Source organism: Blautia sp. 1001283B150304_161114_C9 (assembly GCF_015668165.1).
GTDB lineage: Bacteria > Bacillota > Clostridia > Lachnospirales > Lachnospiraceae > Blautia_A > Blautia_A wexlerae.
Genome location: NZ_JADPGO010000021.1, coordinates 1 through 57,671 on the forward strand (window position 1 = coordinate 1; position 57,671 = coordinate 57,671).

Sequence of the window (57,671 nt, forward strand, 5' to 3'; positions counted from 1 at the left end):
TATCCGGTTAAGAAATATGTGAAACGTACAGAAGGCAAAAATACCGTAACTGTAACCTTTACAAACGTAAAGAAAGGCAACTGGTATGTGACAGTACGTTCCTGGAATAGAACCTCCAAGAACAAGTCCAGAGTTTACAGTCCATATTCCACAATGAAGAAATTCAAGACAAAGAAATAGCTTCTCTTTCTTAGATGTTACAGTGAAATGATAAAACATGATATCATCTGAATATATAAAAGCAGGGCAGAAACAGTTTTAATGCTGTTTCTGCCCTGCTTTTGTCTGATTTCAATGGGAATTTTTTACATTGCATTTTTGTCTTTCCGTCTGGGATTTTTATTAACTATTGGTTAGTTTTTTTCATTCCAGTAATCTGTTTTTTGCTTCAGATCAATATTTTTACTGAAAAATACAGGATTCTTTTTCTGCTGAATCTGTATTTCGTAATCTTTTAATGTTTTTACTACAGTATTGGACAGTATCAGGATCACCGGAATGTTGATCAACGCCATTACCCCCATTAATACGTCGGAGATATGCCACAGTAATGTCATTTCCATACCTGCACCCCAAAATACCGCCAATGCTGATACAATGCGAAATCCTGTCATAAATTTCCTGTCCGGTTGTTTTTTATGAATATAAGTCAGCAGATTGTCACAATAGAAACAATTTCCCAATAATGTGGTGAAAGCAAATAATACCATGGCGATCATGATAAAATATGGGCCAAAAGAACCAAGTGTCTTGTGAAGTGCTGCCTGCACCCATGGTGCACCCTGAAGTTCTTTTGCAGGTATCACACCAGATACCAGACACATCATGGCAGTTGCAGTACACAATAATAATGTGTCGATAAACACAGACAACATTTGTACAAGTCCCTGCTTGACCGGATGGCTGACTACTGCAGACGCTGCTGCATTTGGTGCAGAACCAATACCTGCTTCATTGGAATACAGACCTCTTCGGATTCCCTGCATCATGGCCGATCCGGCAAAACCGGCAAAAATGGCTTTAAAGTCAAATGCTTCTTTGAAAATCTGTGCCATGACTGACGGAAGCTGTCCGATGTTCAATACTACGACCAACAGAGATACCAGAATATATGCAATTCCCATAAATGGAACCAGGGTAGAGGTTACTTTCACAATTCTGTTACCGCCACCCAGCAGACACCATCCCATTACCAGTGACAGAATTCCTCCAATGATCCAGGGCGTAATCTCTGCATTGTAAAATGGCTGGCTGGCAAAGGTAGACTGAAGATTGTAAGAAGCCAGCATATTAAATCCAAATGCATAAGTTAGGATCATGGCTATACAGAAAACCACAGCCAATTCTCTGCTGTGCAGTGCTGCTTCTATATAATAAGCTGGACCACCATAACACCTGCCATCTTCCCCTTTTTTCTTATATATCTGTGCCAGTGTGCTTTCTGCTAAAGCTGATGCACTGCCAAGAATGGCAATGATCCACATCCAGAATACGGAACCTACACCACCGATGCAGATAGCGGAAGATACTCCCACAATGTTGCCTGTCCCTACACGAGATGCTGTAGAGACCATCAGTGCCTGAAAGGATGACACACTTTCTTTTCCCTCTGGCTTCTCCATTACAGCATTACAGGCTTTCCGGAATAAACGTACCTGCGGAAATCTGGTCCGAATAGTAAAATAGATACCGGAACCAATTAATATCACAATCAGCAATTTGCTGTAAAGAAATGTGTTGATTGTGTCAATGATCGTTTCGAACATAAATTCTCCTCTCAACAGAATTTTTATCATAAGTTACTGTTCTGTACATGACAGATACATCGGGCAAAAAACCCAGATTATTACTATGATACAATATTTTTGCTTCTTTGAAAAGGAAATCTTTCATTGCATAAAAATTACAGTTGGAGCTTTTTGATATAATTATCCAAAAAAATGGAAAAGTAATTCCTATCGAGATCAAGCGGGATAAGCTTACTTTGTCATTCCTGATACGGAATCCCCTAACACCAATGTACCTGCAATGTTGAAGGTATTCTATTTTCCACAGATTACAGAACCGAAAGAAAAATATGTTAAACTAAAAAAAATGCCAGAGGAGGAAATGCCTTATGATAAGAAAACAACTCTTAATCGGAATACTGGCAGCTATGACTGTCGCACTGCCAGCTGTCGGCATATATGCCGGTTCCGCAAAAGCCAGTGAAATCCAAAGCAGCAATGAAGACACGGTGTCCGGTAATAAAGGAGCCAGTATCGACAAAGTCGTGACATTACAGAATTCCGTAAAAATGACAGACCAAATCTCTGCGGCAGTCAATGGGGAAAATATTATGTTCAGTCCCACAAGCCTTAATTTTGCGCTGGGCATGATCGCAGAAGGTGCAAAAGGAGAGACAAAAGAAGTTCTATGTAATTACCTGGGAACCGATGATTTTGCATCCTATGCAAAGGAATATCTGAACAAGATTAAAGAATATAATACTGAAGATGAGAGTTACGGATATACGTCAAAATTAAAGATTGCAGATGCAGTCTGGGTGGATAATAATCTGACATTACAGGAAGAATTTAAAAATTCAGTAACGAACGGTTTTGGGGCTGAAGTGGAAAATGTAGATTTTTCCGCTGCCGAGAAAACATGCGGTATCATTAATTCCTGGTGTGACAAAAATACGGAAGGGCTGATCCCGAAAATCATAACCCCGGATCTGATCAATGATACTACCGGACTGTGCTTAACTAATTCACTATATTTTGAGTCCGGATGGAGTGGAGAACCCTGGAATGTTTCTGATACAGAAGAGAAGTTTGGAAATAATGAAAAGACAAAATACATGACCAGTGCCGGAGACAGGTATTATGAAAATGATAAGGCAACAGCATTTGACAGGGAGTATGCAAACGGACTGAGTTTTGTCGGAATCCTGCCTGTCGATGAAGGCGATTTTACACTTGAGGATCTGGATATTGGTGGACTTCTGAAATCTCAGCCAGAGTATGACGAAGTACAATGTAAGATGCCAAAACTTGATTTTGAGACTACCGCCATCCTAAATGACATACTCTCAGGCCTGGGGCTTGATAATATATTTTCCAGCAACGCTGATTTCTCCGGTATTGCAGACAAAAATGTAAATGTAGATACGATACTGCAGAAAACAAAACTGGAACTGGATGAAAACGGCACGAAAGCAGCAGCAGTGACAGCAGTTATCATGGAATGTATGTCAGCTGTAGAGGAGAAAGAACCAGTTATCAAAAATGTGGAACTCACTCGTCCTTTTGCCTTCCTGATCTATGACAGGAGCAATGACGAAATGCTATTTATGGGAAAAGTAATGACAGTTTCCTGATGAAAAGGGGATGCCATGCGTGGCATCCCTCTTCATGAATTATTTTTTTTTCTCAAAATAAACAAAACGGTCAATTGCATCCAGAATAGGGGGTGGAATTTAAAGTTTCATTTTAGGGATAGAATAAATGTTTATACTCTATCTTGCATCTTCTATTTATTCATGTTAAAATCTTAAGATGTCAAAAATACAATATATACGAGATAAAAAACAGCAGTGAGCTGTTATGAAGATAGGAGATAACAATTAAATGGCAATGAGTCCGATGATGCAGGAATACTGCAAGACAAAGGAACAATATAAAGACTGCATTTTATTCTACCGTCTGGGAGATTTTTATGAAATGTTTTTTGATGATGCATTACTTGTCACCAGGGAACTGGAGATTACCCTTACAGGAAAGGACTGCGGATTAGAGGAGAGGGCACCCATGTGTGGTGTCCCTTATCATGCTGCGGAGACTTATATTAATCGTCTGATCGAGAGAGGACATAAGGTAGCGATCTGTGAGCAGGTAGAGGATCCTAAAAAAGCCAAAGGACTGGTAAAGCGTGAGGTTGTAAGGATCGTAACCCCAGGAACCACACTGGATGCTGCTGCTCTTGATGAGACAAAGAATAATTACCTGATGTCTATTGTGTCTATGGAAGAACATTTCGGATGCGCTATTGCAGACATTACAACAGGTGACTGTTTCCTTACTGAGGTGGACAAACCTCAGAAACTTCTTGATGAGATCAATAAATTTGTTCCTGCAGAGATTATCTGTAATGATTCTTTTTATATGTCCAATATAGATACAGATGACTTGCAGAACCGTCTTGGGATTTGTGTTTTTTCATTGGATTCCTGGTATTTCGATGACGAGTTGTGCCGCCGCACACTAAAAGATCATTTTCATGTAGGTTCTCTGGATGGACTGGGCGTTGGTGATTATGACTGCGGGATCATTGCAGCAGGAGCACTTTTCCTTTATCTGAAGGAAACACAGAAAACCGCGCTGTCCCATATGGCGACGATCCGTCCGTATGCAGCAGAAAAGTATATGCTGATCGACAGCTCCAGCCGCAGGAATCTTGAACTTGTAGAAACATTACGTGAAAAACAGAAAAGAGGTTCTCTTCTCTGGGTACTGGATAAGACAAAGACTGCCATGGGTGCCAGAACACTTCGCAGTTATGTAGAACAGCCATTAATCGACAGAGATGAGATCGAGGAACGTCTTGAGGCGTTGGAAGAGTTAAATAAAAATGGAATGCTTCGCGACGAGATCAGGGAATATCTGGGACCTGTCTATGATCTGGAACGACTGATCAGTCGTATCAGTTATAAGTCAGCTAATCCGCGGGATCTGATCGCTTTTGCTTCTTCACTGGAAATGCTTCCATATATAAAACAGGTATTAAAAGAATTTAAGACTCCCCTGCTTCAGAAAATTTATGAAGATATGGACTCTCTGGAAGATGTAACAGATCTGATTAAACGTGCCATCGTGGAAGATCCGCCTCTTGCACAGAAGGATGGCGGTATTATCAAAGAAGGTTATAATGAAGATGTAGATAAATTCCGCCGCTCCAGAACAGATGGCAAAAAATGGCTTTCCGAACTGGAAGCAAGGGAACGTGAGCGTACAGGTATCAAGACAATGAAGATTAAATATAATCGTGTATTTGGTTATTCACTGGAGGTTACCAATACATTTAAAGACCAGGTACCTGACAACTATATTCGTAAGCAGACACTTTCTAATGCAGAACGTTACATTACACAGGAATTGAAGGAATTGGAAGATTTAATTCTTGGTGCAGAGGACAAGCTTTATGCGCTGGAATATGAATTATTCTGTAATGTGCGTGATACTGTCGGTAAAGAGGTTGTGCGTATTCAGAAAACAGCCAAGGCAGTAGCCGCATTAGATGTGTTTGCTTCTCTTGCACTGGTTGCAGAACGAAATCATTTTGTGCGTCCAAAAACAAACACAACAGGTGTGATTGACATCAAGAATGGCCGTCATCCGGTTGTAGAGCAGATGATTGAGAACGATATGTTTATTGCAAATGATACATATCTGGACAACCATAAAAAAAGGGTATCCATTATCACAGGCCCAAATATGGCAGGTAAGTCTACATATATGAGACAGACTGCCCTGATCGTACTGATGGCACAGATTGGAAGCTTTGTCCCTGCTGAAAAAGCAAACATCGGAATTGTTGACAGAATCTTTACTCGTGTTGGTGCATCGGATGATCTGGCAAGCGGTCAGAGTACCTTTATGGTGGAAATGACAGAGGTTGCGAATATTCTGAGAAATGCCACTTCCAGAAGTCTTCTGATCCTGGACGAGATCGGACGTGGTACCAGTACATTTGACGGTCTTGCAATTGCATGGGCAGTGATCGAGCATATCAGCAATACGAAGCTCTGTGGCGCCAAAACATTATTTGCTACTCATTACCATGAGCTTACTGAACTGGAGGGCAAGATTCCGGGAGTTAATAACTACTGTATTGCTGTCAAGGAAAAAGGGGACGATATTGTATTTCTGCGTAAGATCGTTCAGGGCGGCGCAGACAAAAGTTATGGTATCCAGGTTGCCAAGCTTGCCGGTGTTCCGGATTCTGTGATCCAGAGAGCAAAGGAACTGGTGGAGGAACTGAGTGATGCGGATATTACGGCAGCAGTAAAAGACCTGACATCTGCGAAAAAGAAAAAGCCTGTATACGATCAGATGGATATGGCACAGATGTCTCTGTTCGATACAGTTAAGGATAACGATATCATTGATGAGATAAAAGGTCTTGATATGGGGAATATGACTCCTATCGAGGCAATGAATACACTTTATAACCTACAGAACAAGATTAAGAACAGATGGTGATAAAAGTTGAGAAAAATTGCAGTATTAGACCAGCAGACCATAGATAAGATCGCTGCCGGTGAGGTAGTGGAACGTCCGTCCTCCATTGTAAAGGAGCTTGTGGAGAATGCAATTGATGCAGGAGCAACTGCTGTAACAGTGGAGATCACAGACGGTGGCAAAAAGATGATACGTATCACAGATAATGGCGGGGGTATGGAAAGAGATCAGGTACCCCTGGCATTTTTGCGTCATGCCACCAGTAAGATTGAGAAGGTTGAGGATCTGGAACACATTGCGTCTCTTGGATTTCGCGGTGAGGCTTTGTCCAGTATTGCCGCTGTTGCACAGGTGGAACTGATCACAAAAACCCCATCTGCATTAAGCGGAGTCCGCTATGTGATCAATGGTGGTGTACAGGAGTCTTTAGAGGATATGGGGGCTCCGGAAGGAACTACTTTCCTGGTAAGAAACCTTTTTTATAATACACCTGCAAGAAGCAAGTTCCTGAAATCAGATACTACGGAAGGAAATTATGTCAGCACTTTGATGGAACAGCTGGCATTGTCCCATCCTGAGATTTCTTTTAAATATATCCAGAATAAACAGGTGAAGCTTCATACTTCCGGAAATTACAATGTAAAAGATGTGATCTATAATATATATGGAAGAGATATTACCAAAGCACTTCTTGAAGTATCCTACGAGAATGATTTCATGAAGATTGAGGGTTTTGTGGGAAAACCGGAGATTTCCAGAGGCAACCGTACTTTTGAGAATTACTATATTAACGGACGTTTTGTAAAAAACAGGATTATTGCAAAGGGAATCGAGGATGCCTATAAGGGATTTCTCATGCAGCATAAGTTTCCTTTTGTTTCTCTTCATATCCAGATGGAGGGAAATGATCTGGACGTAAATGTACATCCAAGCAAGATGGAGGTACGTTTTGCAAGAGGAACGGAAGTTTATGATGCAGTTTATGAGACAGTCCACAAGGCTCTTACTACAAGAGAAATGATCCAGACAGTGCCTTTTGGAAAAGAAGAACCGATTAAAAAGCAGCAGCCTGTGGTAAAACCGGGGGATGTACCGGAGCCATTTGAAACCAGACGTCGAGCTGAAATTCCGGAGTATCGTCCACAGACTGTAAATACAGCTTCCAGGGTTTCTGAGCATACCGCACTACCACGAGGAACTGTTACAATGGCAGAACAGGCAGTGCGTGAACAGCAGATCTATCAGACCAGGGATCCTCTTACCAAGGCAGAGGAACAGCTTTTTGAGGGAACACTAAGCGAGAAAAAGAATGAAGAACAACCGGTATTTTCAGAGACAAAGCAGGAAATTGCAGAACAGAAAACTGCAGAATATCTGAAGACTGCTGTGGATTCAGAAGGAAACAGAAAACAGATAGAACAAAACAAAAATGTAATATCAGAAGAAATCAGACCACAGCAGCTGGAATTATTTGAGGAAAAACTTCTTGCTCCTGAATCCCGAAGCCGTCATCAGCTGATCGGACAGATTTTTGATACTTACTGGCTTGTTCAGTTTGAGGATAAATTTTTTATTATCGACCAGCATGCGGCACATGAAAAGGTTTATTATGAACGTTTCGTAAAAAGGTTTCGTGAGCAGACAGTAGAATCCCAGTACCTCAGCCCGCCGCTGATCGTATCCCTGAATCTTCAGGAAGAAGCTCTTCTTAAGGCTAACCGTAAGTATTTCGAGGATTTTGGATTTGAGATTGAACCATTTGGCGGTAAGGAATACTGTATCAATGCAGTCCCGGCCAATCTGTACGGTCTTACGGAGGAAGAACTTTTTCTGGAAATGCTTGACAATCTTGCTTCTGAGAAGGATAAAGATCCACTTGGAATCTTTGCTTCCAGACTGGCCACCATGGCATGTAAGGCTGCGGTAAAGGGAAATCACCAGATGTCCGACCGGGAAGCAAATGCCTTGATCGATGAACTGCTCACACTGGAGAACCCCTATCACTGTCCTCATGGAAGACCGACGATTATTTCCATGACTAAAACAGAACTGGAAAAGAAATTTAAACGTATTGTATAGTTTATATATAAGGAGCTATTATGAAAAAGCCACTGATCGTTCTTACAGGACCGACGGCAGCAGGAAAAACCCATCTATCCATTGCACTTGCGAAAGCAGTAAACGGAGAGATCATTTCCGCTGATTCCATGCAGGTCTACAAATATATGGATATTGGCTCGGCTAAGATCCGGCCGGAGGAGATGCAGGGAGTAAAGCATTATCTGGTAGATGAACTGCTGCCTGAGGAAGAATTTCATATCGTGAAATTCCAGCAGATGGCAAAAGCTGCCATGGAAGAAATTTATGCCAAGGGGAAAATTCCTGTTCTGGTAGGAGGAACCGGATTTTATATACAGGCTATTACAAAGGATATTGATTTTACTCAGGCCGAGCAGGAAGACGGATACCGTCAGGAGCTGGAACAGCTTGCTGCAGAGAAGGGAAATGAATATCTGCATCAGATGCTTTTGGATGTTGATCCTGTCAGTGCCGGGGAAATCCACGCCAATAATGTGAAACGTGTGATCAGGGCACTGGAGTTTTATCATCAGAACCAGTCGCCGATCTCTGCACATAATCAGGAGCAGAAGGAACATGAAACCCCTTATAATCTGGCATATTTTGTGCTGAATGTACCAAGGGAACTTCTTTATAAACGGATTGATGACCGTATTGATGAGATGTTAAAAGAGGGACTCCTTGAGGAAGTGCAGAAGTTAAAAGATATGGGATACCACAGGGGGATGGTTTCCATGCAGGGACTTGGATATAAAGAAATCCTTGCATATCTGGATGGCGAGTATCCGTTAGAGGAAGCGGTCAGGATCCTGAAAAGAGATACCAGACATTTTGCAAAACGCCAGCTGACCTGGTTTCGCAGGGAGAAGGATACCATCTGGATGAATAAGGATGAATTTGACTATAATGAAGACAGAATCCTTGATGAAATGCTGAAGGTATGCAGGGACAGAGGAATTTTATAACCGAATTTTTCTTAAAAATCACTGATACAGAATAAGTGAAATTCAGAGATAAAATAAAGATAATAATGCAAACAGAAATGAGGACGAAACAAATTATGAAAGAAATGTACGCACAGCTTGGGATTTCTTCAGAGGTTTATGACTTTGGTCATAAGATTGAGGAATCTTTAAAAGAAAGATTTGAAAAATTTGATAAAACGGCAGAATATAACCAGATGAAGGTGCTTCTTGCCATGCAGAAAAATAAAGTAAGCGCAGAATGCTTCGGAAGTTCTTCCGGTTATGGATATGACGATATTGGCCGGGAAACACTTGAAAAGGTTTATGCAGATACTTTCCATACGGAAGCCTGTCTGGTACGCCCGCAGATCACATGCGGAACTCACGCGCTGGCCATTGCCTTATTCGGTAATCTCCGTCCGGGTGATGAACTTCTGGCACCTGCCGGAAAGCCTTACGATACTCTGGAAGAGGTAATCGGTATCCGCCCGTCAAAAGGTTCTCTCGCAGAATATGGAGTAAGTTACCGTCAGGTAGAACTGTTGGAAGACGGGACCTTTGATTATGACAGCATCCGTAAAGCAATCAATGAAAAAACACGTCTTGTGGAGATCCAGCGTTCCAAAGGATACCAGACACGTCCGTCTTTCTCTGTAAAGCAGATTGGAGAGCTGATTTCTTTTGTAAAGAGTATTAAACCGGATGTGATCTGTATGGTGGATAACTGCTACGGTGAGTTTGTAGATACCATTGAGCCAAGTGATGTGGGAGCTGATATGATTGTTGGTTCTCTGATCAAAAATCCGGGTGGCGGACTTGCGCCTATCGGCGGTTATATTGCAGGTACTAAGGAGTGCGTGGAGAATGCTTCTTACAGAATGACCTGTCCCGGACTTGGCAGTGAAGTAGGCGCAACTCTGGGAGTCAACCGTTCTTTCTTCCAGGGATTTTTCCTTGCACCAATGGTTACCAAGGGTGCGTTAAAGGGAGCTGTGTTTGCGGCAAATATTTATGAGAAACTTGGATTCCCGGTAATCCCGGATTCCACAGAGCCACGTCAGGACATCATTCAGGCGGTAAGTCTTGGCACACCGGAAGGTCTGATCGCATTCTGTAAGGGTATTCAGGCAGCAGCACCGGTTGACAGTTATGTAGATCCGGAGCCATGGGATATGCCCGGATATGACAGTCAGGTTATCATGGCAGCAGGTGCTTTTGTACAGGGCTCTTCCATCGAGCTTTCTGCAGATGGTCCGATGAAGCCTCCATATGCAGTGTATTTTCAGGGAGGACTTACCTGGGAACATGCAAAACTGGGTGTTCTGATGTCCCTGCAGAAAATGGTTGATAAAGGACTTGTAACTTTATGAAAAAAAGACAGGTAGTGATCACAGGAGCAGGAGCCTGTGGACTGATGGCAGCGATCATGGCGGCCCGAAACGGGGCAGCAGTCACTGTTCTGGAACAGAACGAGAAACCCGGAAAGAAAATCTGTGCTACAGGAAACGGCAGATGTAATTTTTCTAATCTTGCAAGACCGGATGATGCATACAGAGGCGAACATCCGGAATTTGTCGAAGATGCACTCAGAGAGTTTTCTGTCGAGAATACCATTGAGTTTTTCAAAGAGATAGGAATCTATCCTTTAAACAGGAACGGCTATCTTTATCCGAGAAGCAATCAGGCGCAGAGTGTTGTAGATGTACTGTGTATGGAGGCTGCCAGTCTGGGTGTGAAAATAAAGACAAACGAACAGGTTACAGAAATAAAAACTGGGACAAATGGAAAGAATTTCCAAATCCTGACAAAAGGATGGCACTATGATGCAGATGCACTGATACTTGCCAATGGATCCCGGGCATCTTCTGTTTCAGGTTCAGACGGCAGCGGATATATGCTGGCAGAGAGCTTTCAGCACCGCATTGTCCCGGTTTATCCGGCACTTACTGCCCTGAAGTGTAAAGGTTCTTCTTTTAAGGCATGGGCAGGCGTACGTACAGAAGGAGAGATTTCTCTTTTTACAGATGGGAAATTCTGTAAATCTGAACATGGCGAGCTGCAGCTTACAGAATACGGAATCTCCGGAATCCCAGTGTTTCAGCTCAGCACTTATGCAGTACGTGCAGTCAGAGAAGGACATAAAGCAGAGCTCCGCATTAATTTCATGCCGGAGCTGTCAGAAGAAGAATTAAAGAAACTTCTGTATGCACGAAAGAAGGCATGTCCCTATAAAAAAGAAAAAGAACTCCTGGTGGGACTTTTCCCGGAAAAGCTTATCAAAATCCTTATATCACAAAAACAACTGGTTTCTGCTATAAGGGAATTTCCTCTTGAAGTGCAGGATGGTATGTCATTTTCACAGGCACAGGTCTGCTCCGGGGGAGTAGATACCTCACAGGTAAATTCTCAAACCATGGAGTCAAAGCTCTGTAAGGGTCTGTATTTTGCAGGGGAGCTTCTAGATATTGACGGTACATGCGGCGGATATAATCTGCAATGGGCATGGAGCAGCGGCGCAGTGGCCGGCAAAAATGCCGCAAAGGAGGAGAAAAATTGATTCGAATTTCACAGCTGAAACTTCCGATCACACATACAAAGGCACAGCTCGAAAAAAAGATTGCAAAAACATTAAAAAATCCCGGAAACAGTTTTACTTACGAAATAAAAAAGCAATCTCTGGACTGCAGACACAAAAATGACAAAATCTTTGTATATACTGTAGATGTAACGATCAGAGATGAACAGAAACTCGCCAAAAAAGTTAACAATAACAATATTATGTTAACCAAAGAGAAACCATATGAATTTCCCTCTCCGGGTGAGACACCTCTTTTACATTCTCCCGTTATTGTGGGAAGTGGTCCTGCAGGACTTTTCTGCGGATGGTATCTTGCGAAAGCCGGATATTGTCCAATAATACTTGAACGCGGAGAAAAGGCTGAGAAACGTCAGAAAACAGTAGAGAATTTCTGGAAAAATGGTGTTCTTGACCCTGAGTCCAATGTACAGTTCGGAGAGGGCGGCGCCGGCACCTTTTCCGACGGAAAGCTGAACACGCTGGTAAAAGATCCTTACGGACGTAATCATGAGGTACTGAAGCGTTTCGTAGCTGCCGGCGCACCGGAAGAAATTATTTATCAGCAGAAGCCACATCTGGGAACGGATGTACTGGTTGGTATTGTTGAAAAAATGCGTCATGAAATCGAAGAAATGGGAGGAAAATTCTGCTTCCGTTCCAAGGTGACAGATCTGATTTTTGAGAACAATACATTAAAAGAAATTGAGATCAACAATGATAAGAGAATCCCTGCACAAGTCTGTGTACTGGCACCAGGACACAGTGCAAGAGATACTTTTGAAATGTTACAGAAACGTGGTGTTTATATGGAGCCAAAGTCATTTGCAGTGGGGCTGCGTATTGAACATCCTCAGGAAATGATCAATATGGATCTTTATGGAGAGCCTGAGAATGAATTACTTGGTGCAGCCAGCTATAAAGTAACCCATAAGTGTGCAAATGGCAGAGGTGTTTATTCTTTTTGTATGTGTCCGGGCGGATATGTTGTAAATGCATCCTCTGAACCCGGTCGTCTCGCAGTGAACGGAATGAGCTATCAGGCACGTGATTCCAGAAATGCAAACAGTGCCATGATCGTCACAGTCACACCAGAAGATTTCCCGGATAAAGGAGTTCTTGGCGGCGTAGAATTTCAGCGTGATCTGGAGAAAAAAGCATGGGAGCTCGGAGAAGGAAAAATTCCTGTTCAGCTGTTTGGTGATTTTTGCAAAAATCAGGCAAGTGAAGCATTAGGAGAGGTTACTCCCTGTATGAAGGGAGAATATATACTGACAAATGTACGCTCTGTTCTGCCAAAAGCAGTAGGCGATTCTATTGAAGAAGGTGTCAGAGCCTTCGGAAAACGAATTTCCGGATTTGACAGAGAGGATGCACTGCTCAGTGGTATTGAAAGCCGTACTTCTTCTCCTGTAAGAATCGTACGTGATCAGGAGCTCACAGCAAATATGGCAGGAATTTATCCATGTGGCGAAGGTGCAGGTTACGCAGGCGGAATCACAAGTGCTGCCATGGATGGAATCAAAGTTGCTGAGACTGTATGCCGAAAATATGCGGCTATAAAAAACAATTGATCTCTTAAGCGGGATATTACCGATAACCAGTAACCCAGTAACCATAAAGTTCACATAAAAATCAGAGAGGAGAGTGTACATCTCTCCTCTTTTATGCTAGAATATAATTTGCAATTTGCCCAGAGGCTTTAGAGAGCACAGGCAGACTTATGAATAATGCAAATAATATTATGAAGCAGCTTCCCAGGGAACAGCGGCCGTATGAGAAATGCTTTATGCAGGGTGAGGGTTCATTAAATGACACTGAACTGCTGGCAGTAATCCTGCGCAGCGGCACTTCAGGAAAGAATTCACTGGCACTTGCACAGGAGATCCTGAAATTTATGGAGTCGTCCTCCTATCCCGGCCTTATGGGGCTTATGCATGTATCTGTACAGGATCTTATGAAGATTCATGGAATCGGACAGGTAAAAGCAGTACAGTTAAAATGCATTGGAGAACTTTCCAAAAGAATTGCCAAGGCTGCTGCCAGACCGCAGATAGTTATGAACAATCCCTCCTCCATAGCAGCTTATTATATGGAAGAACTCCGCCATGAAGAGCAGGAACTGGTGATCTGTATGATGTCAGATGTGAAAGGACATTTTCTGGGAGATAAGATACTGACCCGGGGAACTGCAACCGGTTCGCTGGTAACACCAAGGGAAATCTTCATGGAAGCCCTGCGCCGCCATGCAGTCAGTCTGATATTGATACACAATCATCCAAGTGGTGATCCTACACCAAGTCCGGATGACTTACAGATCACAGCCAGGATTTATCAGGCGGGGGAACTGCTGGGAATACATCTGCTGGATCATATTGTGATCGGGGATCAGAGATACTGCAGCTTCAGAGAAGAAGGATTATGGAATACATATACAGAATAAGGCAACAACAAAGGGGCAGAATATGCTATTTGAGAAAACATATGGAATAGATTTGGGAAGCAGTTCCGTAAAAGTCTATTCTTTTTTCAGAAACAAAACTTATATCGAGAAAAATATGATCGCGTCCAAGGGACACACGATCATTGCAATGGGAAATGAAGCATACGATATGTTTGAGAAATCCCCCACAGATATTACGGTTACTTCGCCAATGACATTTGGCATGATCGCTAATCTGGAACTTCAGGAGATTGTTCTTTACAGTATGATCCGAAAGATCGATCATATCCTGGGATTTGGCGCAACAATGTATTTTACTGTTCCTCTGGATATGACTGCGGTTGAGAAACGGGCATATTTTCATGTGGCGAATGGTCACTGGTTAAAGAAAAATCGCGTATTTATGGTAGAGGCACCCATTGCAGATGCCATTGCCATGGGTGTCAATCTGGAAGATCCGGAAGGAAATATGATCGTAAATATCGGTGCACAGAGTACAGAAGTATCGATCATCACCGGAGGAAAGATCATTATCAGCAGGAAAATACCGCTTGGCGGCAGACAGATGAATGAATCTGTCTGCAGTGAAATACGTAAAAGATATAATCTGCAGATTGGCACAAGGACTGCCAAGAGGCTTAAGATGGTCATGGGACGCCTCAGTGATCCGAAAAAGGAAGTACGTAAGGTTGTAGGAATTGACTGTATTTCCGGACTGCCAAGAGAAGAAATCATTTCTTCTTATGTGGTAAATGACGGTATCATGAACTGTCTGAATGAGATTGCGGCAGAGATGAAAACATTTCTGGAGCGAATTCCTCCCCAGATTTCCTACCATATTGCGAAACAGGGGATTTACATAACCGGAGGCAGTACCAGACTTCCTTATATTGATAAATACCTTGCCAGTTATACAGGATTCACCTTTAATCTGTCAGATTTTTATGAAACCTCGGCAGTTACAGGTCTGGAGAAAATAATCAGAAATAAAGAACTGCGTGAATGGGCAGTACCGGTTACGCAGAGAAAACTATAATTTTTAGGGGTGCATCAATGAAAAACCTGAAAAAGAAAGTACATTTTAGGATTAAATTAAAAAGTAAACATCTTCTGGTCATTATGTCGATTTTCTGCGTCAGCTGTATTGCTGCCACTTTTTCATCCGGCGTAACCACTGCACCGCTGCAGGATGCCGCCGGGATACTGATCGTTCCATTTGAAAACAGCATCAATCGGATCAGTTCAGTTCTGAAAGGAATGCAGGACCGTATGCGTGATAAAGAAGAAATCCTCAGTGAGAACGAAAATTTAAAGGCACAGATAGACAGTCTCACAGAACAGAACAATAAACTGATCCAGGATCAGACAGAATATGTAAGATTACAGCAGATGTATAATCTTGACCAGCAGTATACCGAATATCCAAAGATTGCTGCAGAAATCATATCCAAAGATCCGGGCAACTGGTATGATACCTTTATGATCAACCGGGGATCTGCAGACGGCATTCGTGTGGATAATAATGTACTTGCAGATAAAGGTCTGGTCGGGATCGTGACAGAGGTCGGAACTCACTGGGCGACTGTACGTTCCATTATCGATGACAGCAGCAATGTCAGTGCCATGACTGTCAGCACACAGGATAACTGTGTGGTGGAAGGAGATCTGGAACTCATCGATGAGGGTAAATTAAGCTTCAGCCAGTTGTATGACCAGAATAATAAAGTAACAGTGGGGGAACGCATCGTTACCTCCAATATCAGTGAGAAATATGTAGAGGGACTGTTTATCGGATACGTCAGTGAGGTGGAACAAAACAGCAACAATCTGACCAAAACAGGTACCATTGTCACACCTGTAGATTTCCAGCATCTGAAAAATGTACTTGTCATTACAGTAAATAAACAGGATTCTGTTAATGACAATGCTCAGGCAGCTCAGGAGGCGACTGCAAATGAAGAGTAAGATAGCGTTATTTTTTATGATCCTGATCAGTTTTCTTCTTCAGTGTACTCTTCTTCATGTGATATCCATCGGTTCTATCACGCCGAATCTGATCCTGATCCTGTGTATATCCATGGGGCTGATGCGCGGAAGAAAAAGTGGACTGTGGACAGGATTTTTCTGTGGATTTCTGGTAGACATGTTCTATGGCTCTGTGTTTGGTTTCTACGCTCTGATCTATATGTATATTGGCTTTTTAAGCGGATATGCCCACAGGATCTGCTATGATGATGACATAAAGGTTCCGGTTATGCTTGCAGGTATCGGGGATTTACTGTACGGACTTTCTGTCTATGCATTGCAGTTTCTGCTCAGGGGACGTCTGGGGCTCGGAACCTATTTATACCGGATTATTTTACCGGAGATTTTTTATACAGTGATCCTTACACTGATTGTTTACCGGGTATTTCATTATATTAATTATCATTTCATGAAGAATCCATCAATGAAGGAAAGTGAGTCTATTTGGGTACTAAAATAAAAAGATTTTTTAAAAAGATACGAATAAAACGTACCACAGTACTGGTACTGGTTTTTGTATTTATGTCAGCCACTCTGGTCCGTCAGCTTTTTGAACTGCAGATCATCCAGGGAGAGGCTTATATCAGCAAATTTGAATCAAGAACAACAAAAAAACGTGTGATCAAAAGTACGCGTGGCAATATCTATGACAGAAATGGTGAGGAGCTGGCAACAAATGTGCTGGCTTATTCTGTTACCTTTGAGGATAATGGAACTTATGATTCTACCAGAGAAAAGAATCTTACACTGAACGGGATTGCCTATAAAGTCCTGAAAATCCTTGAGTCCAACGGGGATTCCATCAGTACCGGCTTCCATATTGTTTTGGATAAGAGCGGGAATTATGCTTTTGATGTTGATGAGGGATTTACTCTGAACCGTTTTCGTGCGGATATTTACGGAGAACCGTTGATTGATAACCTGACAAAAAAACAGAAAAATGCCACTGCAGATCAGATGATCGAGTTTATGAGCGGAAAAGAGGGATTTTCCATTGTTCTTTACGGCGATAATGCTTATACCAAAGAAGAACTGACATCCCATGGACTTCCGGAGAACCTGTCAAAGCAGGATATACTTGAGCTTTCCAAAATCCGCTATGCACTGAGCACTAACAGTTTCAAGAAGTACATGGCCGTTACGATCGCTTCAAATATAAGCGAAAAATCTGTAGCTGCAATCAGAGAAGATCAGCCGGAGCTTCAGGGAATTGACATTGTAGAGGATTCTGTCCGCAAATACATTGATGATGCAAGCATGGGACCAATTCTTGGTTATACGGGACAGGCTTCTTCAGAAGAGCTTGAAGAACTGAGACAGAAGAATCCTGATTATTCAAATGATGCGATCATCGGTAAATCGGGAATTGAGAAATATATGGAAACATCTCTTCAGGGAACAGACGGTGAAGAAACTGTCACTGTCGATAACCTTGGTAAAGTACTTAAGATTGACGACAGCACGAGAGTAGAACCTGTCGCAGGTAACGATACCTATCTTACCATAGACAGCAGCTGGCAGTCCGCCATCTACCAGATACTGAAACAGAGAGTTGCCGGAATCCTTTTATCCAAGATTGAAGCATCCAAAACCTATGATTTCAGTGTAAATGATGCTGCACAGATCAAGATACCGATCTATGATGTATATAATGCCCTGATTGCCAACAGTGTCATTGATATCAGTAAATTCAGTGATGCCAACGCCTCCGATACAGAAAAAAATTTATATGCCAAATTTCAACAGAAACAGCAACAGGTTTTTGATACAATAACTAACAGGCTGACAGCTGAGAATCCACCGGCCGTAAAAGATGAAGATGATCAGATCCAGGAATATCTTACTTATATCTGTGATGATCTTCTCAGAGATACGCTGGGGATTATCTCAAAGAATGCCATTGATACCTCTGACAGTACTTATCAGAAATGGACAACCGATAAAGATATCAGTCTGAAAGATTATCTGACATATGCGGCAAGTCAGAACTGGATCGATATTTCCAAATTTTCTACAGAAGGAGATTATCTGGATTCCGATGAAGTATATCAGGCTCTTACAGATTATCTGATCGATTATCTTAAAACAGACACCAATTTCTCAAAACTTCTGTATAAGTATATGCTTCAGGAGGACACCATTTCCGGAAGCGAGATCTGTCTGGTGCTGTATGAACAGGGAGTTTTATCAAAAGATGATGGCAGTTACGAGGCGCTGGCCTCCGGCTCCATGACAGCTTATGACTTTATGATCAATAAAATTTATACTCTCGAAATAGAACCTGCACAGCTTGCGCTGGAGCCATGTTCTGCTTCTGCAGTAATCACAGATGTCAAAACAGGGGATGTTCTTGCATGCGTATCCTATCCGGGATATGACAATAACCGTCTGGTAAATAACATGGATACGGATTATTATGCGAAATTATCTACAGATAAATCCAGTCCGTTTTTCAATAAAGCAACCCAACAGACAGCAGCACCGGGTTCTACATTTAAGATTCTGTCTACAATTGCCGGAATGTCTGAAGGAGTGATCGATGACGGAACATACATTAACTGTACCGGCTCCTTTGATCTTGTAACACCTCCGATCAACTGCTGGAACAAACAGGGACATGGAGAGATCGAGATCAGGGAGGCGATTGAGCAGTCCTGTAACTATTATTTCAACATGGTTGGTTTTAAACTTGGTCAGGATGCAGACGGAAACTTTTCAGAAAACCGAAGCCTGAGTGTACTGCAAAAATATGCTTCAGAGATTGGTCTGGATAAGAAAACAGGTATCGAGATCACAGAATCCGCACCTCATGTGTCAGATTCCTACGCAGTCCCGTCTTATATCGGACAGGGTACCAATGCTTATACCACCAGTCAGCTGGCACGTTATGCAACAGCGATCGCTACCAGTGGAAATGTTTATGATCTGACTTTACTTGACAGACAGACAGATTCCAAGGGTAATACTTTAAAAAAATATGAGCCGGATATCATTAATACAGTTGATGTATCACAGAATGTGTGGGATGATATTCACGACGGAATGTACCGGGTAGTACAGACTCACAGACAGTTTGACGGACTTGGCGTGGATGTGGCAGGTAAAACCGGTACAGCCGAGGTAAATATTTATCATCCAAACCATGGTATGTTTGTGGGATATGCCCCGGCTTCAGATCCTGAATATGCGATTGCAGTGCGTATTGAGAATGGATATACTTCCGGTAATGCGTGTCTTGCAGCTGATGATATTTTTAAATATATCTTTGAATTAACTGATGAAAAGTCTATTCTTACCGGTGTTGCGGCAAGTGATACCAGTGATACTTCGAATGACTGAAACTACCATACAGGAGAATACCAGAAGAATGGAAATTTTTTCAGGGAGGAAATTGTAACTATGAGTGAAGTCATTGTGATTACTTCCGGCAAAGGCGGAGTAGGAAAAACCACAACTGTCGCCAATATCGGAACAGGTCTGGCTATGCTGGGCAAAAAAGTTGTTGTGGTTGATACAGATATCGGTCTGCGGAATCTGGATGTTGTTCTGGGCCTGGAGAACAGGATTGTCTATAATCTGGTGGATGTCATTAACGGAAGCTGCCGTCTGCGACAGGCTCTGATCAAGGATAAAAGACATCCGGAATTATGTCTTCTGCCATCTGCGCAGACAAAAGACAAATCCGCTGTGTCTCCGGAACAGATGATAAAACTGACCGACGATCTGAGAGAACAGTTTGATTATATTCTTCTGGACTGTCCGGCAGGAATTGAACAGGGATTTAAAAATGCGATCGCAGGTGCTGATAAAGCCCTGGTAGTTACCACGCCGGAGGTTTCTGCGATACGTGATGCAGATCGGATCATCGGACTCCTGGAAGCCAACGAGATCAGAGATATCAGCCTGATCATCAATCGCCTGCGGCCGGATATGATTGCAAGAGGTGATATGATGTCCGTAGATGATGTAACGGATATCCTTGCTGTTGATCTGATCGGAACAATTCTGGATGATGAACAGATTGTGATTGCCACAAATCAGGGGGAGCCTCTTTCCGGGAAATCTTCTCAGGCAGAAGAAGAATACATGAATATCTGTAAACGCCTTTTAGGTGAAGAGATTCCGTTTGCAGACATTAACAGGAAGCAGGGGTTATTAAGAAAAATAAGTAGTTTTTTCAAAAAGTAGCCTGTATTTATAAGGGGGAATCTGTGTGAAAGCTTTTTTTAAAGAAAAGAAGCGTTCAGCCGGATATGCAAGAGACCGCATGAAGCTTCTGCTGATCTCGGAACGTATCGACTGCTCTCCACAGATGATGAAAATGTTGCGGAATGATATGATACATACCGTAAAAAAATACCTTACTATTGATGAAGAACAGGTAAAAATCCAGATTACGCAGGAACCTGCAGTACTCCATGCGTATATTCCTGTTTTAAACAAAAAGGATAACCGTTTGGTATCTTCACAGTTACTAAAAAGGACAGATAAATTATGTTAAAGCAATATAAATTAAGATTTTACAATTTCAGACTGATCATTTTCCTGCTGGCGATCAGCCTGATAGGAGTTACACTGGTAGGCACAGCAGCATCGGACCTGCGATCAAAGCAGTTTGCCGGAGTAATACTTGGACTTATTGTCATGCTGGTACTTTCTTTGCTGGATTACTCATGGATCATGAACTTTCAGTGGATCATGTATGGATTTAATATTATCATGCTGATCGTTGTGCGTATTGCGGGTGACAGTGCCAACGGTGCCGCCAGATGGATCGGTATCGGATCTTTCCGATTTCAGCCGACAGAATTATCAAAAATTATCCTGATCGTATTCTTTGCAAAATTTTTTATGGATCATGAGGAAACACTGAATACACTTAAAACGTTGGCATTATCCGGCGTGTTACTGGCAGTACCTCTATTCCTGATCCTGGAACAGCCGGACCTGAAAAATACAATTACTGTTGTAGTAATTTTCTGTATTATGATCTATATTGCAGGTTTAAGCTATAAGATCATCGGAGGAGCACTGCTTATTGCTGTTCCATTGACCATTATTTTTTTATCAATTGTTGTCCAGCCGGATCAGAAACTGCTCAAGGATTACCAGAGAAGCCGTATCATGTCTTTTTTGTATCCGGAAAACGAAGAATACTCGGATGATATTGAACAGCAGAATAACTCTAAAACTGCAATTGCTTCAGGGGAACTGGTTGGTAAGAAATTAAGCGGTGATGACAGTACAACTTCTGTAAATCAGGGAAACTTCGTGGCAGAGAATCAGACAGACTTTATTTTTGCTGTTGCAGGTGAAGAGTACGGATTTATTGGATGCGTGATAATTGTATTGCTGCTTTTGGCAATTGCCTTTGAATGTATCCGGATGAGTCTTCGGGCAAAAGATTTGTCAGGAAAGGTTCTTTGCTGTGGAATCGGCGGCCTGATCGCACTACAGAGCTTCATTAATATCTGTGTTGCAACAGGTCTTGCGCCTAATACGGGAACTCCCCTTCCTTTTGTAAGCTATGGACTGACTTCGCTGGTAAGTCTGTATATTGGTATGGGGCTTGTACTCAATGTAGGACTTCAGAGCAGCACATACAATAAAGAAATTATTCAAAAAGAAATTGACAGAAGAGAGGATTACTTATGAGAACAAAAAAGAAATCTTCCGGTAAAATACCGGAAAAGAAATCTGCTGTTCCATACAAATCTGCAGCTCCGCACAGACACAAACCTTCCAGACCGCTTCAGACAGTCAAACTGCCGAAATCGCAGATGCCATCCAGACAAACAGAGGAGCATCAGGCTCTGCTGCGTACAAAATATCATAAAAAGCGTCAGAGATTAAAACATATATTCAGGATTCTGGTTGGTGTATTTGTGATTCTTGCAGTTGCCGGCGGTGTTTTTTACGGATGGAATATATTAAGCGGAAATTATTTTGGTACTCCTGAACAGGCTTTTGATTCTTCTGAAGTTTTCACAAATGCCCTTGCAGCTAAGGAAAATATGAGAACAGAATCTTTTGCCCAGAAATTATGTGTTTCCTCCCAAGGAAATGTTGATCGTATTAAGAATGCCCAGCTGGAAGAAGGACAGAAAGGGCTGCTGTTCAGTCTGAGCAATCATAAAGTACTGTATGCAAACGGCATTTATGATAAGGTGTATCCTGCAAGTATTACCAAGATCATGACAGCAATGCTTGCATTACAAAGTGGAAAACTGAATGACACTGTCACGATCACTCAGGATAATGTTACACTGGAGGATGGATCACAGGTCTGCGGATTTGTGGCCGGCGATCAGGTTACCCTTGATCAGCTTCTCCACTGTCTGCTTGTATATTCCGGCAATGATGCAGCTTCTGCCATTGCGGAATATGTTGGAGGCAGTACAGAGAACTTCGTACAGATGATGAATGATTATGCCGCAAAGCTTGGATGTACAGGAACACATTTTTCCAATCCACATGGACTGCAGGATGAAAATCACTATACAACACCATATGATATTTATCTGATGCTGAATGAAGCATTCACCTACCCTGAATTTACAGAAATTACAGAGTTGCCGTCTTATACAGTAACCTATACAGGCTCAGACGGAACTGAAAAAAGCACCACGCTTACCGCAACAGACCATTATCTTACCGGAGAGGCAACAGCCCCAAAAGATGTTACAATTCTCGGTGGTAAAACCGGAACAACAGAAGTAGCCGGCAATTGTCTCGCAATCCTTACACAGAATGCATACGGAAAAACTTTTGTTTCAATTGTAATGGGAGCTGATACGAAAGAACTTCTGTATCAGGAAATGAATTCACTGCTTCAGAATATCAACAGTTAGTTAACATAAAACGGATACAGTTATCATTAATTGTATCCGTTTTATGTTATAGAAAATTCTCCGCAATGTTTTTATAACACCTATAACATAATAAAGTCTTCCGACAGGAGTCGTACAAGACCATCCACTTTGCTGTTACAAGAATTCCGGTTACATAAAAGAACGAGGTGAAAGATCATGAATAACAATTGTATTACAACATACACAGGCATACATATAGATCCATTACATCCGGATCCGGATATGATCTGTATCGAAGATATTGCACATGCCTTATCTTTGATCTGCCGCGGAAACGGACAGGTAAAAACTTTTTTTTCAGTAGGTCAGCATTGCATCAACTGTGCCAGAGAAGCCCTTGCGCGAGGATATTCCAGGCGTGTGGCATTTGCCTGCCTTCTGCACGATGCCAGCGAATGTTATTTATCTGATGTGCCAAGACCATTCAAGAAAACCCTCTCAGGATATAAAGAGCAGGAGAAAAATCTGCTGGATCTGATCTATCAGAAATATCTTGGGAGCCCATTAAACGCAAAAGAAGAACAATTATTAAAAGAAATCGATGATGCTATGCTCTGGTTTGACCTTACATACCTGCTAAATGAACCCCAGGAAAGGGAAGCACCGGAAATTCATATTACAATAGATTATACGGTACAGGCTTTCGAGGAAACAGAAAAGGAATACCTGGAATTGTATAGCTTCTTTACCCATTGAAAAAATAAATGTCCGCGAAGAAGAACTTTTGCAGATATCCAATGATTTTCTTTCAGGATGAACTGATGCAAAATTGGGAACTTGCAAAAGATATGAAGCTTGGCTTGTATGTCTCGGGATTTTGGCATATTCATGCCAAAACACCTCGCGGGACAGTGGTGTGTGAACAGTAACATATTTTCAACAAAATTTCACAAAAAAATATAAATACCACTTGTGTTTTTGAATAATATGCACTATAATATAAAACATATTAATTAAAGTTTTTAGTCTAAATTAATATTATATGTGTCTAAGGAGGAAAACAGCATGGTTGAACTGATTGTAGGAAAGAAAGGCAAGGGCAAAACAAAAGTACTGTTAGATAAGGTAAATGGTGCGGTAAAAGAGGCAAATGGAAGTATTGTCTACTTAGACAAGAGCACAAAACATATGTATGAACTCAACAATAAAGTACGTCTTATTGATGTATCCGGATTCCCTATTAAGAATGCAGATGAATTTGTAGGATTTATCTGTGGTATCCTTTCTCAGGATCACGATCTTGAGCAGATTTATCTTGACAGTTTCCTTAAGGTAGCAAAATTGGAAGATAAAGACATTACAGGTACTCTGGGACAGTTAGATGAGATTGGTAAACAATTTAATGTTACTTTTGTAATTAGCGTATCTTTAGACAAAGAAGAGATTCCTGAAGCGCTCCATGGTAAGATCAGTGTAGCTTTATAACCATCTTTTATTATTAATACTAAAAACTACATAACATAAATAAAAAGGATACCTGTTAAGATATTTTCAGCAGATATCCTTTTTATTGCATTTTGTAAGCATACCTGTTATCATGGAAAAACAATAAATATTAGGAGATGAGAGATATATGGAAGAATTATACAGAATAATTGAGCAAAAAATTAAAGATGCAGGATATCCAAGAGCAATTTCCGGTGAAATGGTTTACGGAGATATCTGCGACCAAATTGAAGGAAAAGAAAATGGCTCTTACGTTTTACTTTCCAAGGTTGAAGATGATGTTATTTTTGAATATCATATTACTGTAATGGATGATGAATTCAATCTTGGGTTACTGACAATACGTACTCCGGAAGGCGTATTTGAAACTGATTTTGATAAATAAAAATAGCTTTAACAGTTAGTAAATAGAATTCTGAAAAACATATCATAATCCAAACAGAATCAAGTATGTGACAGATATGTCTTATGTCTGTTATTTAAAGTCTATACAAAACTCCAGAGACATATCTGTCATTTTTCATACTTTATCTTTTTATGTTTTTAATCTTCGCGTAAATGCACCGCTGTGGCCGCCTTACGACGTCTTGCATCATCCATAGCTGCATAATGTTTCTTTGTGGTGTTTACATCTCTGTGACCTAATACATCGGCTACAAGGTAAATATCGCCTGTTTCCTGATACAAAGTAGTACCGTAAGTACTGCGAAGCTTGTGTGGTGTGATTTTTTTTGTGGTCGTAATGGCACCTGCGTATTTTTTTACCAGATTTTCAACAGCCTGGATGCCAATCCTTTTTCGCTGGGTAGAGTAGAAGAGAGCGTGTTCATGCCCTGCTACAGGAACGATATTCTTACGAACTTCCAAGTACTTTTTCAAAGCTTTTTCTACCTCATGTCCAAAATATACAACCATTTCATTTCCACCTTTTCGGGTGACTTTAATCCCATTATTTTTAAAATCAACATCTTCAACATCAAGTCCTACACATTCAGATACACGAATCCCGGTACCAAGCAGGAGAGTAACGATGGCAAGATCACGCTCCTTGGTTTTTTCATAATAAACACGTTTCTGTCCGGTAAGCTCATCACCGCAGTGCTCTATATGATCCAATAACATGGCAACTTCATCAGCATCAAGACGTATAATATTTTTTTCATGAGTTTTCGGAACATCTACAAGAACAGTTGGGTTCGTCTGGATAAATTCATGTTTATAATAATATGCATAAAAACTTCTCAATGCAGAAATTTTTCTTTTCAGGCCACGTTCACCATTGGTTTCTGTTTTATCACCATTTTTATATACTTTAAGATATTCCTGATATTCCTCGATATCTATAGCTTTAAGCTGATCCAGAACATCAACGGTAAAATCTTTCATGGAATAGTCCTTAAAGGCAGGATTTTCATCCAGGAGAAACTGAAAAAAGATTCGGATATCATACGCATAGGAAATTCGTGTTTTGGTAGTAGTAAGCGGATCCATAGCACGAAAATAATCCTTGCAGAAATCAGGCAGTGTTTTCAAAACAGCTCGAAGCTTCAAAATATTTGAAATATCGGTCTGTTCGTGGTAAGTGACTTTCTTGCTATCATTATAATAATCAATATATTTATCCATAAAAAATCTCCTTAAAAAAAATTATTTTATAACTTCTTAATGTTAAGAATATTGTTGAGAATATTTAAGACATATAAATCATCAAAGTTGATAATGATTAATAATTGCAGAGAAAATGCCTTTGTCAATAAACGATTACAGCGCAAAGACAACTGCAGCCTACATCTATATGAAAAACTCGCGTTTGTCGTATAGATGTAGATAACATAAAAACATACTACTTTCGTATGTTTTTATGTTATCTTATTGTTGCCAACCAGTACATCCATTTATTGTTTCCAGATTTAATTTATTTTTGCGTGCTAATTGTTTGTATTTATCAAATAATAACTTTTTTTCTGCCTTCATGTCAAAAACATTGATTGAATTACTTAGCGTTCAATTTAAATTTTTTCTACAGCAATTTTTGTCATTAATCTGGTAGTTTGCCCGATGTATATACAAGGCTTTTCCGTCAACCATAAGTTTCGTCATTTTTGGAAGGTCTTCCGGAACGTTTTTTTCTCTTTTGTAACATAATACCTCCACTTTTCGTTTTCCCGGAAAACTATAGTTTTACAGACAATCTGTAATAATGCGATTCAATTCCGGAAGCTCTTTTTTGAGAGCGATCAGTTTCCCATCTTTTAGAAAACAATGTCTGGAATAAGCGGTTGTGCAGATTTCATTTCTGCTCGCATTAAAAAATTCATAATTAAATTCCAGAGAAATTCCATTATACTGCTTAATGCCAACGCGAATCCGGATTTCATCATCGAAGAAAACCTGCTTTCTATATGCAACTGAAATTTCCACAACAGGGGAGATCACTCCCAACTCTTCTACTTTCTTATAGCTGAAACCCATCCGGCTCATATATCCAATCCTGGCCTCTTCCATCCATTTTACATAATTAGAGTGATGGATAATGCCCATCTGGTCTGTTTCATGATATTGCGCTTTTCTGTAATAAGTGTATGTTTTTTCTGATTCTTCCTTCATATACCATATATCCTTTTTTATATATTTATAAAATGAAAATAACTATACCACTCGCTTGTCTGTGAAACGATGTACTAGAGCGTGCAGATTGCAGGAATGATTTTTCAGACACGCTCTAGCTGAAACCGGTTAATTATGACGGTCTCTTCACATAATTCAGAGGATTTTGATTTACCCCATTAACCATAACCCCAAAATGAAGATGGGGCCCGGTGCTGTTCCCGGTGCTTCCTACATATCCGATGATATCACCTTTTTTGACCTTATCTCCTACACTCAGATTTGGGTTAAATTTAGACTGATGCATATATTCTGTGATAAGTCCCTTTCCATCATGATTGATCTTGGTATAATATCCGGCACCGCCTGACGCTGCCGGTGAAAGCATGGCAACAATGGTTCCTGATGCTGCCGCATAAATCGGTGTTCCTGTAGGAGCAGGAATGTCAATTCCTTTATGATTGGTAGAACCGACTCCTCCCGGAGATTCCCTGTTTCCAAAATAACTGCTGATATAGGAATAACCGGAGCTTAAAGGCCACCGGAAAGAAACTCCGTTCTGATAGTCAGGAATAAGAGAACCATCTTCTCCAACATAATGATTATCATCAATCCACTGATTTGTAACCAGAGCACCTGTAGAGGAACTCAGGTAATACTTCTCTCCATCTACAGTAACCCACCCACTTTCACGTTCACATGTAGAAGGATTCATATAATATTTCTTTCCGTCTACTGTCAGCCATCCAGAGGCCAGCACCCCATCTGATTTCGCATAATAATGAGCACTTTTTTTCGTGATCCACTTACTGCTGGCAAGTTTTCCGTCAGACTCAAAATAATATCTTTTCCCAGATGACGATTTCAGGATAATATCATCGTAACGGATTCCATTAGTTTTCTTAAAATAATACTTGTGTCCGTTGATCGTCTGCCATCCCGTAACCAGTTTACAATCTGATTTCCTGAAATACCGATAATAGGAATCCGGTTTATAGAAGCCTTTGACAAGTTTACCATTTGAAGCTGCATAATAATAAGAACCGTCTGTTTCTTTATACCATCCGCTTCTGACCAGCTGACCGGTATTTCTGTTAAAGGAATACCAGCTTCCCTTTACTTTCAGACGCCCTTTTGCCATAGTGCCATTGGCCTGAAGATAATAGGTGGAATTCCCGCTTTTGCGAAAACAGTTTTTATACATTTTTCCTTTTTCATTAAAGCAGTAATATACATTATTTACTTTATGGAAACCGGATCGTATCACCCCGTCATTCCAGAAATAGTATTTATTCCCTGCAGCTGTAGTAACCCATCCGGTATGCATATACCCTTTTTTTTCATCAAAGAAATACGTTTTTCCATTTACTGTCTGCCAGGTAGTAAGCATTTTACCTTTTTCATTAAAACAGTACTTTTTTCCACTGATGGTCAGAATTCCGGCTTTGGCTGCACCGGTCTTGCCGAAATAGTACTGATTTCCTGCAGCACTTTTGTACCAGCCGGTAGCTTTTTTTCCGTTCTTATCGTAATAGTACCAGCTTCCGTTTTTTTTCACAAATCCTGTCTGCTTTTTGGAAGTTGCTGCAGCCTGAACCGGTACAGAGAAACCGGAAAAGATTCCACCCTGCAGAGCCAGTGCCAGAACCAAAAGAAAAGCTGTCAAATATAACTTTTTTTTCTTCATAGTAACTCCTGTGTGTGTTTTTTTTGTAACTGTGAAGGTTTACTTATTTTTCTCTCGTTTATTCTTTAATTCAACATATCTGTTCTTCAGGAAAATCCCTGCTTTTTTGATATATCCCCATATTATGTTTAAAATCCGCAGGAGATATTTCCATATGGTTATGACCAGTCCGGAAAGCGGATTCCATATTTTCATAAAGAAATTATTTTTTCTCGCTTCCAGTTCTTCCGGTGAAACCTTGTGTTTTTCTTCCTTGCAAAGAGGAAGTACTTCACCTGTCTGTTCATCCAGACAGTCAATATTTATATATGTCTCCTCTTCTGCCGGCATTTTTTTGTCATTAAGAGAATGATTGATCAGTCTCCAGATCAGAGCATAAAGTACGGCAAATACAGGAACTCCTGCAATCATTCCCGGAACCCCAAAGAGACCGCCCCCGATCATGATGGCAACAATAACCATAAAACTGGAAAGTCCGGTAGAGTCTCCGAGAATTTTCGGACCAAGGATATTTCCATCAAACTGCTGAAGAAGCAGGATAAAAATTGCAAAATACAGACCTTTTATGGGATCTACTACTAAAATAAGCAAAATACATGGAATGGCTCCGATGTAAGGACCAAAAAACGGAATGACATTTGTCACACCGATAATTACACTGATAAGAATTGGATACGGCAAATCCAAAAGCAACATTCCAAAATAACACAAAATTCCAATAATAGCAGAATCCAGAAGTTTTCCGTATATGAAACCACCAAAAGTCTTGTCTGTAAAACGCATAACGCGTATAAGCATATTTGCCCATTTATGAGGCAATATAGCATATACCATCATTTTGCTTTTGGCAACAAATTTCTCTTTGTCTGCAAGTACATACAAAGCTACAATGGCACCGATCAGAAAATTCTTCATAAAGATCAGGATATCAAAAATACCTGCTGAAACATTTTTGAGCATATCCTGCATCTGCGGAAGAATATCGGTAGTAAGATATTCCTGTGCTTTTGCAGAGTACTGGTTGATCATATCGAGCATTTCAGGATTCAGTTTCCATCCATGCTCAACAAATGAATTGAGCCACTTTTCAATAACTTTTATATAGTACGGAAAACTGTAAATAATACTCATGATACTTCGAATCAACTGAGGAAGCACCATCATCAGTAATGCGTAAATGATAATCCAGAACAGGAACATGGAAAAAAGGACACATCCCCATCGAATAGCCCGTTTTCCTTTTTTCTGTAACTTAATATTATGCTTTTCCAGCTGCGGATAGATCAGCTTCTGCTCAAAGAGATTGATCAGCGGACTGAGAATATAAGCAAGGATTACACCATAGATAATAGGCGCCATAATTCCCAGAAAAGTTTTGATTCCCACGATCAGGGTTTTCATGTGAAATATGCCATAATAAAACAGCATACTGGCGGCAATTACCAGAAAAGCGGTTACACCCCAGTGTAAATATCGGTTGTCCCAACGAAATTTCATAATGTCCTCCTTTTTAACATGGTATGATTATAGCATATATTTTGACAAATGTCATGAAAATTTAATATATATTAAAAAAAATTATAGCAGTCTTGTTACTGTTCATACACCACTATCCCGAGGCATACAAGCCAAAATTCCATTGCCGCAGGCAATCTGGAATGAATTGAAAAGACTGTTATAAATTCATCCAAAAAACAGATACTTTACCAAGGATGTGGTAAAGTATCTGTAAAAATATAATCCTATTTATTTTTTATTGAATCAAAAATCTCAATTGCCTGAATGATTGCTTTTGCTGCACCATCAATTCCAAGTTTGCTGCTGTCTACGCAGAGATTGTAGCTTGAAGCAGCACCCCATTTCTTATTAGTGTAGTAATTATAGTAACTGGAACGGCTCTTGTCTGTCTTATTGATCATGTCTTTTGCTTCTTTTGCAGTTTTATTATGTTTCTGTGAAAGACGGTTAATCCTCCAGTCTGTATCTGCATGTACAAATACACTGAAACAGTCTTTATACTCTGACAACGCATAATCTGCACATCTTCCGACCATAACGCATGGACCTTCGGAGGCCAGTTTCTTGATTGCGTCAAACTGTGCAAGAAATACTTTGTGGTTCATAGGCATATCTGTAAATCCTGAAGAAGAATAACCAAATGAGTAGGTATCCATAACCAGAGAATATAAAAAGCTGTTAGTTGGTCTTTCATCATGATTCTCAAAAAGTTCTTTGCAGATACCGCTTTCATTTGCTGCATGTTCGAGAAGTTCTTTATCATAACATTTAATACCAAAATATTTGGCAACTTCCTGACCTATCTGTCTTCCTCCACTGCCGTACTCACGACCAATTGTAATAATTGAACTCGTACTATTCATAGTCTGCACTCCCTTCTGTTACATATTCGATAGACATATTATACAATATTTCCAAAAAAATGCAAACTACTTTCGTAATTTTTCTAATAATTTAACGAAATATTCAGGTAAAGGAGCTGTAAACTCCATATATTCGCCCGTTGATGGATGAACAAAGCCAAGAATCATTGCATGAAGCGTCTGTCCCTGCAGATGATAAGGATTCTTACCGGAACCGTACACTTCATCACCCAGAAGTGGATGACCGATACTTGTCATATGCACACGAATCTGATGCGTTCTGCCTGTTTCCAGACGGCATTCCACATAAGTGGCATTTTTGAAACGTTCCAGAACTTTATAATGTGTGACAGCATCCTTGCCGTTTTTATAGTTGACAGCCATCTTTTTGCGGTCAATCGGATGGCGCCCGATGGGACCTTCGACCGTCCCTTCGTCTTCTTTCAGTACTCCTGCTACGATTGCCCGGTATCTGCGCCTGATAGAATGCTCTTTTAACTGTTCTGCCAGGTTGCGGTGTGCATTATCATTCTTGCATACAAGAAGTGCACCTGTGGTATCCTTATCGATTCTGTGGACAATACCAGGACGCAGAACACCATTGATCCCCGACAGATTGTCCTTACAGTGAAACATAATAGCATTTACCAATGTTCCGGAAGTATGTCCGGCACTGGGATGAACCACCATCCCCTTTGGTTTATTTACAATAAGTACATCATCATCTTCATAAAGAATATCCAGAGGGATATCTTCCGGAAGTATATCCGGCTCTTTTATGTCAGGAACTGCTACGGAGATTTCATCTCCTTCCTGAACTTTGTAGTTGGCTTTTACAGCAGAACCATTGACGGTTATTTTCTGCTCTTTAAGCAGCTTTTGAATATAAGAACGTGACAGTTCTTCGTTCATTTCAGAAAGATAGCGGTCAATCCGGATACCGGACTGACCGTCAGAAACCTGATAATTAAGAATTTCCATAATACTAATCCTTTTTTATTCTTAAGAAGTCATAATCTTCATCATTTTTGTATCTGAAACACACCAGCATAACAAGTAATATGCCACTGCATACCACATACATATCAGCTATATTAAATACCGGAAAATCAATCAGTGAAAAATAGATAAAATCCACAACATAGCCTCTGCATACTCTGTCAATAAAATTTCCAAGAGCACCGGAAACCATTACCAGTGCAGTTACTGACAGCGGCAGATAATATCTGTTTTTCGGGATTCTGGCATATACATAGATAAATACACCAAAAAACAAAAGGCACAAAATCACAAACACCGGAATTTTACCTTCAAACAATCCAAAGGCCATTCCACGATTTTCGAGATACCGTAATTGAAGAACTCCTGGAATGAGAGAGATATCAGGCTGATCTTTCAGTTGTGCCAGAACAAGAGATTTACTTCCCTGATCCAGGATTGTCAGCAAAAGGATAATAATACAGCCTCTAATCCAGTGCATACATGAAGATACGGAGGAAACAGCTGTCATATCAGAATCTCCCGGATTGCCTGGAGCAGTTCTTCATCTGTGACAGTTTTGTCTATAAAACTTTTACCGATCCCGTCCATAAGGATAAATTTAATATGACCGGCTTCCATTTTTTTGTCTTTTTTTGTTGCTGCCAGGACATCCCCGGCATTCAGTGAATCAACAGAAAGAGGAAGATTATAAGAATGGCACCCTTTTCTGATCTCTTCGTATTCTTCTTCTGTTAATAATCCTCTCTGCATGGAAAGATAAGCGGCAGCGATCAGACCGACTCCAACACACTGTCCATGAAGCAGCTGAAAGTTTTTCATTTTTTCGACTGCATGTCCGACTGTGTGACCAAGATTTAAAAGTGCACGTTCTCCCTGCTCCTTCGGATCACGCTCTACCACACCTGCCTTGATCTCGCAGCATCTGCGGATCATTCTGGAAAGCATACTCAGATCCAATTTACTGATCTCAGGCTGATTCTTACATACAAAACGGAAGAACTCTTCATCGCAGATCAGTCCTGTCTTAAGAATTTCACCCATTCCACAGGTGAATTCCCGATTCGGAAGAGACTGCAGGGTACTCATATTCATATATACAAGGCGGGGCTGATGGAAAGCTCCTACCATGTTTTTGTACTGAAGGAAGTCAACACCTGTTTTACCTCCTACGCTGCTGTCAACCTGTGCCAGAAGCGTAGTAGGAACCTGAATAAAATCAATCCCTCTCAGGTAAGTGGAAGCTCCGAAACCAGTCAGATCACCTACAACACCGCCGCCCAGCGCAACCAGCAGACCTTTTCTGTCCATTTCATTCTCAATCAAAGTTTTATATAATTCCTGTACTGTATTCAGGTTTTTGTTCTTTTCACCAGCTTCAAATACAAAAGAGAATATTTCAGAGGAAATTTTCTGAAGAGCTGATTTAACTGCCTCATGATAAAGAGGTGCAACATGACTGTCTGTCACAATACAGATTTTCCGGTTTTCAAGTCCTTCTTCTCTGATCGCACCGGCAAGATCCTGAAAGTCATTTTTAAAATAAATAGGATAATGGAAATCTCCTTCCCGTTTTACAAGTAACTTCTGTTCTGCCATTTTCCTGTTCTCCTTTTATTACAAAATTTATACATAGCGCATAATACGCACACTGCAGCGTCCTTTTTTTGTCTGGTGAGAAACACCGTCAAAAATGAACCGTCCTTTCCCACGTACAGATATAATGTCACCATCTTTCGGCTCATATCCGTTGCTGGTGATCAGTTTTCCGTTGACAAAAACCTGCCCGCCTTCAATATAAGATACCATACTGCTTCTGGATGTCTTAAAAGCAAGCGAGATCAATGAATCCAGACGTACCGAAGCGCAGGTACCGCTGACAGATTCAAGGGCAGGGCGTGGAAATTCATCAGAATCCTCCACTTTTGTGATCAGAATATTGGTATGACGGACCCGGCACAGATTTTCAAGAAAGAATTCCGTCATTTTGTTCTGGCAGAAAAACCAGGCAGCTTTTTTCTGAACAACAATATCACCGATCACACTTCTGTCTACTCCAAGATTGAGAAGTGCACCAAGATAATCACGATGAGAAAGCTCTTCAGAGAATTTAAGAGCCCTTGGTTCAATCCTCAGACAGTCGATGGGATATTCCCATGTAAAAGCAAGAGCATCAGGATGAAATGCAACCATCTGACGCTCCGCATTCTCATAGCCTCCGGACGTCTCCATAACAATCTGGGGAAACTGATGTTTCAGGCTACTGACTATATTCTGTTCATTTAAATTAAGAAAATCCGAAAATGTAACGATATCTCTCTGCCAGGAGAGATTTGCCAATTCCCGGATTCTCTTAAGAAAAAATTCGTCTTTTTCCATCCTGAATCAATATCCTGCTCTTACAGACGGAGCAGAGCCTCCCAGAATATTCTGAAGGTCACCGGTAATATCTACATTGTACGGTCCAAGTACAAAGATATAGCTGGATACTTTCTGAAGGCTGCCGCCTAAAGAATAGCATGCACCGGACGTGAAATCGATGATCCTCTGTGCCAGTTCCACATCAATTCCCTCCAGATTCAAAATAACAGTAGAATTATCTACTAAAGTGTCAGCAATCTCACGCGTATCTTCCATAGAAGAAGGTTTGATCACACAGACTTCCATATTTGGGCCCTGATTTGATTTGCGGCTGCTTCTCATTGGAGTAATCTTGGAAGATGCTGCAGGACGTGTCTGGCGTTCGGCGCGTTCCTGTTTAACCGTAACCTTAGACGGAGCCGAAGCGGTCTGTTTTGGAGCAGATGCCTGTTTAGGAGCTGTCTTTACTGCTTTCTCTTCTACATCATCGAAGTCATCATTATCGTCGGATTCTTTTTTCTTAGAGAATTTATCAAAAAATTTCTTCTTTGGTTTCTCATCGAAATCGTCATCGAGAAAGTCATCATCTTCTTCCTCATCTAACAGATCATCATCTAAGAATCCATCATCATCGTAATCATCGTTTAATTTGATGGCATCTAAAAATTTATCTAAAACGCCCATTTTAATCTCCAATCTTATTTTAATCTTCTTTTATTGAGTAATCTCTTTCGCCAAAGATACCCGTTCCCACGCGCACCATAGTGGCCCCTTCCTCAACTGCGACCTGATAATCATTTGTCATTCCCATACTCAGGACGCTCATATTAACATTATTAATGTTTTTGGCCGCAATGTCAACACTTAATTTCTTTAATTTTTGAAAAACTTCTCTGTTTTCTTCAGGATTTGCTACAAATGGTGCAATTGTCATAAGTCCTTTTACCTGAAGATGCTCATAAGAAGAAATTTCTTCCAGAAATGGTAATACCTCTTCGACTGAAAGGCCAAACTTGCTTTCCTCTCCTGCTACATTTACTTCGATCAGAACCGGCATGCAGATATCTTTTTTTGCTGCCTCTTTTTCGATGGCCTCTGCCAGGCGGACAGAATCTACAGAGTGTACCATAGATACTTTATCAATAATATATTTCACTTTATTTCTCTGTAAATGTCCGATCATGTGCCACTGTACATCTGATGGCATCTGATCGTATTTATCTACGATCTCCTGAACCTTATTCTCCCCAAACACTCTTGCACCCGCATCATATGCTTCTTTCAGCATTTCCACCGGTTTGGTCTTACTGACCGCAATAAGAGTTACCTCTTGGGGAGAACGCCCTGCAGTATCGCAGGCCTCTTCAATATTCTTTTTCACAAGGTTTAGTTTATCAGCTAACATATTAAGCCTCCTTAATTAGTATAAAATGTCTTCTTCCTTTACTTTATCAGCGTTTCGAACAATGTGATCATATCTGGAAAGACCGTAGGTGGTGTTTTTAGATACAATAGCATATTCTTCGTTCTCATCAAGTATTTCAATACGGCGAAAAACCGCATAGCCTTTATTAATACAGTATACTCCCTCCAGGGTATCTGTCTCTCCGATCACATATTTTTCACCGGTATCCGTATTGATCAGGGCATCCCCTTCCTTAAATGAACTCTTGTCAACATAATAAATCTGAGGTTGTTCTGCTTCGTCCACTGCCAATTTGGAGACAGATGAATCATCAATGCTTGCGTAAATGCTCACATTTTTAAATGTTGTTTTATTTTTCCCCTCATAAAGGGTAAAACCTGTCTGATTATCCTGTGTAGTGGCCATTCTGGATGGAATCACATAAAAATCCTTGGTTACAATAGAGGTAAGAGGGATTTTCAGACCTACAACTGTGTTGGTTACAAGTTCAATGTCCAAAAAACGGTCAGATGCATAACGAATCAGACCTTTATTGAAATCAATCTGTCCATATTTGTCACCATCTATGGTAATAATGGAAAAATCTCCGTTTTGTGTCATATCGTCTTTTAAAAATTTGACACGTATAGTAGAACGGTCTTTCAGTTTTTCAACCTGTCTGTCGCTCAAAGGAATCAGAAGGCTCCAGCGTTCATCTGTGATAATGGTATAAATATCATCTCCTGCTTTTACCTTGTCGGAAGTTTTCAAATCTGTTTCATGGTAAGAATTCTGATCGAAATCTTCTGCCTTTACAGCATCTACTGTTTTTCCTTCATAATTATCCATGGAATATAAAACGATACCATCAGATTGGGACTGGCAGATAGTTTGATTTCCGGGATAAATATCTGCTGTTTTGTCATTGTCACCACTGTCATTTCCTTCACCGTCCTCATCTGAAGTAAGAGGAGCAGATGAGGTATTGCCAGACTCTGCATATTGAAGGATATTTCCCTTCAGTTCATATTTAAAGCTGTAGGTGCTGTTAAATTTACTTGAACTGAATCCTTTGGAAAAACTCATCATATCAGTCCGTACCTTTGAAAGTTCTTCCGGGGCAAGAGATGCCGGAGCAGAAGCTGTTTTTGTATCACTAAGTCCGTACACCGCTCCGGAAGCATTGATCTTACTGCCCTCCCTTGCATAATAAGTAATATAGCCTGATGAATCTGCCTTGCATAAACTTTCTTCACGTATGGCAAGACCGGTATATGTTTCGTTGCGGGATAAAGGTCCTGATGTAACCTGATAGGACTCAATATGACTAGTTGTAAAATATAATATGGCACTGAATGCCATATATATGAATAAGATGCCAAACATGATCGTTCCGATATTCAGCCCCACGACCATGCGAAGCCTTGCCAGGATTCCCGGCATTTTTTTTGATTTATTATCAGACAATGGGATGTCTCCTTTTTGTGCAGTTCATAATCATTCTATAACTGTTCAGCGATTTCACAGTGACTGCTGAATAGTTACACTATTTTCCAAAATATTGTAACACTTTGCACATTTAAAAACAAGTTTATTCATAAAGAATTCACAATAATCGTTACTGTTCACTCCGTTCACAGTAACGTAGCCAAAATTCATTCCAGATTGCCTGCGGCAATGGAATTTTGGATTATATGTCTCGAGATTTTGGCATATTCATGCCAAAACACCTCGCGGGATAGTGGTGTGTTAATTGTAACCAATAATCCCATTACTGAGAATGGAGTAAACAGTAACGGGAGCACATAAGTAAGAACACATTTTCAGAATATAAGTTTGCTTTTTGTCAGGAATTATGATATGATAAAAAAAATCAGAAACTGTTCAGTATCTCATAGAATAGCAGACTGCTGAATGGTTATGAAGAGTGTACGAACAAAAAATAACTTAAAAAGGAGGGTATAATTATGCCATATGGAAGAATCACGCCAAAGCAGCAGGAGATTCTTGATTACATAAAGAATGAGATTTTGAACCGGGGATTTCCGCCGGCAGTTCGTGAAATCTGCGAGGCAGTCAACCTGAAATCTACTTCTTCCGTTCATTCACATCTGGAAGCACTGGAGAAAAATGGATATATCCGCAGAGATGCAACGAAACCACGTGCGATTGAGATTATTGATGACAATTTTAATCTGGTCCGCAGAGAGGTTGTGAATGTTCCCATCATAGGAACTGTGGCAGCCGGACAGCCACTTCTGGCAGTTGAGAATGTTGAAGGCTATTTCCCTATCCCTGCAGAGTTTATGCCTAATTCACAGAGCTTTCTGTTGAAAGTAAAAGGGGAAAGTATGATAAACGCCGGAATTTTTGACGGAGATCAGGTTCTGGTAAAACAGCAGTCCACAGCAGAGGATGGAGATATTGTTGTTGCGCTGATCGATGACGGTGCTACAGTTAAGACTTTCCATAAAGAAAAAGGATACTATCGTCTCCAGCCTGAAAATGATACAATGGAGCCAATCCTTGTACATGAAGGTCTTCAGATCCTTGGCAAAGTATTTGGTGTGTTCCGTTTGTATGAGTAATATAACTGATACGTGAATAGTCAGGCAGATATTCGCAATCCGCTTCGCTACGCAGCTCTACACCAAATCAAGCAAGTCCCCATACACTGCAAATTATACTATATCAATTCAAAAAAACAACAGAGGAAATCAGGTATCTCTTGATGATGATATCTGATTTCCTCTGTATTTTATTTTGCAAATTTCACAAAGTCAGGCGGATAAAATCATCCGCCTCGCTACGCAGTTCTACACCGAATAACTGTAAATTTTCCGTTACTGTTCACTGGTAATATCCCGCGAGGTGTTTTTTGTGAACGAAGGTCACAGAAAACCCGAGACATACCGCGCGACTTTATGCGATTAGCATAAAGTCTGTGCATCGCAAGCGTGTTGCTGTGAACAGAGTGAACAGTAACAATTTTTTCTACTTATTTCTCAAGAAATTCATTAACGTCAAGAACCTTACCATCTCTCCAGATTCTTTCGAGGTCATAGAAAAGACGATTCTCTTCGTCAAATACGTGGACGATCATATCGCCGTAATCCATAAGAACCCAGCTGGAGTTTCTGGTTCCCTCAATCTGTTTTGCTTCAAATCCGGCTCTGCCAAGTGTTTCATCTACATTGTCAACCATAGCCTGAACCTGATTCTGGTTGGAAGCACTTGCAATTACAAAATAATCGGCAATTACAGATACTTCATGGATATCTATTACCTTAATATCTTTTCCTTTTTTCTCATCAAGTGCGCGGCAGGCAAGTTTTGCCATTTCAAGTTCTCTGTTCATGGAAACAACCTCTCTTTCTATCTGCTTTTGTAACTGTTCAATATCTTCATGATCAACAGACTATTGAATAGCTACATATATCTTCTCTAAATAAATATTTATATCCGTAATCTGTTCTCCCTGTTGTGCTGTCCCCTATATGTAAAACTCTGCCAGTCGAGACAATTTATACTCAGGACTGTCTTTTCATGTGTAAATCCCTGTAATACAAGAAAGCATCTTTCGTAGCATTATCAATATCTTTCGGATTTTCCTCCAGATAAGCCAGTGTATCACCCAAAATCTTATACATACATTCGTCAAGATCCTGAAAAGCCAGTTTACGTACAATTGCAAGATTAGGAGCTTTATCACGTTTTGGTTCAATATAATCGGCAATATAGACGATTTTTTCCAACAGTGTCATCTCCGGCTTTCCGGTAGTATGCCAGGTGATGGCAGAAAGAATATTTTCATCTGTAACATCATACTTAGCCTTAGCTACGTAAGCTCCAAGCTTGGCATGAAGTAAAAAAGGATGCTCCTGTTCGAATTCAGATACTGAAATATGATGCTGGCTGCACATTTTCAGCTTCTTTTTGTTCGGAATACATTTTGCACAGTCATGGAGCAGTCCGGCAGTCTGGGCTGTGATCAGATCACAGTCATGAACCATGGCAAGTGCTGCACATGTAAACATAACTCCCAACGTATGTTCATAACGATCCTCATCCAGATATTTTGCTAATTTTTTCTGCATTTTTATAAAATCATACTCTGCCATCGGAAGATCATCCTTTCTTTTCGGCCAGACTGTAAATCTGGTTTTCTCTGATATACTCAATCACCGGATCAGGAATATAGTAACGCACACTTTTATCTTCGCTGATCCAGTTTCTGAGCATTTCGCTGGATACATCAAGGTTTGTGGTATTCAGTGTCAGAAATGTGCCATTATATTTAAGCGAAAGACGGTTCATTTCTGCTTCGAGCTCTGCGATTGTGGAATGATTTCTTACAGCAGTTACCAGAATGCAGTTTCTGCAGATTCTTTCCGGTTCACGCCATGTATCAAAGTCATACAGGGAGTCTGCGCCGATTATAAAATAATAATCAGTATCCGGATTCTTCTCTTTTAGCATTTCCAGTGTATGATAAGTGTAAGTATAACCATTTTCATGCATTTCAGTCAGCGACAGTTCAAAGTGAGGATTTCCGGTAATCGCCCTGCGGACCATTTCAACTCTTTCTTCATCTGTGGCACGTCCCTGACGGTTTCTCTTGTGAGGCGGATTTCCGGAAGGCATGAACAGTACCTTTTCCAGTCGGAACTGTTCGTATGCTTTCTCTCCCAGAATCAGATGCCCCATGTGGATGGGATCAAAAGTACCGCCCATAATACCAATTCTGTGTTTGATGTCAGCCATAAAAAACTCCGTATTATTTTCTGGGTAATTCAATTTTTTTCTTTTCGTTTTTGCCTTCACGGTATAAAACAATTTTCTTGCCGATAACCTGTACAATCTGGGAACGTGTACGTTCTGCCAGAACCTCAGCCATCTGGCGCGGATCCTCCAGGCAGTTCTGAAGAACACTGATCTTGATCAGTTCTCTGGCTGCAAGCGCCTCATCTACTGCGGCTGTGTTCTCAGGAGTAAGACCACCCTTTCCAAGCTGAAGGATTGGATCCATGGTCATTGCAAGACCTTTTAAATAAGCTCTCTGTTTACTTGTCATTTTTATTTTCCTCTGTTATTCTCTGCAAACGGACAAAATCATCCGTCTTACCACATCTGTTTCATTATTGAATCTATTTATACTATTTATAGTAATCAAAATCAAATCCGTACATACGCACAGTATCGCCTTCCTGAATGCCTGCCTTCTCAAGTTCTTCCAGTATGCCTCCCTCTTTCAGGAATTTCTGGAAGAATGCAAAACCTTTTTCGGAATCAAGATTTGTGTAGCCAAGCATCTTTTCAATCTTCGGTCCCTCGACAACAAAAATTGTTGGATCCTCAGGACTCTGCTCTACTGTATATGGAAGGTTTTCTCCGATCAACATATCTTCAGGGAAGAATTCCTGTTCAAATACTACAGGTTCCTGTGGGCAGCTGTCAAGAAGTTCTTTCACATGGAATAAAAGTTCTCTGACACCCTGACCGCTGACAGCGGAAATCGGATATACCTGGATTCCTTTTGGCTCAAATTCTGCCTTAAGTTTGTCAATCGGGCTCTCTTCGCCGTCTTCTGTATAGATACAGTCGATTTTATTTGCTGCGATTACCTGTGGTCTTGCAGCAATTTCCGGATTATAAGCTTCCAGTTCTTTATTAATCTTGTAAATATCATCGATTGGGTCACGTCCCTCTGTAGATGCTGCATCTACAATGTGGATAATGACTCTGGTACGTTCAATGTGGCGGAGGAACTCATGTCCAAGTCCCACACCTTCGGAAGCACCTTCGATCAGACCGGGAATATCAGCGATCACAAAACCACCGTTTTCAGTATCTACAACGCCAAGATTTGGGCTCAGGGTTGTAAAGTGATAGTTGGCAATTTTCGGCTGTGCGTTGGTAACACGGGAAAGGAATGTGGACTTTCCGACATTCGGGAATCCAACCAGACCTACGTCTGCGATTACTTTCAGCTCCAGAAGAACTTCCAGTTCCTGCGCAGGCTGTCCTGGCTGTGCATATTTCGGAACCTGCATGGTTGCAGTCGCATAATGCTGGTTTCCTTTGCCACCTCTTCCGCCTCTTAATACGATCTGGCGTTTATTTTCACCGGACATATCAGCAATTACTTTACCGGATTCTGCATCCATGATAACAGTTCCTTCCGGAACTTTTAATACAACATCTTTTCCATCGGCACCATGGCAACGTTTTTTTCCGCCTTCCTGTCCGTCTTCTGCTTTATATTTTCTTCTGTGTCGGTAGTCGCCAAGGGTGTTCTGGCCTTCATCTACCTCAAATATCACGTCTCCTCCACGACCGCCGTCGCCGCCGTCAGGGCCGCCATTCGGAACATATAATTCTCTGCGGAAACTTACATGGCCGTCGCCGCCTTTACCGGAGCGGATATAGATTTTCGCTCTGTCTGCAAACATATGACACACCTCTGTCCTTTACTAATGATTATTTCGTAATAGTAATCTTCTTAAATTAATGCATTTGAGACCGTTCAGCAGGATTTCGCGCTCTGATGAGTCGGATCAATATGCATTATTTACAAGGATTGCTATGGTTTCTTTTATATCATATAACTCTTTTAATCTATAGCAATTCTACTATAAAAGAAAGGCTCCAAACCCATATTAGATTTGAAGCCTTCGCTTAACCAGATTATTCTGCTTCTACTGGAACGATAGAAACCTGTTTCTTATCGCGTCCTTTTCTGGTAAATCTTACGACACCATCTTTAAGTGCAAATAAAGTATAATCTTTACCGCAACCTACGTTCTCACCAGCATGGATCTTAGTTCCGCGCTGTCTGTAAAGAATATTTCCAGCTTTAACAAACTGTCCGTCTGCTCTCTTCGCACCTAATCTCTTGGATTCGGAATCACGACCGTTCTTTGTAGAACCAACTCCTTTTTTATGTGCGAATAACTGAAGGTTCATTTTCATCATGTTGTTACACCTCCTTGACTTTTACTGTCAAATATCGATTGTTATAACTATGTTCAATTTCTGTTAATCCGAGAATCAGCGAATCCATGAGAAGGGTTCCCCTCTCAGTAACCGGAGCCGTAAAATGAAAAGATACATAGCCGTCATCTTCCTGCACTTCAAACTGATCATCTGTAAATGTCTCAAGAGAATTTACAGTATTAATCACCAGTACAGAAACAGCAGCACAGACAATATCCTGTCCTTCCTCTGCATATCCGGCGTGACCTTTCGAAACAAATTCCAGATAATTTCCATTTCTCTTCTTAACTGTAATTGTAATCATAATGACACCAGATTAACCGTTAATCTTTTCGATTTTTACTTTAGTGTACTGCTGTCTGTGACCGTTTTTCTTGTGATATCCAGTTTTTCTCTTGTATTTGTAAACGATAACTTTTTTTGCTTTACCGTTCTCAACTACAGTAGCGGTAACACTGGCATCTTTCACATCTTCACCAGCTTTTAATCCGTCATTGCTTACTGCAATAACATTATCAAAAGTAACAGTTTCACCAGCTTCAACACCGAGTTTCTCAACTCTGATTACGTCGCCTTCAGCAACTTTGTACTGTTTACCACCTGTTGCAATAATTGCGTACATCTGTGGCACCTCCTATAATCTTTACTCGCCAGATATGGTGACCTTTCGGTGCTTGTACCTCTCTGTGCGGCATCTCATTTATAATAGCGGACAAAATTCGATTTGTCAATAAGTTTTTTTCAATTTCTTTGAATTTTTTTCTTTTATTTTACAGGTACAATTTCAATCCGGTATCCGTCAGGATCTGTGATAAAATACAAACTGCAGAGCAGTTATTCAGTTACGGAAAAATATCGATGAGAATTGCAGATGCTCGTTTGGTTTACATAATTATTTTATGGCAAACTATAATTCTCTGATTTCCTCAATCACAGGTTTTCGCACTTTCTTTCTGGTAAGTTCCAGGATGTGCAGTGGAGTGATGTCCACTGCTTTTGCCTTTACCGGATCTTTGCGCAGATATTTCTGCAGGACATGGAACAGTTCGTCCTGATGATCCTGATTTTCCATATTAATAAAATCAATCAGAATAATTCCGGACAGGTTTCTGAGACGTAACTGTCTGGCAATTTCCTTTGCTGCCTCCAAATTGATTTTTCGGTAAGTTTCCTGCATTTTCTTTTTGCCTGTAAACTTTCCGCTGTTTACATCAATGGATACGAAGGCTTCTGTCTGCTGGATTACCAGAAATCCACCACTGTTCAGCCAGACTTTCTCATGCTGGATTTCTTCTAAGACAGTTTCCAGGCGATAAAGTTTGTAAAGAGGGAGAAGTTTATCATCATAAAACCGCAGCTTCTCTTTTTCCTCCGGGCTGTTACTGTTAAGATAGTCAGAAATCTGTCGGGATATCTCAGGGATATCTGTTATGATCTCTTCCAGGTTCCGGCTGTTGGCGTCGCGGACTGCAGAGATATAAAAAGGCTCTGTTCTATATACGCAGCTGAAACAGGTACGGGATCTTCCGTCTACAGCAGCCTTATGATACAGGCCCTTCAGGTATTCCAGTTCTTTCAGTATTTCTTCTTTTGATGCATCTGCTGCATTTGTACGAACGATGATACCAAACTCTTTATCCGAACGGTTAACTTCTGCTTCCATCCACTTACTGATACGGCTTCTGTCATCATTGGAAAGTTTGGAAGACAGACCAAATTTCTTATCGCCGGTTGTAAGAACCAGATATTTGCCTGTAAAATTCAGATTCGTGGTTACAGCCGGTAGTTTTCCCTTCATTGCTTCCCGGCTGATCTGCACAAGGATTTCATCTCCTGCCTTTAATGGGCGGTCACCTTTTTTTACAGAAGCATAAATCGCATTTGGAGCATCGGAAAGCTGCAGGTAGCATTTCTCTCCGGCAGAAATCTGTACGAATGCAGCACCGATATTGGCAGCTATATTCTCTATCTGTCCAACATAAATATTTCCAAGAGAAGATTTCTCCCCAACAGGTTCGAAGCGCAGTTCCATTACTTTACCGTCTTCTTCATACGCACATACATAGCATGGAATCTGCCGGATATTCATTTGGGTAATAATCAGTTTACTCAACTTCTTCACCCAGTGCTTCCAGAGTTACAAATTTATGTTCTTCCTCTGTTCCTTTATCTGCATATACTTCCAGACGTTTGATGGAATAAGCAAATTCCGGAAGTTCTATGCCAAGCCATGAGAAGAATGTATCTGTTACCAGTTCCGGTTTTGTGTAATTGGCACTTGCGGAAGCAAGCATCATAAAGATCTTGTCTCCCTGAAGTTCCATCTTATAGATAAACGGGCGAATATCAATTTCCTTTTCGCTTCGTTTGGTCTTTTTCATTACTGTGATCTCCGGCTGCGCCAGGAAATCACTGATTTTATCTTTCCAGGAAATTTCAGGCTCTTTTCCCGGACGAAATTCTACATAATAATCGGCTGCTGCCACCAGTGACATTGCCTTACCCGCCTTTCCGTCCTCAACCTGACGGGTACTGATTACATGTACCCCTTCTACCATCACTGCATCCAGACGTCTTGTGATCTCTGAAGTAGGAACTGTCTCTGCCAGCTCCAGATCGAAGTACTCTCCCAGACTTTCCGTACCAACTCCTAATGGTGCGGCAAAAGACATGATCATATGCGGACTGTATCCACCGGAAAAAGCAACCGGAAGATTGGCTCTGCGGATAGCCTTCTGGAAATAACGCATGGTATCCAGATGTCCCACAAATTTCACAGGACCCTCTTTGCTGAATTTAATTCTTACCTTCATAACATACACCTCCGCCATAACGCATAGCACCACAGCCGGAACATTTCTGACGGCAGTTTGGTGTTACGGTTTCTTTCTTTGCCTGTTCCCATTCGTGGATCAGGAACTTCTTGGTCACTCCTGCATCAATGAAATCCCATGGAAGGATCTCATCTGTGGAACGTTCTCTGAGAGTATAGAAATCAATATCTGTGTTGGTTTCCGCAAAAGATTCTTTCCATATATTATAGTCAAAACTCTCTGACCATGCATCGTAGATCGCACCTTTTTCATATGCTCTAAGGATAACTTTTGAACAACGGCGGTCACCTCTTGCAAGGAAACCTTCAAGAATCGTTACATCCGGCTCATGCCAGCTGTAGCGGATACTTCTCTGGTTTAACTGTGCGCGGATCTCGCTTTTTACGACCTTTGCTTTCTCCACGAAATCTTCCTCTCTGTACATACCTGCCCACTGGAATGGGGTAAATGGTTTCGGTACAAAGAAAGAGGTACTTACATTGACCTGAACCTTGCCATTACGTTTTTCTTTCGGCACTTCTTCATAATAAGTCTCTGCAATTTTCTGAGCAAGATGAGCAATACCTTTCATATCATCTTCTGTTTCAGTTGGAAGTCCGAGCATGAAGTAAAGCTTTACCTGATTCCATCCACCTTTGAATGCTTCACCTGCACCATGAAGAATATTCTCTTCAGTCAGACCTTTGTTGATAACATTACGCAGACGCTGGGAGCCTGCTTCCGGTGCGAAAGTAAGGCTGCTCTTCTTTACATCCTGTACCTTGCTCATAACATCCAGGGCAAAAGCATCGATACGCAGGGATGGCAGAGAGATATTGACAGCATTGCCATGAAATTCTTCGATCAGGAAGTTTACCAGTTCCTTCAGCTCAGAATAATCACTGGAGCTTAGAGAACTTAAGGAAATCTCCTCATGTCCTGTATTCTGAAGCATTTCTCTGGCACTTGCCTTTAAATCCTCCACATTGCGCTCTCTGGTAGGACGGTAGATCATACCTGCCTGACAGAAACGACATCCGCGGATACAGCCACGCTGGATTTCCAGAGTAACACGATCCTGAGTAGCTTTAATAAATGGAACTACAGGAGCTTTGATCGCGCGGTAGTCTTTAGTGACATCGGTGATCAGCTGTTTACAGACTTTCTCAGGTACGCCCTCTTTTGCAGGTGTAAAGGAAGCAATGGTGCCGTCTTCTTTGTAGGTTACATTGTATAAAGAGGGAACATAAATTCCGGGAATCTGGGAAGCTGCAAACAGGAAGTCTGCTCTGGAGCCGCCTGCTGCCTTGTTTGCCTTATATGCATCAAACAAAGCATCATAGACAGTCTCACCCTCGCCAATATAAAACATATCAAAAAATTCTGCGATCGGTTCCGGATTATATGCACATGCACCGCCACCGATGACGATAGGGTCATCTTCCTTACGATCCTTTGCCAGAAGTGAAACATGGCTCAGGTCAAGTACCTGAAGCACATTGGTATAGCACATCTCATATCCAAGGGTAATACCAAGAAAATCAAACTCCTTTACAGGCTCCTGGGATTCCAGGGCAAAGAGAGGAATATGTTCCTCACGCATAATTTTATCCAGATCCATCCACGGAGAAAAGACACGCTCACACCAGACATCCTCACGTTCATTGAACATGTTGTAGAGGATCATCATGCCCAGATTGGACATACCGATTTCATAAACATCCGGGAAGCACATGGCAAAGCGGATATCTACGTCATTCTTATCTTTCATTACAGAGTTGACTTCACCACCGATGTAACGGGCAGCCTTGTCAACTTTCATTAAAATTTCATCGCTTAAAGCTAGAGTTCTCATAGTATTCCTTTCAGAGGTTATTGTATCAACATTGTGTTAAGCAGGGAAAATCCCCCACAATATTCCTATTATATACGGAATGGTGGGGGATTTCAAGGGAGAGTCGGATAGTTTGCAGTTTTTATCTGACAGTATCAGGCTGTAAAAGCGTGAGTAATGTTTCGTACACATATGTATTTTCTCTGACAATTATAGAAAGTTCCTCTTTGGCCTGATTCAGCTGGTGAAATAAATTACGGACATCAGAACTGCCTTCTTTATTGAGATACTTTGAACGCAGATATCTGTTCTGATCATAGTAATATCGTTCGTCCAATATGATAACAAGACGTTTTATGTCTCTCACGGCAGTAATCTCATATTCATAACCCTGATGTATATAATCTTCCAGTAAGGCAGCAGTCTCCTCTTCATTATTTGCATATACAACAGAAACATGCGGATAGGGTTTTAAGGTTTTTCTGTCTGTAAGGTGTAGCATATTCTGGATAAATGAGGAAAGTTCCGCATTGGTACGGATGCGGTTGGTTAAGTGAAACATCTGGATTTCCGGCAGGTTTTCTATAAGTTTTAATGTATTTACCCCTAACTCTTCAGGACATATGGCATCTTCGGAATCGCTGGAAAATATTACAGGAAACTCCCCCTCCGATTGCGTTAACAGAATCTGCAGTTTTTTTGAAGAAAGCAAATGTGCTTCGTCTACCAGAACTGCACTGTAATGTTTCAGCTCTGTATTTTCGGTCAACTGATTGTCCGAAAGAAAAGCAATACGTTGTAAACGTTTATGCAGTATTTTCCATTCTTTTCCGGCATTGCCGCAGTGAATCATGCATATCTGCTGACGCCTGGACAGTTTCATGGCGATATCATAGAGAAGCAATGTTTTTCCTGTTCCGGGAAGTCCGGTAAAACAGAAATATTCGAACCGGCTGATACGGAGTTTCTTTAAGATCTGGCGCTGGATATCCCGCTGCTGGGAAGTCAGGAAGTATTCTTTTTTCAGGAAACGGGCCGGTTCTGTGATGGGGGAAATCAGATATAGTTCGGCCTGAAACAGATCGTCAATATTCCCCTGATAATCACTGCTCTCCTTTTGCAGTGATCCGCACAGCTCTGTCCAGTCGGCTTCTGCAATATAATCATGATTGGTAAGCCTGACAAGGCGATTCTGACTGCTGATATACGTATAAGACTGTATGGAGCGTCCGAGAACGGAAAGGTAATAACGGTTCTGCATAAGCTGTTTACGAATTGCCTCCTCAGATACAGCTCCGCTTTTCAGTTCAATATTTATGATCTGGTCGTCTTTGATCTGGAGAAGATCAAATTCTTTCCCGAGTTTTGGAATCTGGTAGGAATAGAAAAAGCGCAGGGAACAGACTTTAGTCATATGCGATTCTAACTGGCGTACCAGTGCTTTCATACTCTGCAGTTCCCATTCCCGTATTTTGAGGAAATATTCCCGGCCGGATAACTGACGTTCCAGTTTTGACAGAGAATCTTTATTCTGATTTCTCGTAAGTGCATATATGGATATTGATTTCATAACTTTTACCTTTCATTTTGCCGGAATTCTTTTATACTATTATAGCAAATATCAGCAATTGCAGGTAGCCCGAAAACAAAAAACAGCCAGGTGAATTTTTCCCTGGCTGTTTTCCCCATCTGAATCAGATTCAGAAATTGTTTTAGAATATTTATTTTATATTGTGGTTTGGCTGAATTACTCAGCTACAGCGATAGCTTCCACTTCGCAGAGTACGTTTTTCGGAAGCTGTTTTACAGCAACGCAGGAGCGGGCCGGTTTGCTTGTGAAGTATTTCTCATACACAGCGTTGAATACTGCGAAATCTGCCATATCAGCAAGGAAGCATGTAGTCTTGATAACATTGTCAAATGTAAGTCCGGCTTCTTCAAGAATTGCTCCTACGTTCTTGCAGGACTGCTCTGCCTGTGTTTCGATTTTATCGCCTGCAACTTCACCTGTAGCCGGGTCTACCGGAATCTGACCGGATGCAAATAAGAAGTTTCCTGTCATTTTTGCCTGAGAATATGGTCCGATTGCTGCTGGTGCTTTTTTTGTTTCAAGTGTTTTCATGAGTGAATTCCTCCCGTACGATTTAGTGTGATTGATTGTCTGTATCTGTATCCATATCTTACCACCAAAAAAATATTTAGTCAACGGCAAAAAAATTGTCACATGGAAATTTCCTCTTTTATTAATGAAAGAAAAGATGAAAAATACTGACGATAATCTGATCAGTGGAAGCTCTTGAGCCAGTTTACCAGAGAGTCATACCAGATATTATCATATACTGTTTTCTTCATCTGGTCTGTAACAAGGCCGTTACCTGCCATTTTGGCAAGGATTGCCTGCTGTAATTCATCTACAGTCATGTCTTCCGGGGATTTATTCATATCTACAATTACTGTCTTTTCCTTTTCAGCAGCGGCTTCCGTATTTTCCGGAAAACTGTTTTCTGCTGATGTGGCTGAAGTATCGGAAGTTTTTTCGGGCTGAATATCTTCTGCTTTTGCTGCTGCGGTTTCTTCTGCTGCGGTTATTGTTTTCTGTGCAGGAGACTCAGTCTGTGTGGAAGTTGTTTCTTCTGTTTCTTCCTGTACTTTTTCGATATCTGCAGTTTCTGTTTTTACTGGTATATATTCTGGCATTTCACCCGCCGGAACCCAGATTTCACCGCTGTTTGCGGCTACTGTTACATTGATACGTCCACCCTGAACAGGTACTTTACGGCCTGTGAGGGTTCCGATATATTCTGCGCCGTTTCCTGCCGGAAGGCTCATATCTGCTGCATTATCATCGTTATTTACGGTAACGATCACACGTATTCCGTCAAGGTCACGGGCAAATGCAAACTGGCGGTTGGTAAGCTGAAGTTCAGCGTAGCTTCCGTAGCTTAATGCAGGTGTATGCTGTCGTATCTTTCCAAGAGCTGCGATCAGGGCTGTACATGGATTCTTCTGTACTGCATCTGCATAGTCTTTGATATCCAGAGCCGGTCTGAGGCTGTCATCGGAGAATTTCTCTTTCTTTCCTTCAATACCGAACTCAGAACCGTAATAGATACTTGGTACACCCGGAAGTGTATAGAGTAAGACATGAACAGGTGCAAAATGTGCTTTATTTGAAAGCTTGGTATAAATACGTTCTACATCATGGTTGTCCACAAAGTTATAGAGATCAAGATTTCCCATATTCTGGAGATATTTTACAGTATGTGCGATCTCGAAATAGTTATGATCGTTATGTCCGCTGTAGAGTGCTTTATGCAGGGCATAGTTTGTTACACTGTGGAGCGTTTCTCCATTTACCCATCTGCTGTAATCGCCATGGATCACTTCGCCCATAAGCCAGAAATCTTCCTTTACTTCTGCTGCTGTACGGCGCAGGGCACGCATGAAATCAAAATCAAGGACATCTGCCGCATCCAGACGGATTCCATCTACATCAAATTCTGCTACCCAGAAACGGATCACATCACAGATGTAATTTTGTACTTCCGGGTTTCTTTGGTTTAATTTTACCAGAAGGTTGTATCCACCCCAGTTTTCATAGGAGAAGCCGTCATTGTATTCCGTATTCCCTCCGAAGTTCACATTGCAGTACCAGTTGAGATATCTGGAATGTTCGCGGTTTTGCTGAATATCTTTAAATGCAAAGAAATCACGGCCTGTGTGATTGAATACACCATCGAAAATAACTTTGATCTCTTTTTCATGACAGGCTGCCACGAAGTTTTTAAGGTCTTCGTTGGTTCCGAGACGGGAATCCAGCTTTTTGTAATCTGTGGTTTCATAGCCATGTCCTACACTCTCGAATAAAGGTCCGATATATAATGCTGTACATCCGATTTCTCTGATGTGGTCAATCCATGGAAGTAATGTGTTCAGACGGGAAACAGGAGCACTGTAGTCATTGTGCTTCGGCGCACCGGTTAAACCCAGTGGATAGATGTGATAGAAAATTGCCTCATTATACCAGCTCATAAATGACACCTCTGTTTTTAAATTTATAATTTCAATTTTATGGGGATTTTTTTACCCTGATATCATACAGGAAAGAAAATAATTAGATAAACTGTATTAAAGTTGAAATTATATTCATACGATTCTTATAATAACAGATTTTTCAGACAGAATCCAGTTTTTTTTCAATTTTGGCTTGTATATCTCAGAATTTTGGCATATTCATGCCAAAACACCTCGCGGGATAGTGATGTATGAACAGTAACTTAAAATTTACTCTACAAAAAAATCTACTTAAGGTATATAATATTGCTGTAAATAATCTGGATATGCATAGAAATAGAAAGAAACAAACATAGATAAGCAAGGAGAATATAAACTATGAGACATATAGATGAAATTCAGATTGCCGGAACTGCAATCCTGCTTTGTGGCGCGATGTTTGCGGTTTCTGCTGTGGCACCTACCGGTAATACAGTGTCAAAAGCTGTTACAAACTTTACGGAAGCTCCGGAAACTGCTGCTGAGGCTCAGGCACAGGCAGAAGCTCAGGCTGAGGAGGATGGATTTACCATTTACACTCAGGAAAGTAACTATGATGATTCTGATTATGACAACAGTTATAATGATACTTCTTACGATGACTCTTCTTACAATACTGATACGACGCAGGACGGTTCTCTGGATGATACAGGGCAGGAGAATGATAATACAGATACAGGAGATGGATCTTCTGATGATGGAAGCAGTGATCAGACATCGTCTGACGATACAGGGAATGATTCTTCCGATCAGATTGATTATCCCAGTGACGACAATTCCGGTGACGAGACAGATGGTTCTCTGGATAGCTCTGACACATGGGAAGATAACGGAGAAGAAGTTCAGCAGATAGAGTATTAATCAATCTGACGCAGGACTTCACGCTAAAGCATTTTTCAACCCGCTTCAAGATAGACTGGATTATTTGTATTATTTTACGAAATTACTATAATTATGTTTTTGTTTCTCAATAAATGGTATAATCAAACTGTTATTAACATTCAGGAGGCTTTTTATGAAGAAACAAAACAGGTTACTATCACTAATTCTATCTCTGTTCCTTCTGCTGTTTACCTTAGTTCCGCAATCAGCACTGACGGTAAAAGCTGAAGGCAACAGTGAGATGGCAGTTCATTTTATTGACGTTGGACAGGGAAATGCCATCTTAGTACAGTCCGGAGGACAAAATCTTTTGTACGATGGCGGGGATCAGAGCCATGCTGATCTGATCATCTCCTACTTACAGGAACAGAATGTGGAAAACATTGACTATATGATCGCTTCTCACTATGATGAAGATCATATCGGCGGTCTTGTTCCATGTATAGACAATTTCTCTGTAAGTAATATATTCGGGCCAGACTATGTACATACTTCAAATTTATTCAATAATTTTATGAATACTGCCACTGCAAATGCAATTATCGTACAGTATCCTTCTGTAGGTGAAACATTTGATTTTGGCACCGGAAGTTTCACTGTTCTTGCACCGAATGGTATCAGCCAGAACAGTAATGATAACTCTCTTGTAATCAAACTTGAAAATGGTTCAAATAGCTTTATTTTTACCGGAGATGCAGAGGAAACCAGTGAACAGGATATGATCAGTACTGGTATGAACCTTGACTGCGATGTTCTTTCTGTTGGTCATCATGGGTCTGCAAGTTCAACTACCTGGGATTTCCTTGAGGCGACTTCTCCATCTTACGCAGTCATAAGCTGCGGAATCAATAATCAGTATAATCATCCGTCAGCAGATACAATGGGACGTTTATCAGATATGGGAATCCCTGTATTCCGAACAGATAAACAGGGTACGATCATTGCAGTCTCCGATGGAACAAATATTTCCTGGTCACAGGAGCCATGCAATGATTATTCTTCCGGAGACTCCTCTGTAAATGCTTCTGCAGGTGGCACTGGTGGAAACTCCTGGCAAGAAGAAACTACCACTTCTGATCCGGTACCTGAACAGGAAGAATCCAACAATGCAGATCTAGGAACAATGGTATGGATCCCTGCAACCGGCGAAAAATATCACAGCATTCCCAACTGTGGAAGAATGAACCCGGATACAGCCAGACAGGTATCCAAATCAGAAGCCGAGGCTATGGGATACGGACCTTGCAGTAAATGTTACTGATAAACAAAAACAGCCGCATTTGCGGCTGTTTTGTTAAAATCCTTCCTGTCTGCGTACTTTCCAGAGTTTTGCACGTTTCTGTGCAGCTTCATTCTCTATCTGCTGAGTAACTCCCTCAATGATAAGTCCCGGTACTTCCACAGGATGCTGATGTTCATCTGTTCCAACCATAATAAAATATGCGCGGTTGATCATGGTTCTGGTTCCATCAAGGGCTTCACAGTAAGTATCAATACGTACTTCCATAGAAGAACGTCCCACATGTGTAAGCCGTCCGATGAGAACGATGGTATCGTTCACTCTGGCTCCGGCTTTGAAATACATATTGTCTACTGCAACAGTTACCACATTCATTTCCGCATGACGCTTGGCAACAATACCTGCTGTTTCATCAATCCATGCAAGCAGCTGTCCGCCAAACAGATAACCTGCGGCATTCAGACACTTTGGCATTAATAAATGAGACTGCTCTGTTAAGGAGTCCTCAACTCGTTTCATTTTTCTTTCTGACATTTCTTTTCTCACTTCCCCTTTATCATGCTTTCTGTTGGCTATTATAGCACGTTCCATGATTTTGTGTTATATTTTTCATAATTTTCCTTCTGTATAATTTTAAAGCGTTATCACTTTAATATGATTGTATGAAAAAAAATACAATCTTTATCTTGCCTTTCCCATCACTTTACTGTACAATGTTTAAATAGGTACAAATACAAATGTTCGCCATAGTAAAACACTGATCGCAAGGATGCATCTGCAATTCACTGTATCAGTGTTTTTTAATAAAATTCACTATAATATGCATTATTTACGAGTATTGCTATAAGTGAATTTGCGAGTATTGCTGTAGATAAATAACGGGGAAATGAGGAATGATATTATGGAAAAACATGAAATGATGAGTCTGGAAGATTCCGGACAGCTTCGTGACAAAATGAGATTCTTTGAACAGGAACTGCTCAAGAATCATCATATCGATCCAAATCTGTATGTAGAATATAATGTAAAAAGAGGTCTTCGTGACTCCGCAGGTAAAGGTGTCCTGACCGGTCTTACAGAGATTTCTGATGTTAATGGTTATAATCTGATCAACGGCAGACAGATTCCGGCTGATGGACGTTTATACTATCAGGGAATCAATGTACAGGATATCATCAGTGGTCTGAACGGAAGACGTTTTGGATTTGAAGAAACAATTTATCTTCTGATCTTCGGTAAGCTCCCTGATAAGGAAGAACTTTCCAGATTTCTGGATATGATGTCTGATATGGAGGAGCTTGGCGGTCGTTTTGTCCGCGATGTTGTTATGAAGGGAACCAATGCCAATATTATGAATGCCATGCAGCGTTGTGTTCTGGCTCTCTATACATATGATGACAATCCGGAAGATATTTCTCCTGAAAATGTACTTCGTCAGTCTCTGGAACTGATTGCAAAGCTTCCTGAAATTGCCGTATATTCTTACCATGCATATCGCCATTTCAGAAAGGATGATACCTTATTTATCCGTAATCCGCAGAAGGGGCTTTCTCTTGCCGAGAACATTCTTCTTATGCTTCGCCCGGATGGAAAATACACAGAACTGGAAGCAAAAGTTCTGGATATTGCACTGATTCTGCATGCTGAGCATGGTGGCGGTAATAACTCCACTTTCACCACTCATGTGGTAACTTCTTCAGGAACAGATACCTACTCTTCTACTGCTGCATCCATCGGATCTCTGAAGGGACCTCGTCATGGTGGAGCAAACCTGAAAGTTCAGAATATGTTTGCTGATCTGAAGTCTCATGTAGATCAAGATCACTGGGATAACGAAGATGAAATCATAACTTACCTCAAGAAGGTTCTGAATAAAGAAGCATTTGACCATGCAGGGCTGATCTATGGTATGGGGCATGCAGTCTATACACTTTCCGATCCTCGAGAAGTGATTCTGAAACGCTTTGCCCAGGCACTTGCTGAGGAAAAGGGAATGACAGAGGAATTCGAGCTTTATAACAGAGTAGAAAATATTGCCGGCAAACTGATTATGGAACATAGAAAACTGTTTAAGAATGTCTGCGCAAATGTGGACTTCTACAGTGGATTTGTATACAGCATGCTTGGTATTCCGGAAGAATTATTTACTCCGATCTTTGCTATTGCACGTATGCCGGGCTGGAGTGCTCACCGTCTGGAAGAACTGATTAATGCAAATAAGATCATTCGTCCTGCTTACAAATATGTAGGACATCATACAGATTTTGTTGCTTTTGACGAAAGGTAAACAGATGAAACTTATTACTGGCTGCGGTTCATTCCGCAGCCGTTTTATTATGTCACTAAAGTGAGCTTCCCGCAGGAAGAGAATCCTGCGCTACTGTCCACTGGTAATATCCTTTCTCGTAAAAATATAATTTGCATTTGTTGTATGAGGTCTGTATAATCAAAATAAATCCGAAAAAGGAGGTATTCTCTATGGCAAAAGAACAGATTGCGGTTGCAGAACTGGTTTTAAATATGATCCTTGGAAAGACAGGCGGTACACGGGTAGATTATTTCCCACAGAAACCGGATTTTCCGTTTGATGCAGTTTATGAGCAGGCATTTGTACGTGCCACACCGGAGAGTCAAGGAATCTCCTCTGATCTGTTTGCTGCCCTTCTTCGGGAACTGGATGCTTCCAAAGATACAGAAATGCATCATTTTATGGCACTGCGTCATGGCAAGGTAATCTGTGAATGTAATTTTGCACCATACCCTAAAGGAATGTGGCATATTACACATTCCATGTGCAAGAGCATCACAGGTATGGCAATCGGCATGTTGATCGAAGAGGAAAAATTAAAACTCGATGAAAATATTTATGACATTTTTCCGGATCATATAAATGCCTTTTCAAAGATTTTCCGCCCTGTGATCACAGTAGAGAATCTGCTGACCATGACAAGCGGCGTAACTTTTAATGAATCAGGTATCGTGTCCGGAAATGACTGGCTTGGAAGTTTTCTGAATGCATCTGTCAATGGAAAACCCGGAACAGAGTTTCAATATAACAGTCTGAATACTTATGTTCTTTCTGCAATCGTGACGAAACGTACAGGAGAAACCCTGACCGAATATCTGACTCCGAGACTGTTTGATCCTCTTGGTATCACGAAATATTACTGGGAAACCTGTCCGAAAGGAATTACAAAAGGCGGCTGGGGACTGTTTCTCTGTGCAGAAGACATGGCAAAACTTGGCCAGCTGTATCTTCAGAGGGGAAAATGGAATGGTCAGCAGCTGGTGTCTGAATATTGGATAGAAATATCTACGGCACGACATCTGAAAACTCAGAATGACACCTATGGATATGGATATCAGCTATGGATGGAACAGCGCCCGGGAAGCTTTGAATATAACGGAATGTTGGGACAGAATGTTATTATTTATCCGGATATGGATATGGTTCTTGTCACAAATGCTGGAAATAAAGAAATGTTTCAGGACTGTATCATGCTGAATATCATTCGGAAATATTTCCCTGTTAATTATCATCCCGCCGATGTTCTACCTGAGAATCCGCTCTCCTATAGTCTTCTGAAACGGTTGTGCGGAGAACTGGAAAATGGAGAAAATAATAACAGAAGTACTTCTCTGCGCGGGAGATGGAAAAGAAATGTAGTTTCCAGAAGGAAGCATTCAGATAAAAAGTACAGCTACCGTATTTCAGCAGCCGTTAATCGCCCATCTGATCATCACAGTTTTATGCGGGCTGTAAGCGGCAGAACTTATGTTATGGAAC

At 41.0% G+C, this 57,671-nt stretch carries 54 protein-coding genes (1 of these 54 running past the window's edge); 25 read left to right on the plus strand and 29 right to left on the minus strand.

The window, feature by feature from the left end; all coding sequences use genetic code 11:
- The coding region (locus I4V44_RS11370; protein ID WP_196002730.1) for a hypothetical protein at positions 1–180 on the plus strand (180 nt) is incomplete at its 5' end.
- Positions 181–353: 173 nt separating this feature from the next.
- Here I4V44_RS11370 and I4V44_RS11375 read toward each other — a convergent pair.
- A complete protein-coding gene (locus I4V44_RS11375) occupies positions 354–1,766 on the minus strand; it encodes an alanine/glycine:cation symporter family protein (RefSeq protein WP_118575105.1) in 1,413 nt (470 codons plus the stop codon).
- Between the two features lie 350 nt (positions 1,767–2,116).
- Between I4V44_RS11375 and I4V44_RS11380 the strand changes: the two genes are divergently transcribed.
- From I4V44_RS11380 to I4V44_RS11470, 19 genes are all read left to right on the plus strand, one after another.
- Positions 2,117–3,361, plus strand: a complete 1,245-nt coding sequence (locus tag I4V44_RS11380) for a serpin family protein (RefSeq protein ID WP_196002731.1) — start codon at positions 2,117–2,119, stop codon at positions 3,359–3,361.
- Positions 3,362–3,611: 250 nt separating this feature from the next.
- A complete protein-coding gene (mutS, locus tag I4V44_RS11385; protein ID WP_243280268.1) occupies positions 3,612–6,242 on the plus strand; it encodes a DNA mismatch repair protein MutS in 2,631 nt (876 codons plus the stop codon).
- 6 nt (positions 6,243–6,248) lie between these two features.
- Positions 6,249–8,300 (plus strand): DNA mismatch repair endonuclease MutL, encoded by a 2,052-nt coding sequence (mutL, locus tag I4V44_RS11390; protein ID WP_196002732.1) that lies wholly within the window; start codon positions 6,249–6,251, stop codon positions 8,298–8,300.
- 20 nt (positions 8,301–8,320) lie between these two features.
- Entirely contained in the window at positions 8,321–9,265 is a 945-nt protein-coding gene (miaA, locus tag I4V44_RS11395) for a tRNA (adenosine(37)-N6)-dimethylallyltransferase MiaA (protein ID WP_196002733.1), read from the plus strand.
- 95 nt (positions 9,266–9,360) lie between these two features.
- Positions 9,361–10,635: a methionine gamma-lyase family protein gene (locus tag I4V44_RS11400; RefSeq protein WP_008703188.1), complete on the plus strand. Its 1,275-nt coding sequence runs from the start codon at positions 9,361–9,363 to the stop codon at positions 10,633–10,635.
- Positions 10,632–11,822 (plus strand): NAD(P)/FAD-dependent oxidoreductase, encoded by a 1,191-nt coding sequence (locus I4V44_RS11405; protein WP_173702293.1) that lies wholly within the window; start codon positions 10,632–10,634, stop codon positions 11,820–11,822. The genes I4V44_RS11400 and I4V44_RS11405 overlap by 4 nt, the downstream gene beginning before the upstream one ends.
- Positions 11,819–13,414 carry an NAD(P)/FAD-dependent oxidoreductase gene (locus I4V44_RS11410; protein ID WP_196002734.1) on the plus strand — a complete coding sequence of 532 codons (1,596 nt, stop codon included), beginning with the start codon at positions 11,819–11,821 and terminating at the stop codon, positions 13,412–13,414. Before I4V44_RS11405 ends, I4V44_RS11410 begins: the two co-directional genes overlap by 4 nt.
- A 149-nt stretch (positions 13,415–13,563) precedes the next feature.
- Complete coding sequence (gene radC / locus I4V44_RS11415; protein WP_196002735.1) at positions 13,564–14,283, plus strand: RadC family protein; 720 nt, start codon at positions 13,564–13,566, stop codon at positions 14,281–14,283.
- Between the two features lie 22 nt (positions 14,284–14,305).
- Positions 14,306–15,319, plus strand: a complete 1,014-nt coding sequence (locus I4V44_RS11420) for a rod shape-determining protein (protein ID WP_022379976.1) — start codon at positions 14,306–14,308, stop codon at positions 15,317–15,319.
- A gap of 17 nt (positions 15,320–15,336) precedes the next feature.
- Positions 15,337–16,248, plus strand: coding sequence for a rod shape-determining protein MreC (gene mreC / locus I4V44_RS11425; RefSeq protein ID WP_020993912.1), 912 nt, complete (start codon positions 15,337–15,339; stop codon positions 16,246–16,248).
- On the plus strand, positions 16,238–16,768 hold the full coding sequence (gene mreD, locus I4V44_RS11430) for a rod shape-determining protein MreD (protein WP_008703177.1): 531 nt from the start codon (positions 16,238–16,240) through the stop codon (positions 16,766–16,768). The genes mreC and mreD overlap by 11 nt, the downstream gene beginning before the upstream one ends.
- Positions 16,753–19,647 (plus strand): penicillin-binding transpeptidase domain-containing protein, encoded by a 2,895-nt coding sequence (locus tag I4V44_RS11435; RefSeq protein ID WP_118587617.1) that lies wholly within the window; start codon positions 16,753–16,755, stop codon positions 19,645–19,647. The genes mreD and I4V44_RS11435 overlap by 16 nt, the downstream gene beginning before the upstream one ends.
- Positions 19,648–19,707: 60 nt before the next feature.
- The gene (gene minD / locus I4V44_RS11440) at positions 19,708–20,496 is read left to right on the plus strand and encodes a septum site-determining protein MinD (RefSeq protein ID WP_118587619.1); all 789 of its coding nucleotides are present in this window, start codon (positions 19,708–19,710) and stop codon (positions 20,494–20,496) included.
- 25 nt (positions 20,497–20,521) lie between these two features.
- Positions 20,522–20,809 (plus strand): cell division topological specificity factor MinE, encoded by a 288-nt coding sequence (gene minE / locus I4V44_RS11445; RefSeq protein WP_020993911.1) that lies wholly within the window; start codon positions 20,522–20,524, stop codon positions 20,807–20,809.
- Positions 20,803–21,963 carry an FtsW/RodA/SpoVE family cell cycle protein gene (locus I4V44_RS11450; RefSeq protein ID WP_118587621.1) on the plus strand — a complete coding sequence of 387 codons (1,161 nt, stop codon included), beginning with the start codon at positions 20,803–20,805 and terminating at the stop codon, positions 21,961–21,963. The genes minE and I4V44_RS11450 overlap by 7 nt, the downstream gene beginning before the upstream one ends.
- Positions 21,960–23,159, plus strand: a complete 1,200-nt coding sequence (locus tag I4V44_RS11455) for a D-alanyl-D-alanine carboxypeptidase family protein (protein ID WP_319017639.1) — start codon at positions 21,960–21,962, stop codon at positions 23,157–23,159. The genes I4V44_RS11450 and I4V44_RS11455 overlap by 4 nt, the downstream gene beginning before the upstream one ends.
- Positions 23,160–23,336: 177 nt before the next feature.
- On the plus strand, positions 23,337–23,876 hold the full coding sequence (locus I4V44_RS11460) for a hypothetical protein (protein WP_118587623.1): 540 nt from the start codon (positions 23,337–23,339) through the stop codon (positions 23,874–23,876).
- 309 nt (positions 23,877–24,185) lie between these two features.
- Positions 24,186–24,605 (plus strand): hypothetical protein, encoded by a 420-nt coding sequence (locus tag I4V44_RS11465; RefSeq protein WP_008703153.1) that lies wholly within the window; start codon positions 24,186–24,188, stop codon positions 24,603–24,605.
- Positions 24,606–24,753: 148 nt separating this feature from the next.
- Positions 24,754–25,011 (plus strand): hypothetical protein, encoded by a 258-nt coding sequence (locus tag I4V44_RS11470; protein ID WP_008703150.1) that lies wholly within the window; start codon positions 24,754–24,756, stop codon positions 25,009–25,011.
- Positions 25,012–25,169: 158 nt separating this feature from the next.
- Here the strand turns inward: I4V44_RS11470 and I4V44_RS11475 are convergent, their stop codons facing one another.
- The 13 genes from I4V44_RS11475 to I4V44_RS11535 all read right to left on the minus strand — a co-directional run bounded on the left by I4V44_RS11475 (position 25,170) and on the right by I4V44_RS11535 (position 37,533).
- Positions 25,170–26,252: a tyrosine-type recombinase/integrase gene (locus I4V44_RS11475; protein WP_055052780.1), complete on the minus strand. Its 1,083-nt coding sequence runs from the start codon at positions 26,250–26,252 to the stop codon at positions 25,170–25,172.
- A 378-nt stretch (positions 26,253–26,630) separates the two neighbouring features.
- On the minus strand, positions 26,631–26,780 hold the full coding sequence (locus I4V44_RS18285; RefSeq protein ID WP_270401354.1) for a DUF5052 family protein: 150 nt from the start codon (positions 26,778–26,780) through the stop codon (positions 26,631–26,633).
- A gap of 27 nt (positions 26,781–26,807) precedes the next feature.
- Positions 26,808–27,233, minus strand: a complete 426-nt coding sequence (locus tag I4V44_RS11485) for an acyl-CoA thioesterase (RefSeq protein ID WP_008703146.1) — start codon at positions 27,231–27,233, stop codon at positions 26,808–26,810.
- A 133-nt stretch (positions 27,234–27,366) separates the two neighbouring features.
- Positions 27,367–28,920, minus strand: coding sequence for a peptidoglycan DD-metalloendopeptidase family protein (locus I4V44_RS11490; protein WP_055052781.1), 1,554 nt, complete (start codon positions 28,918–28,920; stop codon positions 27,367–27,369).
- A 39-nt stretch (positions 28,921–28,959) separates the two neighbouring features.
- Positions 28,960–30,417 carry an AI-2E family transporter gene (locus I4V44_RS11495; protein WP_022381245.1) on the minus strand — a complete coding sequence of 486 codons (1,458 nt, stop codon included), beginning with the start codon at positions 30,415–30,417 and terminating at the stop codon, positions 28,960–28,962.
- 245 nt (positions 30,418–30,662) lie between these two features.
- The gene (locus I4V44_RS11500; RefSeq protein ID WP_020993906.1) at positions 30,663–31,301 is read right to left on the minus strand and encodes a cytidylate kinase-like family protein; all 639 of its coding nucleotides are present in this window, start codon (positions 31,299–31,301) and stop codon (positions 30,663–30,665) included.
- 66 nt (positions 31,302–31,367) lie between these two features.
- Positions 31,368–32,282, minus strand: coding sequence for an RluA family pseudouridine synthase (locus tag I4V44_RS11505; protein WP_196002736.1), 915 nt, complete (start codon positions 32,280–32,282; stop codon positions 31,368–31,370).
- A 4-nt stretch (positions 32,283–32,286) separates the two neighbouring features.
- Positions 32,287–32,811: a signal peptidase II gene (gene lspA, locus I4V44_RS11510; RefSeq protein WP_025578432.1), complete on the minus strand. Its 525-nt coding sequence runs from the start codon at positions 32,809–32,811 to the stop codon at positions 32,287–32,289.
- Positions 32,808–33,899 carry a 3-dehydroquinate synthase gene (gene aroB / locus I4V44_RS11515; RefSeq protein ID WP_119250872.1) on the minus strand — a complete coding sequence of 364 codons (1,092 nt, stop codon included), beginning with the start codon at positions 33,897–33,899 and terminating at the stop codon, positions 32,808–32,810. The genes lspA and aroB overlap by 4 nt, the downstream gene beginning before the upstream one ends.
- 27 nt (positions 33,900–33,926) lie before the next feature.
- On the minus strand, positions 33,927–34,679 hold the full coding sequence (locus I4V44_RS11520; protein ID WP_118759427.1) for a YlmH family RNA-binding protein: 753 nt from the start codon (positions 34,677–34,679) through the stop codon (positions 33,927–33,929).
- A gap of 6 nt (positions 34,680–34,685) precedes the next feature.
- A complete protein-coding gene (locus I4V44_RS11525) occupies positions 34,686–35,345 on the minus strand; it encodes a cell division protein SepF (protein WP_008703136.1) in 660 nt (219 codons plus the stop codon).
- Between the two features lie 19 nt (positions 35,346–35,364).
- Positions 35,365–36,066, minus strand: coding sequence for a YggS family pyridoxal phosphate-dependent enzyme (locus I4V44_RS11530; protein ID WP_026648676.1), 702 nt, complete (start codon positions 36,064–36,066; stop codon positions 35,365–35,367).
- 15 nt (positions 36,067–36,081) lie between these two features.
- Positions 36,082–37,533 carry an HlyD family efflux transporter periplasmic adaptor subunit gene (locus tag I4V44_RS11535; RefSeq protein ID WP_243280269.1) on the minus strand — a complete coding sequence of 484 codons (1,452 nt, stop codon included), beginning with the start codon at positions 37,531–37,533 and terminating at the stop codon, positions 36,082–36,084.
- 500 nt (positions 37,534–38,033) lie between these two features.
- Between I4V44_RS11535 and lexA the strand changes: the two genes are divergently transcribed.
- Positions 38,034–38,654: a transcriptional repressor LexA gene (gene lexA / locus I4V44_RS11540; protein ID WP_196002737.1), complete on the plus strand. Its 621-nt coding sequence runs from the start codon at positions 38,034–38,036 to the stop codon at positions 38,652–38,654.
- A gap of 410 nt (positions 38,655–39,064) precedes the next feature.
- Here the strand turns inward: lexA and rsfS are convergent, their stop codons facing one another.
- The 14 genes from rsfS to I4V44_RS11610 form a co-directional block, all read right to left on the minus strand.
- Positions 39,065–39,424 carry a ribosome silencing factor gene (gene rsfS / locus I4V44_RS11545; RefSeq protein WP_008703130.1) on the minus strand — a complete coding sequence of 120 codons (360 nt, stop codon included), beginning with the start codon at positions 39,422–39,424 and terminating at the stop codon, positions 39,065–39,067.
- A 172-nt stretch (positions 39,425–39,596) separates the two neighbouring features.
- Positions 39,597–40,187 carry a bis(5'-nucleosyl)-tetraphosphatase (symmetrical) YqeK gene (yqeK, locus tag I4V44_RS11550; RefSeq protein ID WP_020993903.1) on the minus strand — a complete coding sequence of 197 codons (591 nt, stop codon included), beginning with the start codon at positions 40,185–40,187 and terminating at the stop codon, positions 39,597–39,599.
- Between the two features lie 7 nt (positions 40,188–40,194).
- Positions 40,195–40,830 carry a nicotinate-nucleotide adenylyltransferase gene (gene nadD, locus I4V44_RS11555; protein ID WP_025578441.1) on the minus strand — a complete coding sequence of 212 codons (636 nt, stop codon included), beginning with the start codon at positions 40,828–40,830 and terminating at the stop codon, positions 40,195–40,197.
- A gap of 13 nt (positions 40,831–40,843) precedes the next feature.
- Positions 40,844–41,140 carry a ribosome assembly RNA-binding protein YhbY gene (gene yhbY / locus I4V44_RS11560; RefSeq protein WP_008703127.1) on the minus strand — a complete coding sequence of 99 codons (297 nt, stop codon included), beginning with the start codon at positions 41,138–41,140 and terminating at the stop codon, positions 40,844–40,846.
- Positions 41,141–41,222: 82 nt separating this feature from the next.
- Positions 41,223–42,518 (minus strand): GTPase ObgE, encoded by a 1,296-nt coding sequence (obgE, locus tag I4V44_RS11565; protein WP_020993902.1) that lies wholly within the window; start codon positions 42,516–42,518, stop codon positions 41,223–41,225.
- Positions 42,519–42,753: 235 nt separating this feature from the next.
- Positions 42,754–43,041, minus strand: coding sequence for a 50S ribosomal protein L27 (gene rpmA / locus I4V44_RS11570; RefSeq protein WP_008703124.1), 288 nt, complete (start codon positions 43,039–43,041; stop codon positions 42,754–42,756).
- A gap of 4 nt (positions 43,042–43,045) precedes the next feature.
- Positions 43,046–43,366 carry a ribosomal-processing cysteine protease Prp gene (locus I4V44_RS11575; RefSeq protein WP_008703122.1) on the minus strand — a complete coding sequence of 107 codons (321 nt, stop codon included), beginning with the start codon at positions 43,364–43,366 and terminating at the stop codon, positions 43,046–43,048.
- Between the two features lie 12 nt (positions 43,367–43,378).
- Positions 43,379–43,684, minus strand: coding sequence for a 50S ribosomal protein L21 (rplU, locus tag I4V44_RS11580; RefSeq protein WP_020993901.1), 306 nt, complete (start codon positions 43,682–43,684; stop codon positions 43,379–43,381).
- A gap of 285 nt (positions 43,685–43,969) precedes the next feature.
- A complete protein-coding gene (locus tag I4V44_RS11585) occupies positions 43,970–45,184 on the minus strand; it encodes a ribonuclease E/G (protein ID WP_022381237.1) in 1,215 nt (404 codons plus the stop codon).
- Positions 45,168–45,875 (minus strand): TIGR03936 family radical SAM-associated protein, encoded by a 708-nt coding sequence (locus I4V44_RS11590; protein WP_025578444.1) that lies wholly within the window; start codon positions 45,873–45,875, stop codon positions 45,168–45,170. The genes I4V44_RS11585 and I4V44_RS11590 overlap by 17 nt, the downstream gene beginning before the upstream one ends.
- Positions 45,859–47,730 (minus strand): TIGR03960 family B12-binding radical SAM protein, encoded by a 1,872-nt coding sequence (locus I4V44_RS11595; RefSeq protein ID WP_022381236.1) that lies wholly within the window; start codon positions 47,728–47,730, stop codon positions 45,859–45,861. Before I4V44_RS11595 ends, I4V44_RS11590 begins: the two co-directional genes overlap by 17 nt.
- 121 nt (positions 47,731–47,851) lie before the next feature.
- Positions 47,852–49,279 carry a DNA/RNA helicase domain-containing protein gene (locus tag I4V44_RS11600; RefSeq protein ID WP_196002738.1) on the minus strand — a complete coding sequence of 476 codons (1,428 nt, stop codon included), beginning with the start codon at positions 49,277–49,279 and terminating at the stop codon, positions 47,852–47,854.
- 177 nt (positions 49,280–49,456) lie between these two features.
- On the minus strand, positions 49,457–49,831 hold the full coding sequence (locus I4V44_RS11605; RefSeq protein WP_196002739.1) for a RidA family protein: 375 nt from the start codon (positions 49,829–49,831) through the stop codon (positions 49,457–49,459).
- Between the two features lie 161 nt (positions 49,832–49,992).
- Positions 49,993–51,741 carry an alpha-amylase family glycosyl hydrolase gene (locus tag I4V44_RS11610; protein WP_196002740.1) on the minus strand — a complete coding sequence of 583 codons (1,749 nt, stop codon included), beginning with the start codon at positions 51,739–51,741 and terminating at the stop codon, positions 49,993–49,995.
- Between the two features lie 360 nt (positions 51,742–52,101).
- On the opposite strand from I4V44_RS11610, the gene I4V44_RS11615 reads away from it, so the two are divergent.
- On the plus strand, positions 52,102–52,623 hold the full coding sequence (locus I4V44_RS11615) for a hypothetical protein (RefSeq protein WP_196002741.1): 522 nt from the start codon (positions 52,102–52,104) through the stop codon (positions 52,621–52,623).
- 154 nt (positions 52,624–52,777) lie between these two features.
- Positions 52,778–53,905, plus strand: coding sequence for a ComEC/Rec2 family competence protein (locus I4V44_RS11620; RefSeq protein WP_196002742.1), 1,128 nt, complete (start codon positions 52,778–52,780; stop codon positions 53,903–53,905).
- 33 nt (positions 53,906–53,938) lie between these two features.
- Here I4V44_RS11620 and I4V44_RS11625 read toward each other — a convergent pair whose 3' ends face one another.
- Positions 53,939–54,418, minus strand: coding sequence for an acyl-CoA thioesterase (locus I4V44_RS11625; protein ID WP_025577026.1), 480 nt, complete (start codon positions 54,416–54,418; stop codon positions 53,939–53,941).
- A gap of 367 nt (positions 54,419–54,785) precedes the next feature.
- Here I4V44_RS11625 and I4V44_RS11630 point away from each other — a divergent pair, with 367 nt between their 5' ends.
- A complete protein-coding gene (locus I4V44_RS11630) occupies positions 54,786–56,171 on the plus strand; it encodes a citrate/2-methylcitrate synthase (protein WP_022381230.1) in 1,386 nt (461 codons plus the stop codon).
- A 191-nt stretch (positions 56,172–56,362) separates the two neighbouring features.
- Positions 56,363–57,671, plus strand: the 5' portion of a protein-coding gene (locus tag I4V44_RS11635) for a serine hydrolase domain-containing protein (RefSeq protein ID WP_196002743.1). It continues 548 nt past the right edge of the window; 1,309 of the gene's 1,857 nt are visible here — the first part of the coding sequence; it begins with the start codon at positions 56,363–56,365; its stop codon lies beyond the right edge, outside the window.

What these genes read in the sequence shown, in the direction of transcription:
- I4V44_RS11375 (WP_118575105.1), bottom strand. Translation starts at nt 1,766, where the DNA reads ATGTTCGAAACGATCATTGACACAATCAACACATTTCTTTACAGCAAA.
- I4V44_RS11380 (WP_196002731.1), top strand. Translation starts at nt 2,117, where the DNA reads ATGATAAGAAAACAACTCTTAATCGGAATACTGGCAGCTATGACTGTC.
- mutS (WP_243280268.1), top strand. Translation starts at nt 3,612, where the DNA reads ATGGCAATGAGTCCGATGATGCAGGAATACTGCAAGACAAAGGAACAA.
- miaA (WP_196002733.1), top strand. Translation starts at nt 8,321, where the DNA reads ATGAAAAAGCCACTGATCGTTCTTACAGGACCGACGGCAGCAGGAAAA.
- I4V44_RS11400 (WP_008703188.1), top strand. Translation starts at nt 9,361, where the DNA reads ATGAAAGAAATGTACGCACAGCTTGGGATTTCTTCAGAGGTTTATGAC.
- I4V44_RS11405 (WP_173702293.1), top strand. Translation starts at nt 10,632, where the DNA reads ATGAAAAAAAGACAGGTAGTGATCACAGGAGCAGGAGCCTGTGGACTG.
- radC (WP_196002735.1), top strand. Translation starts at nt 13,564, where the DNA reads ATGAATAATGCAAATAATATTATGAAGCAGCTTCCCAGGGAACAGCGG.
- I4V44_RS11420 (WP_022379976.1), top strand. Translation starts at nt 14,306, where the DNA reads ATGCTATTTGAGAAAACATATGGAATAGATTTGGGAAGCAGTTCCGTA.
- mreC (WP_020993912.1), top strand. Translation starts at nt 15,337, where the DNA reads ATGAAAAACCTGAAAAAGAAAGTACATTTTAGGATTAAATTAAAAAGT.
- mreD (WP_008703177.1), top strand. Translation starts at nt 16,238, where the DNA reads ATGAAGAGTAAGATAGCGTTATTTTTTATGATCCTGATCAGTTTTCTT.
- minD (WP_118587619.1), top strand. Translation starts at nt 19,708, where the DNA reads ATGAGTGAAGTCATTGTGATTACTTCCGGCAAAGGCGGAGTAGGAAAA.
- I4V44_RS11450 (WP_118587621.1), top strand. Translation starts at nt 20,803, where the DNA reads ATGTTAAAGCAATATAAATTAAGATTTTACAATTTCAGACTGATCATT.
- I4V44_RS11455 (WP_319017639.1), top strand. Translation starts at nt 21,960, where the DNA reads ATGAGAACAAAAAAGAAATCTTCCGGTAAAATACCGGAAAAGAAATCT.
- I4V44_RS11460 (WP_118587623.1), top strand. Translation starts at nt 23,337, where the DNA reads ATGAATAACAATTGTATTACAACATACACAGGCATACATATAGATCCA.
- I4V44_RS11465 (WP_008703153.1), top strand. Translation starts at nt 24,186, where the DNA reads ATGGTTGAACTGATTGTAGGAAAGAAAGGCAAGGGCAAAACAAAAGTA.
- I4V44_RS11470 (WP_008703150.1), top strand. Translation starts at nt 24,754, where the DNA reads ATGGAAGAATTATACAGAATAATTGAGCAAAAAATTAAAGATGCAGGA.
- I4V44_RS11475 (WP_055052780.1), bottom strand. Translation starts at nt 26,252, where the DNA reads ATGGATAAATATATTGATTATTATAATGATAGCAAGAAAGTCACTTAC.
- I4V44_RS11485 (WP_008703146.1), bottom strand. Translation starts at nt 27,233, where the DNA reads ATGAAGGAAGAATCAGAAAAAACATACACTTATTACAGAAAAGCGCAA.
- I4V44_RS11490 (WP_055052781.1), bottom strand. Translation starts at nt 28,920, where the DNA reads ATGAAGAAAAAAAAGTTATATTTGACAGCTTTTCTTTTGGTTCTGGCA.
- I4V44_RS11495 (WP_022381245.1), bottom strand. Translation starts at nt 30,417, where the DNA reads ATGAAATTTCGTTGGGACAACCGATATTTACACTGGGGTGTAACCGCT.
- I4V44_RS11500 (WP_020993906.1), bottom strand. Translation starts at nt 31,301, where the DNA reads ATGAATAGTACGAGTTCAATTATTACAATTGGTCGTGAGTACGGCAGT.
- I4V44_RS11505 (WP_196002736.1), bottom strand. Translation starts at nt 32,282, where the DNA reads ATGGAAATTCTTAATTATCAGGTTTCTGACGGTCAGTCCGGTATCCGG.
- lspA (WP_025578432.1), bottom strand. Translation starts at nt 32,811, where the DNA reads ATGACAGCTGTTTCCTCCGTATCTTCATGTATGCACTGGATTAGAGGC.
- aroB (WP_119250872.1), bottom strand. Translation starts at nt 33,899, where the DNA reads ATGGCAGAACAGAAGTTACTTGTAAAACGGGAAGGAGATTTCCATTAT.
- I4V44_RS11520 (WP_118759427.1), bottom strand. Translation starts at nt 34,679, where the DNA reads ATGGAAAAAGACGAATTTTTTCTTAAGAGAATCCGGGAATTGGCAAAT.
- I4V44_RS11525 (WP_008703136.1), bottom strand. Translation starts at nt 35,345, where the DNA reads ATGGGCGTTTTAGATAAATTTTTAGATGCCATCAAATTAAACGATGAT.
- I4V44_RS11530 (WP_026648676.1), bottom strand. Translation starts at nt 36,066, where the DNA reads ATGTTAGCTGATAAACTAAACCTTGTGAAAAAGAATATTGAAGAGGCC.
- lexA (WP_196002737.1), top strand. Translation starts at nt 38,034, where the DNA reads ATGCCATATGGAAGAATCACGCCAAAGCAGCAGGAGATTCTTGATTAC.
- rsfS (WP_008703130.1), bottom strand. Translation starts at nt 39,424, where the DNA reads ATGAACAGAGAACTTGAAATGGCAAAACTTGCCTGCCGCGCACTTGAT.
- yqeK (WP_020993903.1), bottom strand. Translation starts at nt 40,187, where the DNA reads ATGGCAGAGTATGATTTTATAAAAATGCAGAAAAAATTAGCAAAATAT.
- nadD (WP_025578441.1), bottom strand. Translation starts at nt 40,830, where the DNA reads ATGGCTGACATCAAACACAGAATTGGTATTATGGGCGGTACTTTTGAT.
- yhbY (WP_008703127.1), bottom strand. Translation starts at nt 41,140, where the DNA reads ATGACAAGTAAACAGAGAGCTTATTTAAAAGGTCTTGCAATGACCATG.
- obgE (WP_020993902.1), bottom strand. Translation starts at nt 42,518, where the DNA reads ATGTTTGCAGACAGAGCGAAAATCTATATCCGCTCCGGTAAAGGCGGC.
- rpmA (WP_008703124.1), bottom strand. Translation starts at nt 43,041, where the DNA reads ATGATGAAAATGAACCTTCAGTTATTCGCACATAAAAAAGGAGTTGGT.
- I4V44_RS11575 (WP_008703122.1), bottom strand. Translation starts at nt 43,366, where the DNA reads ATGATTACAATTACAGTTAAGAAGAGAAATGGAAATTATCTGGAATTT.
- rplU (WP_020993901.1), bottom strand. Translation starts at nt 43,684, where the DNA reads ATGTACGCAATTATTGCAACAGGTGGTAAACAGTACAAAGTTGCTGAA.
- I4V44_RS11590 (WP_025578444.1), bottom strand. Translation starts at nt 45,875, where the DNA reads ATGAAGGTAAGAATTAAATTCAGCAAAGAGGGTCCTGTGAAATTTGTG.
- I4V44_RS11595 (WP_022381236.1), bottom strand. Translation starts at nt 47,730, where the DNA reads ATGAGAACTCTAGCTTTAAGCGATGAAATTTTAATGAAAGTTGACAAG.
- I4V44_RS11600 (WP_196002738.1), bottom strand. Translation starts at nt 49,279, where the DNA reads ATGAAATCAATATCCATATATGCACTTACGAGAAATCAGAATAAAGAT.
- I4V44_RS11605 (WP_196002739.1), bottom strand. Translation starts at nt 49,831, where the DNA reads ATGAAAACACTTGAAACAAAAAAAGCACCAGCAGCAATCGGACCATAT.
- I4V44_RS11610 (WP_196002740.1), bottom strand. Translation starts at nt 51,741, where the DNA reads ATGAGCTGGTATAATGAGGCAATTTTCTATCACATCTATCCACTGGGT.
- I4V44_RS11615 (WP_196002741.1), top strand. Translation starts at nt 52,102, where the DNA reads ATGAGACATATAGATGAAATTCAGATTGCCGGAACTGCAATCCTGCTT.
- I4V44_RS11620 (WP_196002742.1), top strand. Translation starts at nt 52,778, where the DNA reads ATGAAGAAACAAAACAGGTTACTATCACTAATTCTATCTCTGTTCCTT.
- I4V44_RS11625 (WP_025577026.1), bottom strand. Translation starts at nt 54,418, where the DNA reads ATGTCAGAAAGAAAAATGAAACGAGTTGAGGACTCCTTAACAGAGCAG.
- I4V44_RS11630 (WP_022381230.1), top strand. Translation starts at nt 54,786, where the DNA reads ATGGAAAAACATGAAATGATGAGTCTGGAAGATTCCGGACAGCTTCGT.